Below are 55,815 nucleotides of genomic sequence, written 5' to 3'. Positions count from 1 at the left end.
GTTTGGGGTGGTTCGGGCAGCGTGATGCCGTCTCGCTGCTTGGGGTGAGTGACGGATCTCGAATCGGGGATCTGGGTAATCGCGGCTCCGGGGTCGAGGTTTGATCGCTCGAGTCGGGGGGCTCGTGCGGTTGATGGCGAAGTGGCAGCCAGACTTACCTATGGCCGTCGGACGAGACTCGTGTCCGCGACATGATGATTGATCGGGTGACCCCTCGCCGGGGTGCGGCCGCTCAGTCTGACTAGGCCGTCCGCGGTCACTGCCTGCGCGGGGCGGTGGTGGTGCGGTCTGACAGTGCATCGAGGGAGCTGGCCGCGGTTGGTACCCGTCATCGTGAGGTCGGGCTGGCCGGTCCTCGCCGGATCCATCCCGTGCTCGTTAGTGGGCGATGGTGGTGGGTGCTGCGGGTTGGGCGACGATGGTGAACGCGTCGTCGCCGAGGTCGGTCAGGATGTGGGTGGCGTGCCGGACGATGCGGCGGGCCTGGGATAGGCAGGCGCGGTTCGCGTCGTAGCGGTCCTTGACCTGGGTGTAGTAGCCGTAGCCGGGTGCGCAGGCGCGGGCGGAGGTCTTCGCGGCTTCGAATAGCAGCCAGCGCAGCACTTCGGGGCCTTGCCGGGAGAGCCGGCCGGGGCTGCGTTTGCCGTCGGAGGAGTGCACGGTGATGTCCAGGCCGACGAACCGGACCGCCTTCCGCGAGGAGGAGAACCGGTCGGTGCCGCCGAGCCAGGCGCACAGCGCCAGCGAGCTGAGCGGGCCGACGCCGTAGATGTCGTGCATCAATGCCCGGGCACCCTTGAGCCCTCGGGCGGTCGACAGCAGCCTGCGGCGCAGCCGCTCGAGGTGCTCGGCGAGGACGTCCATGAGCGCCAGAGCGGTGTTGACCTGCAGCCGGCCGGAGATCGACAGTTGTTCGTCGACGATCGCGCGGAGCCGGACCCGATCCCGGCCTGCCCCGGCGCGGTCGTGCCCTGATGGAAACAGACCGACTGGATGCGTTGCGCCCAGCCGGTGTGCTGGGTTCGCAAATCTTGGTAGAGCTCCAGCATCGCCCGCCATTCCAGGACTTCCGGCGGCGGGATGTAGCACTCCGGCAGCCGGCCAGCGGCGAGCAGTTCCCGCAGCAGCCTCGCGTCGGCCTTGTCGGTCTTGGCCCGCCGTTTCGGGCCGCGCAGCACGGACGTGTCGGCCGGCTCGGCCAGATGCGCGGTCACGCCGGCCTTGGCCATCTCCTCGGCGATGTAACGCCAGCCGGTGCAGCCCTCCAGCGCGAACGCCACCGACCCGTGCACCGTCGGGTCGAAGCGGGTCAGCCAGCCGGCCAGATGCTCCCGGTCGGCCGGAGTGATCCGGCCGCGTTCCCATTTCCCGTTCTGCTCGTCGACCCAGTCGAATGTCAGCTGCTTCCGGTGGATGTCCAAGCCGCCTATGATCGACATTCGGGACCTCCTCAAGCTCCGTGACCATCGATGTCCAACGCAGAAACCTGCGTCTGAGCTGAGGAGGCCCCCCGACCACGCCGACGGTCAAGGACCCGAACGGCGTACATCTCGACTCAACTCACCGACCGCGACCGGCCGGTGCATGTCATCTGATCTGCCGATGTGAGTGCGCCTCGATACTGGTCATGCTGGCCGTACTGGTAAATACCTGTGAACCTGCCTGTAGCCTGCGGCTGTCCCTGGAAGCGCAAGAGCACTATTGGATCGAGGGCGCGCGATCATAGATACTGCTTGAGCCAGTCGGGAATGCTCGGATCGTCAACCCCCCACGACTCCACGACCCTCTCGTCCTGTTGCCAGGTGTTTTCATTGCCATCGAAGAACTTCTGCCTGTGGCACTTGTACTTGACGACGGTGTCACCTTCGAGCCGGTACTCGTTCCAGTAGTAGTTCTGCTTCCCGTGGCCGTTCCACTCCCGGGTTGTGTAGATCGTCGTCATGGAGGCGGAGTGTAGCTAAGACGGCAGTGAGACGCCGTTGCGCCGCGGCCACGGTGTTGGTATGTAGTACAGGCTTCCGGCGATGCCCAGCAACCAGGCGGCCATCAAGCCTCCGATGGTTTAAGGGGCTGAGGACCGTGCCCGGCGACGATCGTGTCGCTCGGAGTCGGTGGGGATGCGGGGCAGCTGGCCGATCGCCCGTACCGGCCGGCGAACGGTAATGGATTCAACCGCTAAGCATGCCGTTGCTTGATCCGGCGCAGGTGACGGTCGAAAATGGCGGCAGGCTCTCGTGTCGGAGGTGGGCGTGGCGCTCAGGGAAGTTCCCGTGCACTACCGCAACGGCGCCCATGTGGACGAGTGGGTGATCGAGATCAATCCGGCCACTCCGATCTCGGAGTTGCTTGCCGGACTTATCCAGGTCATGGACTTGCCGGGTGAGCCGGATCAGTACGAGATCGCCTGGGAGGGCAGCCTCCAGGACCCAATTATAGTGATCAGGCCGGTCGGTATCGCGGGGATGCGCGTCGTCAAGCGGCCACCGAGGTGATGAGGTGGCCGACAGCGACGAGCGGCTAGAGCTGGTGCTCTCCGAGGCGCTCCGGGCGTTGACCGAGCAGCAGGCGGTGCTGGACCACCTGCGTTCACGTGCGACGGTCCTGCTGTCCGCCGCCGCGCTCGTCGGCGCACTGATGGGTGCCCCGCTGCTGTCCGACGGTGTCCGGCCCGGGGCACTGACCCAACTCGCCATTGTGGCGCTGGCGGGCACCTTGCTGCTGACCCTTCTCATCACCGCACCGCTGTTCCGGTGGAGATTTACCCCCAAGGTGTCCGCACTGCTTCAGGCCGTGGGCGACGGTCACGATCTCGACTCGATGCGGCGTCATTTGGCACTTGACCTCGAGCGATTCAAGCAAGGCAATGGCCGAATCCTCGCCCGGCTACAGTGGATGTTCAGTGGTGCTGCAGTGTTGCTGACGGCCGAGTTCGGACTTCTCCTCTCCGCCCTGTTTACGAGGTGACCATGGTTGCTAGAGAACCTGACAAGCCGGACGCCCCCGAACCGCCACCGCCACCGCCGGAGCCGTCCTGGCCGATCACCGACAACCCGGAGCGCCGCGACGACCCTCCGGAACGGCCGCGTCCTATTCCACCCGCCGATCGCTAGAACGCGCTTACGGGCCGTGGCCGAATGCGATCACTCGATACCTCGCCGGCCGTTCTCGCAATTACAAGGTCCGGTGATCAGCTCCAGTGGCGGTTCCGGGCCGACGGCGAGCCACCGATCGAGCAGACGTCCGACGCAGACCTGGAGCGCCTTGGCCTGACGATCGACATCGACAGCGTCCTGTGGTTCGACCGGAGCGTAACCGATGCGGTCGTGCGTGCCTGGGCGCGGCGGGTCCCGCTCGGCGTCGCGCTGGCACTGGCTCGCTGGGCCGGCTCGTCGGACGGCGCTGCCCTGCTATGCGTCGAGGCCGGCATGCCGGAACTCGCCGAACTGCCGTGGGAACTGCTGGTGACCGCGCTGGAACTCGACAACGTCGCGGTGGCGCGGGTGCACACGCCGCCGGTGGAGCACCCGTTCGCCCGCCGCGGCGACTACGAGATAATTCTCGCTGCCTGGTCCTCGCCGGACGGCGCGACCGACGCCCACCTGCGACATGAACTGTCCCTGCTGCACAGCATGCTGCACCGGCCGGGAATCGGGACGGTCCCGATCGTGGACCAGCCGTTCAAACAAATTCCGGACCGGCTGCGGCAACACCTGCCCGCGGCGGTGCACCTGAGCCTGCCGCGGACCCGTCACTGGCGGCGGGAGAGCCTCCGGGTGGCGGTCCGCGACGGTGACCGCACCCGGTGGATCTCGTCCGAGAAACTCGGCGGCGCCTTGGCCGCCGGCGCGGGAAGTGTCAGGTTCATCCTGCTCAACGGGGCCGCTACCGGAGGCGCGATGGCTGCTGACGTCTGTGGCCGCACCGGCGCCGTGATTGCCGGGTGGTACGGGCCTGTGTCCGGCCCGGCCGCAGCCGACCTCGCCGCTCATGTGTACGCGCAGCTCGTCGCCGGCCACCCCATCGTCGAGGCCGTGGCGTCGTTTCAGCGGATCGTCCTCGAATCCGGCCCGGTCCTCTCACTGCCGACACTCTGGTTGCCCCACCCAGACGCGCGAACGCTGACCCTGCGCAACTCGTGGCCGCCGGACGTCGGCCGCGCCACGAGACGGTCGGAATCGGCACCTCGCCCACCGGCGGAGCCTTCTCCGGCCGCAGTCACGCTGCGCCTGGTCGTACCGCCGATCATGAACGCCGCGTTCGCCGTCAACGGCAGGAACGTCGTTGAGGCGCTAGCTGTCCGCTCCTCGACCGACGTACCGGATGTCTCGATCGAGGCGCTGGTCGAGACCGGGGACGGCAGCTCCGTCGTGCGTCACCACACAAATCTGCGGGCCGGCATCAACCGGATGGACGTCACCGGTTGGCGGTTCCCGCAGCTGGACGAGCTTGTTCGCCGCGGACGTGGCCGGTGCTGGATCAACGTTACAGTGCTCGTCGCGCAAGGTGGGCAGCGGTTGTCCCACACGACCAGGCCGGTGCGGTGGCTGGCGCCGAACGAATGGGTGGACACCGAAGAGGCGTGGCCCTACATCCCTGCCTACGTCCGGCCGTTCGACCCGGGCGTCATCTCGGTGATGAGAGAGGCCCAGAAGACGCTGGCCACGCTGAGTACCAACGTCAAGAGTTTCAAGGGCTACGGAAGATCGTCCGATGTCGCCGACGTCGAGCTGCAGATCAAGGCCGTGTATACGAGGCTCCGCAACCGACGGATCAACTACGCATCCCCGCCGGGCGGTTCGCTGCGACCGCCCGGACTACTCTCGGCATCCGGTCAGTGGATCCGCTCTCCCCGCGAGATCCTGGAACAGAAGGTCGGCACCTGCCTCGACCTCGTCTTGCTGCTCGCCGGCTGCGCGGAGCGCATCGGGGTCCACCCGTTGCTGATCCTGCTGCGGGGGCATGTCCTGTTCGGTTGGTGGAGCAAGGCGGACGACGCGGCCCGGTTCTGGTCGGAGCGGAAAACTGACGCGACCCAGGCGGCCGGCGGCCGATGGCTCATCCGAGACTTAGACGCACTTTCCGAACAGGTTAGGGCTAGCTCCATCAAGGTGCTGGAAGCCACCGGGTTGACCGATCGCGGCGTCGACTACGAACTCGCCGTGCAGTGGGGTGGCGAACGGCTCGCGAGCACCACCGCGGAGCTCTTCGACGTCGCCGTCGACGTGGTTCGGTCCCGAGCGTTCGTGCACACACCCTGACGGCGGTACTTCAGCGCAGGCCTTCGACGCCGTCAAACCTTGAGCCCCAGAGGACGTCGCGCTGCTATCAAGTCGTCGCGGTCTCACACTGCCCTCGGCCGCGCCGGCCCCGAAAGGAACAAAAGTCTGGTTCGCCGCTTGCCTCAACACCAGACTCGATACGCCCAGTCTGGCTTGACCACTCCTGAAGCACGTAGCCCGATCAAGTCACTGACCAGCAAAAACACAGATCAGTCCTGCTCAGTCGCCGTCGCCCGACGCTGCTGAACGCCGTTCGGCGCTGTTCGACGCTGCTAATTTCAACCCCGCCTGCTCCCCACCCGATCGCCTGTTGTGAGAGCAGCCCCGCACCGCCTACCCCTAACAGCCCGATTTCATCGTGGCGGTGCTCCCCGCCATCGCTGAGGACGGCCTCTGACCAGGGCGAACATCATGACCGGCGTGGAGCCTGTTGCTCCCCCACACCGCCGGTACCTCGGCCGAGCCCAACGATGTGGTCGGGTCAGCGCCGTGCTTCCCATGGGCCAGGACCCCGAGATCATGCAAGCCGACGAGTCGACTACGCCGAAACACCACTCTCACTGTCATGCCGATGTGAGTGCGTCAAGACAGTCACTCATTTGGGTTTGGTTGCTAGCCTCCAGCCGACTCAGATGAGGCGGAGGTCGTCCATGTGGAACGCCGGAGCGCAAACGTTTGATGGGGGAATCACGGCGGGATTTTATTCCCAACTCGCCGGCGTTCTGGCGAGCATTGCCTTTGCGGCAGCGTTGATCTATCTCTCGGTCGGCGAGCGGAAGAACGTAGATGGCCTCAACGACCGGGCAGTGGTGACCTTGGCCGGCGCCATCATCGCGCTGATCCTCTGCTCGTTCCTCTATGCGATGCTCGCCGGAGCTCCCAGCCCGACCGGGGCGTCGTCGCTTGCGTCAGTGATCTATGGTCTGCCGTTCGGGATGTCGATACTCCTCCTGTTCCACGCACTCACCCTCCTATTTCTGCAGCACTCGACGCTTACGACAGCCGCCAGAACGGGAAAGTACATCGTCAGCATCATCGGGCCGGTCTGGGTTCTCTGCTATCAGAGCATGAGCGCAGCGGCGGCGATCAGCAATCGTTGCGGCTCGGACTGCCCGGACGGTTCACCGGCGATGCCGCCAGTCCTCGTCGGCGCGGGCCTCACCCTTGGACTTTTTGTCTGCTCTGTTGCGGCGGTCCGGGTGCGGAGGCGACTCAGACGGCTCCTTCTGCATTCGTTGGGCTCCGCTCTTCCCGCCGCGCTCGTGCTCGGTGTTGTTGTTCTGGTCGGGCTTGGCTCCGCGGCATTTCCTATGCTGGGCACAGATTTCGAGCCGTCGGATCGACTGCTGACAGTCCTGCTCGCCTGTTCCTTCGCTGTCCTACTGGCATTTGCTCGGATCACGGCCACATCCGTGCCGGAGATCCCTAGAAGTAACGCGGTAAGGAGCATGATGTGGATTCAGTAATACTCGATAGATCAGACGCGCTGACCTGCCGCCGTCCGTGTTCGGTAGCCAGCGCGGCTGTCACCCTCCGTGCAGCCCGCGATAGCTCCGACGCATGCTGTTGCCGACGAGCACGTAGCTGATCTTGCCGAAGTGAGAGCCAAGGGGTCTGGTGGCGCCACAGTGGATCACCTCGTGCCGGTCGCAGACCAGCGGATCAACTAGGCCGCGCGGTACTCGGCATCATCCCCTGCGGGGATCCCGACCCGGTGCGCCGGTCGACTGGTCAACACGAAGTTCCGCAGCGTACGGGCGAGGATCAGTCCCATCGGGATTGCTAGAACGATCATCAGGGCATCTGCGTCCGCGCTGTGGATCGGTGTGTTGGCGGCGAGTTCGGTGAACGGTCTGCCGATCTGCACGACGAGCGCGAGCAGTGCGAGCGGCCACAGCATCACCGGCAGCGCGACAACGACAACGGCCGCCACCATGCCATAGCTGTAGCGGTGTTGCCGAGAACCAGGACGGGTCCTGGCGAGCGCGACGACGACGACCACCAGCAGGACGGTGAACGCGAACGTTGCGAGCGATCGGGCCCCGCTCGGTTGCGGCCAGATATGACGCAGCAGCCAGGGCGTCGCCGGAGCAAGGATGCCGACCGTAACCGTCGTGCGAACACTTGGCCGGTCGGCCGGACCAGCCGCCTGCACGGCGGCAGCGGCAGCGACCAGCGCCAGCAGAGCACCGACTGCGGCACTGCCCGTGTTGAGTGCGGGCTCGACGTCGGTTGGCGACTCGGTGGCCGTCGCCATCCCGGATGCGATGGCAGCCACCATCGCCACAGCGAGCAACGCGTTCGGACGAGGCACTGCCGGGACAGCCATCACGACGGCACAACAGATCAGCGCTGCCGCGGCCGCACCGATCCCGAGCTCTGCGCTGTCGGAAACGTAGTCAATCCGGTCGAGGCCGACGTCGACCGCCAGCCAGGCGCAGCCACTAACCAGCACGCCCCAGGTGGTCCAGCGGCCACCACGTGCCAGCAGGACCAACACCAGAAGCAAGGCGATCAGCGCACCCCAGCGCACCCCAGCGCAGCTCCCGAGCCCAGTATGTGTTGTTCTCGGCGAAGGCGTCCGGGCCCGTCGGCTCGCTCAGCGGCTGAAGCACGGTCATACCGAGCGCCCACGCCGCTGCTGACGCAGCCGCGCACGCCAAAAGCACGAGGCGACCCGCCACGAACCACCATCGGGCCGGATCGGTGTTCGCGCCGGCGCGCGTACGGCGGTTGACAACACTCATGGCGGCAGACGCTACCCAACGTCGATCAAATTCCCCGTCGCCCAAATCTTGAAGATCTAGGCCGGCAGTGCGCCACATGCGGGCAAGTCCGGATCAATCGGGGAAGCACGCACTTCTGCCGCCGTCCGTGCTCGTGGCTAGGGCGGCAGTCACGCTCCGCGCGGGCCTAAACGATCTCCGGCAGACTCTGCCGATGAGCGGCCCGCCCCGTCGGTCTCACTTTTGGGGGCCGTCTCCCGTTCGCGCCAAGCGCTCGCGACTCAGATACCGAATCGGCTTGCCGAGCGACTCCGCGTAGGCGATCTCCCGTCGGGTTGACTCACCTATGTAGCCGCCCGGATCCACGATGTACACCTCGCCAGCCATGCGGATCTTTTGGAAGTGCACGCCGCCGAGTCCCGCCTTCAGGGCCGAGCTGTCGGCTGTCCAGTCGTAGTCCGGCAGATCGGGGAGGCGGAACATTCCCAGGCTGATCACGACGCAACCTTCCATGGTGAGCCTCCGGTTGACCTCCGCGAACTCAGCCTCGAACTTGGTCGAGCCGCAGAGCGTGATGACCTTCGCCTCACCCTCGGCCGACTGCGTGTCCTCCATGAGATTCAGCATCGCTGAGCGGCAGGACGAATCCATCGCCACCCCCTGGACATCCGCTCATGCCGCAATCCGCGCCTAGCGGCTGGCTACAAGAGTGACCGAGCTATTGAGGGTCGGAGGTGTCCCAGGCGTACTGGAACTGGTGCGGGCTGAGCTGCCACTCACGCAGAACGGTCAGTAGCTCCAACTCGTTGGCTGCGTCGGCACTGCGCAGTAGCGTCGCCCCAACGTCGTAGTCGAAACCGTCAAGCAGCTCGGCGTCGTACTCCCGATGCTCGACTCGGAAAGACCGCGCGGTGCTTCTTTGGGTCCACCCCTCGCGGAGAGCCTCTGCGTCCCGTTCGACCGCGCCCGGTGTGATGTCGACGAACGCGCGCCGTTCCGAGCCTGTGGCAGGCGCCTCAACCGCCAGACGTCGGCCGAGCCGTAGGGCAGACAGTTTCTCAAGCGGCCAGACCAGTTCGTCTGTCATGACAATCCTCGATGCTCTACGAACACTGCATCACGGTAGAGCATGCCCCTTTCGGGCCTGGCGCTACGTTCTCTCATACCGCAGTCCGCGCTGCTCTGTCTGCTCCGGGACGGCCTCTCCTGGCCGCGACTCGCGGGTACGGGCCGCTTTGGCATCATGTTCCTGTGGATGCCTGGCACGAGGTCGACGATCACATCGTCCAGAACCGGATCATCCATGGATTGCAGGCCATTCGACGCGCTCGCGAGTGTGGCATCCCTTCGGCCCTCGACGAGTTTGCTGAGCGCTACCGCTGGCTACGCGAGAATCGGCCGGAGGACTTCACGGTCGGCCCCGAGTCGTACTGGACGGGGTTCTACTCCTGATGCCGATCGCTTGGGTAGACGCACGACCTCAAGTAGCCGCGATCCGCTCGTCGCGCAGCGCAACGGCCTATTGGGCGGCTTGGCGCATCCCGTCGCTCCGTGGTCGCTCGGATGTTCCGCACCTCTGCCGGACGTACTTGGATGGAACCGGATTTCGCCCGTGTCGGGCGGGTCTTGTTCGGTCTTCGATATCCGGACGGGACCGAACGTGGCCGGACGGTGCCGCACGGTGCGAGTATGAGGCCGGATTACGATGCTGTAGACGGATAAGGACTGATCTGCGGACTTTTAATCCATAGGTTCAGGGTTCGAGTCCCTGGCGGCCCACTTCGATGCCTGGTCAGCGCTGGTTTGCCGGCGTTGGCCAGTTCTGCATCTGGGCCTGTACAGCAGTAGCTCAGTGATCAAGGGACTCGCCCAGCTTCTTGAGGGCCGCGCGGGTGGTCGCGTTCCGGGCGCCGATCCCACTCGGGGTACGGTCGCGCTGCGCGAACCGCGACGTGGCGGAGGGAAACGGGCGCGGCGCGCACGACTCACGAATTCTCATGTGCCCGCCTACCACGCCGATGGATGGCCGTGATGGACGGAGAAAATCACCTGCTGCGCCGTCGCCGCGCCGTCGAGGCAGGCACGTTCGCCGCGCGCCTCAGCGGCCTGGTCTCGACTGCTCTGCTGGTCGTGGGGTGGCTGCCGCTGCCGGAGGGGATGGCGGCCGATCTCACGGTCGTATGCCTCATCGGTGTCGCGATCATGGCACTGGCCAACGTCATGGCGGTGCTCAACTACCGTCGTCCCGACGGTCCGCATTACGACCGATTCAGTGCCGTCCAGGTCGGCTGCGACATGCTTGTCATGATCGGGACCGTCGCCGTCTTTCAGATCAGCAGTGACATCACCACGTGGCCGGGTCTCGCAATCGCGATCGTGTCCGCCGCCGTCCGTCTCCGGCTCCGGGGAGCGCTGATCTCCTGGGCAGTCTCTTCCCTCGCGTTCGCCGTGATCCTGACGGCGCTCGGCGACCGTGCGGTTCGGCCGGAGGACCTGCCCTACGCGATCGTCGTACATCTGGTCGTCGCATTGCATGCCGGGACGCAGTCCTCCGCCTTCGCTCGCCAGGTTCAGCAGCTCGATGCGGCTCGGGAGGCACTGCATCACCAGGCGACACACGACCTCCTGACCGGTCTGCCCAACCGGGCCAGCCTCGCGGAGCACGCCAGGCCGACGGCGGACGCGTCCCTGGCCGTCCTGCTGCTCGATCTCAACGGCTTCAAGCAGGTCAACGACTCGTACGGGCATGCCGCCGGCGATCGTCTGCTGCGCGAGGTGGCACAGCGGCTGACCGCCGTCCTGCCGGAAACCGATGTGGCGTACCGCCTCGGCGGCGACGAGTTCGTGGTGCTGTCACTCGATGCCGGGCTTGACGAGGTCACCGATCTGGCGCATCGGATCCGGGCCGCCGTGGCCGCACCGATCGATCTCGACGGGTCCGTCGTGACCGTCGGGGCGAGCATCGGCATGGCCGGGCGTGCCGCCGGTGAGCCGGTCAGCCTGGACGACCTGCTGGCCGAGGCGGACGCCGCGATGTACCGCAACAAGCACAGTTCCCAGGCCGCCTGACCGAGCGGGACGTGGGCGCGCGGCAAGGAGTACAGGGGCCTGCTGTCGCGTATCGGCGCGTGGACTGGCAGTCGATCTTCGCGCCGAGCGTTCGGTGACGAGGACTCCTTCCAGGTGCGGGTCCGCTGCAGCTGACATCGTTAGCGCAGCGCGTAGATGGTGCCTTCCGCGATGTCCGAGAAGCCCTGGTCGCGCAGCCACGCGGTGATCTCGTAGCCGTATGCGGACCTGCGGGCCAGGATCGCCAGGACGATGCCCTCGAGCGTGCCCTTCAGCATCTCCGTCATCTGGGTGCCCACGTGATCGGCCCTCGCTATTCAGCGTCGCTCTTGAAGCTACGGCCACATTGCACCCTGCTCCATCTATGGATATAAATGCTCTCTAGATCCGCTCCGACCCGTGAGGGGAACAATGAGCACTCTCCGCCGACTCGCGGCAGCGTCGATCACGCTGCTCGCAGCGGTCACCTCTACGCTCGCGGCCACCGCGTCACCCGCCGCGGCCGCCACCACACCCGGCATCGACGTGTCCCGCTACCAGGGATCGATCAACTGGACCAGCGTGCGCAACGCCGGCATCCAGTTCGCCTACATCAAGGCGACCGAGGGGGTCAGCTATCGCGACCCCAACTTCGGTACGAACTACGTCGGGTCGTACAACGCCGGCGTGATCCGCGGCGCCTACCATTTCGCTCTGCCGGACCGGTCAAGCGGTGCCGTCCAGGCCAACTACCTGGCGAGCAACGGCGGCGCCTGGGCGGCGGACAGCCGCACCTTGCCGGCCGCGCTGGACATCGAAGCGAACCCGTACGGCGCGACGTGTTACGGCAAGAGCCAAGCCGCGATGCGGACGTGGCTCTCGGACTTCCTCAACACCTACCGCGCCCGCACCGGGCGGTACGCCGTCATTTACACCACCACCAGCTGGTGGACAAGCTGCACCGGCAACTGGAATGCGCCGTGGGCCAACCATCCGTTGTGGCTGGCGCGGTGGGCGAGCACGCCGGGTGCGCTGCCGGCGGGTGCGCCGTACTACACCTTCTGGCAGTACACGGCGAGCGGGTCGGTGGCCGGGATCAGCGGGGCTGTGGACCGCAACTACTTCAACGGCGACCGTAGCCGTCTGATCGCCCTGGCCAACAACACCTGACGGCCGCGTACGGGCCTTTGGGCAGTGGAGGTGGAACCCTCATCGGAGGGAAGCCGCCGCATCAGGGCGTGCGCGGCTTCCAGCAGCCGCGCACCGTGCGCAACCGTGCGATCACCGTTGAACCGCGACTCCACATCCGGCCCACCGGATCACCTGCGGTTTCATGCTGCGGGAGTGTCTGTTGTGGCGGCTGGCAGCTTGCTGGAGGCTTGCTGCCGCTCCGGGGCGGCGCTTCGGTCGGACGGATTGCATCGACATGCGCATATGGTCGACGGCTCGCAGCCGGCCTACCAATCGTCGCGCTGTCCGCGTGAGACGTGTTGATCTTCTGAGTCGCGGTGTCTTTACTGGAGTCTCTTCTAGACACTTCACAGGGGGACACGTGCATTTGACGAAGGGCTTTCGTCGTCTGGCCATCTCGCTGGCCGCAGTACTGAGTGTGGCCGCGGTGCCGACCCCGGCGCAGGCGGTCGCCGGCGACGGCTGGTGGATGCTGCAGAACGTGAACTCCGGGCTCTTCCTGGCGGTCGCCGGCTCGGGCGACGCCAACGGGGGACGGATCATCCAGTACCCGGGCCGCTACCAGGCCAGCGGTCAGGCCAGCCCGGAACAGGACTGGTTCGTGCTGCACCGGGGCAACAGCATCTACACGCTGCGCAACGCGGGCACTCCGGACTGGAAGGCGGCGGGAGTCAGCGGCAGTCGGCGGGACGACGGCGCTCCGGTCATCCAGTGGACGTACAACCCCGCCAACGAGGACCAGCAGTGGAAGATGCTCCCGGTGGGGGGCAACCTGAACGTCTTCACGTTCACGAACGTGAACAGCGGATCGTGTCTGGCCATGCCGCGGGGCAGCAAGGAGCAGAACATCCAGGCCATCCAGTGGCCGTGCAACAACAACCGTGACCAGCAATGGCGGCGCGTCGACAACTGACGATCTGACCCGGAAGCGTACGACCGACGACTTTAGCCGTCCGTGGTGTACCAGCGATGGGTACTGGCAAGCGGCTTCACCTACGAACTCGCGACCAGAATCGCCACGAAGGCGATCGTGCCAGAGGCCGCCAGGAGTACGTGCAGGAGCGACCAGATCTTGTTGAGACGGATCCGATACATCCTTCGGTACCTGCCGTTGTGCTTGGCGTCGGCGGCCCACTTGGAGGCGCGTATCCCGAGCATCGGGTCCATGGTGTCGAGTCTTTCCTCGAACTCGACGGCGGCGGCCGTCGACCATTCCGCCCTCTCGTAGTGCTTCGCGGCGAGCAGGTAGCCCAACATGCCGAGCACGACGAGTCCCGCCGCGAGGGGGAGGGTTCGGGGGCCGAAGCGTAGCGTGGCCATGGCTCCGATATCCGCGGCGGCGAGCAGCAGGATCATGTTGGTTGCCGTAGCGCGTTGCGACTCGTGCTGCCTGGCGTGCTCTCGTGCTTCCTTCCACATCTGAAGGAGCGCCTGCCGCCGGCCTTCGGTGGCGGGGTCGATCGGGCTATCGGTCTGCATGCCTTCAGAGTGAAGAGTGGACGCTACCGTCCGCGCATGCGGCCAGACTCGGAGTAATCCCGGCCGGGGACCCGAACCACGGACGCGAGCCGGCGTACCGATGGCGCCAGGGCACCGATGGGGGTCAATCTCGTCGCCGGTCTCAAGGAGACCGACTAGGTGCCGGGCGTCGGCCATGGTCAACTGGGTAGTTGCGGCCGGGGCCGACCCGGCAGGTCAAGGCGACCACCTGCCGTAAGGCGGGTGCCGATGTCGCTGCGGCGGCCGGGTCCCCTTCAGGCATCTTGTGCACCGATCAGTTGGCCGGCTGCCATGGATCAAGAAGGCTGATGCCGGTGTCGACGAAGTCTTTGGTGTTCCGGGTGGCCAGAGCCGCCGCTTGTGAGCGGCAGATGGCGGCGATCTGAGCGTCGAATCCGCTGATCGGATTGCCCATCTTCTCCCGGCTCGCGACGATGTCGGCGTAGGCGCCGGCGGAAGCGAGGTCGAAGGGCAGGACCTGGCGAGGGAAGGCCGCGAAGATCTCGTCGGCCGCCTGACGCAGCGATTTCTGCCGGTGTCCCTCCGGCAGGCGCGCGATGCCGTATCGGATCTCGGCGATGGTGACCGCGGTCGTGTACAAGCCGTCACCGGAACTCCGCTTCATCCAGGCGAGCACCGCCGGAGCCGGCTCGGGCCGCATGAGTTCGGAGACCACGTTGGTGTCCAGAACGATCATCACTCCGGCAGACTCGCAGCCCTGGGCGTGGTGGTACGTTCCGGCAGGTCGAAGTCGGAGCCGCCGAGCTGGGCGAACCGTTCCGTGAGAGCGCTGAACAGATCGGTTCGTGGTGCGTCATCGGTGACGGCGGTCGTCAGGATTGCCCGGATCTCGGCCTCCATGGAGCGGCCGTTCCGGGCGGCGCGAAGACGTAGCTTCTCCTTCACCGCATCGTCAAGATCTCTGATGCTGAGAGCCGCCATGGATCCTCCTTCGAGGGAGATCTGATAGCAATGCTAGCGCTCCGAGCGGATATTCCGCACTTGCCATGGTGATGTCCCGGCCGCATTGACCCGCTCATTGCTCGGCCGGCTTGCGGCCTTCGGCCGGCATTGGCCGGCACGCCAGCCTATTCGGATCGGTCATTCCGGAACTCGGCCTCCGGCGGGAGCGCTCGGGGCTTCTGGGATGGCAGAGGGGTTCCCTTGCTGGTTCCGTGTTTGCCGCTCTCGCTCGTAACGCACGCGCGGCGAGCCTTGAGCTTCTCGCGGCGAGAGCTCCCCGGTTACTCCGAGCTCGTGGCGCGCATGTTTGTGAAAGACGTTGAGCGCCTGGAAGTAGTTGCGCATCCTGCTGTGCCATCCCTCGATATCTGTGTCGTCGAGTCGGCCCCGGGCAAACCACTCCAAGTCCCAGACTGCGTCGTTCAGCGCTCCCGCCGCTTTGACAAGATCTTGGCTGGCTATGAGGGCGAGCAACTCGAACGTGTTGCCTCGCGCCATGTCCGCCTCATCCAGCAGATCCACGCCGTCGGCGCGGGACAGGGAAGGAGCCTGATCGTCGAGGCCGACATCGGCGGCGATGCGTTGCGCCAGCATCCTTATCCGCTTCACGTCGGCGAGGTAAGCGCCGTAGATCTGCAGGCGGCGTTCTCGCCATTCACGGCCGAGCGCCCACCGTTCCCGCCGACTCTCGCCCATCCGCGCGAACACGTATGACAGCACGGCACCGACGATGACGCCGGCGAGAGTAAGAAGGGAACCGACGGCGCTCACGGATCGCCTCCACAGGCGGGCGGACGGGAACCTGCCATCCATCCTCGGGCGGCTTGCCTGCGTCGGGCTAGATCTCGGTCGGAAGCCCGTCCCCATATAGAGGGTGCGGCGGCTGACTGCTGTACAGCAGTCAGCAACTAGCACCTAGGAACATCCGGTCGTGCTTCGACGGGGCGCGGGCTTGGTGTTGGCCTTTTGTTGGTCTTCGGGCTCGAATAGCGTGACTTGGGAGTCTCGCTGGGCATGAGGGCTGACCACGAGGAGGGCCGACCGATGATGTCCCCGTCTCCCGATCCCGGCGCCTGGAGTGGGGCGCTGGCCGGCGTTAGCTTCGTCGGCGGCGTGGCGTCCGCTATGGCGCTGGCCGATTCGCCGTATCCGCGTCCGGGCACCGACGTCGCTGCCGTGCAGGCGTACTTCCAGGGCAGTTCCGGTCCTGCTCGGGTGAGCGTGATCGGGCAGCTGGTGTCGGCTGTTTCGCTGGGCCGATTCACGATGTCCGTGGCCCGGCTGGCCGGACGGTCGGGCGCCCGGGCTCGGTTGCTGCGTGCCGCGGCGATCGCCGGTGGGAGTGTGGCCGTCGGTTCGCTGGTTGTTTCGGCTCTTGGCAGTGCGGCTTTGACGGGGCGGCCGGGTGAGCGGGAGGGGACCGCGCGGTCGTTGCATCGGCTCGTCTTCGCTGCTGGTGGGCCGGTGCACACGTCGGCCTTCGGGCTCCTGGTCGGCGTGTTGGCGGTAGCGGGGCTGCGGACCGGGGAATTGCCGCGACCGCTGGCCGCTGCCGGTCTGGGATCGGCGGTTGCCGGTCTGCTTTCGCCGCTTGCCTTTCCGGTCCAGTCCGCGGCCGTGCTCATTCCGGCTGGGCGGGTCAGCGGGCTGCTGGTGAGCGGGATCGCCGGGGCTCGGCTGGCCCGGCGAGCCGGGTGATCAGGCGCCGGCTTGCCGGCGTGTCGGGCGGCCGGTGGTTCGGGCCGCGGAAGAGTGCAGTCCGGCGGAAGCACTCTGACGGGTTAGCCGGGAACGTCGGAATTTGGGGGACGGTGGGTGACGTACCGACGGCGAACCGGTAAATCATCAGCCAGGGGTGTGTATTCGCTGGTCGTGGCTGGCCCGGGCGTGCCAGGGTCAGGTTGGTCGCGCTGGGCGGCCGCCTAGATCGGAGAGTGCGGTGTCCGGTTACGATCCTGCGCAGCTCGCGGCCGGGTTCCGGTCGATGAGCATGCTGGCCGGGCTGGTGGAGCGTGGCGGGCGGCCGGCTGCGGTGAGCCCGACGATTCCGCTTCGGGCCGGGGAGAAGCAGTACGGGTGGTTCCCGGTGCACGTGGCCGGGGCCGGTCGGCGTCTTGCGGTGATCACCAGTCGCCGGCTGATCCTGGGGACTCAGGAGTACTCGTTGCGGTCGGTGGCGCGTCTGCGGCCGCGGCCGGACGAGTGGGCGCTGTCGCTGGACGTACGCGGCCGCGGGCCGGTCGAGATCAGCGGGCCGTGGGTGCCGTGGCTGAGTGTGGTGATCTGCGCCGAGCTGCACGGTGCGGCCTGGCCGCCGGGATATGCCCTGGTGATCCCGGCACCGCGGCAGCGGGTACGTCGTATGGAGTGCGTTCAGTAGACCCAGACACGGGTCTTGATCGGCAGCGCGTCGTTCTTCCACATCCAGTTCATGGCGGAGACCGAGACGCGAGCGCAGCCGTGCGACGCCGGGTAGGGCGGAACGCTCGGGGCGCCGTGCACGGCGATGCCGCCGTTGAAGTACTTCGGCCGCCACAGCAGACCGAGCGGGGCGTCCCGCCAGCCGTCGATCTGCCGGCTCACCTTGAACCTGCCGCGTGGTGTGTCCGCCAGGTAGGTCTGGCCTTCGTGTTCGTAGTAGTCGTTCGTGCCGGTCGAGGTGTTGAAGATCTGGGTGATCTGGCCGTCGTCGACGAGGAGCAGCAACTGGCGCTTCAGGTCGATCTCGACGACCCGGCCGCTGGTGGACTTGGCCTTCGGGCGTACCCCTTCCTCCAATGCCTTCCAGGTCTTGGGGCCGACCGTGCCGTCGCGGCCGATGCCCGCGGCTTTCTGCAACGCGTAAACCGCCTGCTGGGTGGTGCCGCCGAACTTGCTGTCGGCCTTGCCGTTCCAGTAACCGAGCTCGGTGAGCCGGTTCTGCAGGGCCAGCACGTCGGCGCCCTTGGCGCCGGACTTCAGCTTCTTCGGCTTCGCCGAAGGGGTCACGGTGGGCGTCGAGCTGGGTGGCGCGGAGGGTTCGGCCGAGGCGCTGGGCGCGCTGGTCGAGGGCGACACTCCGGTCGGAGCCGGCCCGTCCGCCACCGGATCGGCCGTGTCGCAGCCGGTGGCGAGAGTCAACGCCGCTGCCGCGGCCATGGTGATCGCCAGGATCCTCCGCACGAAGCCTCCCTCGCCTGTGGTCGGGTCATTGTAGGGACCCATTCACAACGGTCCACGGTTGAACCGTGATCGACCACCCGGCCGGGTAGACCGCGAGAAAGGGCTGGTAAAGAGGCGAGTACCCTTTGGCTATGTCATGGAAGGCCAGCGCCCGGCACGGCGTACGGGAGGCGCCCGGCGGATTCGCACTCGTCCAGGAGTTGCTGAACACCCGCCCGGCGATGTCGTACAGCTCGGATCTGCTGACCGTCACCGATGACGCCCAGTGGTGGGTGACCGAGGCGCTGGGGACCTGGTCCCGGGTGTCCGGGCTGCCCGCCCCGACGCTGCTGCTCTCCGCCGGCGACCTGCGCTCGCTGCGCCGGCTGCGGACCGCCTTCGAAACCGTGGTGCTGGCCGGGGCGAACGCGGGACCGGCCGGTGCGCTGCCGCCCGCTGACGTCCAGGTGAGCCTGGTCCCGGATGTGGGCGGCTGGGTCCGGGTGGTGCCGACCGGCCGGGGGATCCGCTGGCTGGCCTCGGCGTTGTGGGCCGAGGCGCTGCTGGCACAGCAGGCCGGTCTCTGGCTGCGGCTCAAGCTCTGCCACAACGCCGCCTGCCGGGCCGCCTTCTTCGACACCTCGCGGAACAACAGCGGGGTCTGGCACGACGTCAGCACCTGCGGCAACACGGCCAACCTGCGGGCGTTCCGGGAACGCCGGCGGTTGTCCGGGCACAGCGGCGGACAGCAGGTCGGGATGGTTCAGGCCCCGGAACCGCTCTGATCCGGCGGGAACTCCCGGGCATCCCGGAACGACTATGGGTACATGGCATGTGAGCGGTGGCGCGAGATGCTGTCCGCGCAGTTGGACGGCGAGGACGACCCGGCCATGCGGCCGCTGGTCGACGAACACCTGGCCGGGTGTGCCGGCTGCCGGGAGTGGCTGGACCGGGCGGCGGCGGTCAACCGGCTGACGCGTACCGGATCGGTGGCGGCGGTGCCGGACCTGAGCGCCGCGATCCTGGCGGCACTCCCCGCTTCGCCGGACCAGGGGCCGCGACGCCGGTGGCGGATCCCGGTCGCGGCGGTCCTTTACGCGGCGCTGGCGCTGGTCGGAACGGTGCAGCTCATCCTCGGTCTGACCCAGGTGGGCGGCGGGGTGAGCGCCGGGCACACGCACATCGGGCTGAACGCGACACCGGGCCACCTGTGGCACGAGTCGGCCGCCTGGAACGTCGCGGTCGGTGCCGGGTACCTCTTCATCGCGTTGCGCCGGACCCGGCCCACCGGCCTGGTGCCGATGCTCACCGCTTTCGTCGCGATGCTGCTGCTGCTCTCGGTCACCGATCTCACCGGCGGCCGGGTGGATGTCGCCCGGCTGGTCGGCCACGGCTTCGTGATCATCGGATATCTGCTGGTGGTGGCGTTGTCCCGGGGAGTCGGCGGAGCGGAACGCCCGCCCGGCGCCCGGGTCGGCACCGGCTGGCGGGCACGTTTCGACACCGCCGTCGACGGCGGCGACCAGGCCCCGCGCCCGGGCCTGCGGTTGCTGCCACCCCCGCCGGGTCCGCTGACCGCCGCGCACGACGACCGCCGCGCGGCCTGATCAGCGGGGTGGTCGGACCGACAGCTCGCGCCACTCGTCGGGGCCGGCCAGCAGGGCGCGGACCATGTCGAGAGCAGCGTCCTCACTGTCGTACTCGAAGAAGTGGGAGACGCCGTCGGAGCCGCCCGCGCGCTGCTCGACATACCACTGGTCGCCGCTGGTTCGTAGGTACACGTCCTTTCGGGCGAGACGTCCCCACTTACCGTTCCACCAGTGCTTACGCTGCTCCATCCCGGCAGCGTATCGAACATCTGTTCGAACGGTGCCGGGAGGGGCAGATCTTTTCGTCGGGTGTCAGCGCGGGGGTTGCTGCTGGTGGCGTCCCAGCACTTCGTCGAGGGCGCTGTTGGAGACCTGGTGACCCTGGCTGCGGAGCAGCGCGTCGCGGATCTCGGTGAGCAGCTTGACCTCTTCGCTGGGCGCCTTCGGCGGCGGCTCTTCGCCGCGGCGGCGGCGCTCGGCCAGCCGGTTCAGCGGGAAGACGACGAGGAAGTACAGCGCGAGCGCGGTTAGCAAGAAGGCCAGGAGCGCGTTGATGAACGCGGCCCAGTCGAAGGCGACGCCCCAGACCTTCGGGGCGGTCTTGTCAAGACTGCGGCCGCCGGTGATCGCCAGGCCGAAGAGCCGGATCAAGGGCTCGAGGAACGACTTGGTGAACTGGGTGATCACACCGGTGAAGGCGGCGCCGATGACCACGCCGACGGCGAGGTCGACAACGTTGCCGCGCATGATGAAGTCTTTGAAGCCTTGGACCATTTTGCTCACGGGCACTCCTGGGGCCGAACGTCATCCGGCAACGGGTTGCCCACCACCGGTCGGCGACAAACTACGCCGACCGGTCGTCTCGTGAAATAGCGAGGGCGCTCAGTCGAGCGCGGGCTCCTCAGCGGTGACCGCCTCGTCCACCGTCGGATAGGTGTGCAGCACCTCGACCAGACCGCTCACCTCGAGGATCCGGAGCACTCCGCGCTGCGGCGCGGCCAACCGGACGGTCCCGCCGGCGTCGTCGGTGCTGTTCTTGGCACGGACGAAGACAGACAGGCCGGTGGAATCGCAGAACGAAACCTCGGCGAGGTCGAAGACCAGCCGCGTCCGCCCCTTCTCCAGCAGATCGCTGATCTGATCCTGAAGCTGGGGGGCGGTGGCCATGTCGAGCTCGCCAGCGACCGACACGACGACCATGTCGCCGCGCTGTTCCGTTTGTACCGTCAGGGACATTCGCCGACCTCCAGTTATTGCTGAACGGTACTCCACGTACCGGGGGATGCGCAGAACAGGGACGGAGCTTGACCGTGTCCATTAGTTGGTCTACAGCAAGTAACGGACGTCCTGATGGTAAAGTCCGGCCGTTGCGCTCGGATCGCGTGGTGGGGAGGCAGCGATGCCGCTGAGTCCGGACGAGGCTAGTCGCTTCGCGGACCTGCTCAAGGGTCACGCGGAGAAATTGGCGACCCGCTGGACCGACTCGGTCGCCACGAGTCTGCGAGGCCGGCTGAGTAGTGCCGAGCTTCAGCGGCAGACCGGCGACCTCCAGAAGGCTTTCCAGCAGGCCTTGGCAGGCGGAGCTGTGGATGTGACCGACGATGCGGCCGCGGAGTTGCGCGCCCAGCTCGCCGAGATCTCCAACAGCCGGGCCCGGCAGGGCTTCAACGCCACCGAGACAGCGGTCAGCGTGTACGCGCTCAAGGACGCCATGCTCGAGATCCTCGGCGAGCAGAGCGACGTGGCGACCCTCCGTGACTACGTAGCGTTCTCCACTTTCGTGGACCGGGCGGCTCTCTTCACCTTCGACAACTACGTGCGCGTCCGTGAGGCACTCATCGCCGACCAGGCCGAACAGTTGCTCGAGCTCTCCACCCCCGTGGTGAAGCTGTGGGAGGGCGTGGTGGCCGTGCCGCTGGTCGGCACGCTCGACTCGGCCCGTGCCCAGGTGGTGATGGAGCGGCTGCTGCAGACGCTGGTGGACACCGGCTCGCCGTACGCGATCATCGACATCACCGGTGTGCCCGCGGTCGACACCCAGGTGGCGCAGCACATCCTCAAGACCGTGGTGGCCGCCCGGCTGATGGGTGCCGACTGCATCATCTCCGGCATCCGGCCGCAGATCGCGCAGACCATCGTCGCGCTCGGCATCGAGTTCGGTGACATCGCGACCAAGGCCTCGCTCGCTGACGCGCTGCGCTACGTCCTCGGCAAGACCAGCTACCGCGTCGTCGCGGCCAAGCGTCCGGAGCGCTGACGTGGAGCGCGTGCCGGTCCTGAAGATCGGTGACATCCTGCTGGTCTCCATCCAGATCGACATGGAGGACCAGACCGCGCTCCAGCTTCAGGAGGACCTGGCCGAGCGGATCGTGGTGACCGGCTGCCACGGTGTGATCATCGACATCAGCGCGCTCGACATCGTCGACTCGTTCGTCGGCCGTACGCTGGCCACCATCGCCTCGGTCTCCCGGGTGCTGGATGCCGAGACCGTCGTGGTCGGCATGCGCCCGGCGGTGGCGATCACCCTGGTCGAGCTGGGGCTCTCGCTGCCCGGCATCCGGACGGCGCTCAACGTCGAGCTGGGCATCGAGATGCTCGCGCGCAGCCGCGAGGACGAGTATGCGGACGACGATGAGGATGAGGCCGACCCGGCAACGGTAACCACACCGTGAACGACGAGAGCCAGCGGATTCCGGTCTCGACCGACCAGGACGTCGTCCGGGTCCGGCAGCTGGTGCGCACGGTGGCGGTCGCCGTGAAACTGTCCCTGGTGGATCAGACCAAACTGGTCACCGCCGCGAGCGAACTCGCTCGCAACACGCTGGTCTACGGCATGGGCGGCATGGTCGAGGTGAGCCGGGTCCACAACGACCGCCGGGGCGGCATCCGGATCGTCTTCGCCGACCAGGGCCCCGGCATCGTCGATCTGGACCTGGCCCTGACCGACGGTTACACCACCGGCGGCGGCCTCGGTCTGGGGTTGAGTGGCGCACGTCGCCTGGTGGACGAGTTCGAGATCGAAACGGAACCGGGTAAGGGTACGACCGTAACCGTTGTCAAGTGGTGCCGATGAGCGGAGGCACGGTGGCGTCACTGCCCGAAGGACTTCTCGACGGAGGGGTCTGGTTCCGGGTGGAGGCGGCCGGGACGGCGTCGGCCGTACGCCGGGCGGCCGAACGCCTCGCCACCGAGCTGGCGATGCCGGAGAAGCGCATCAACGACCTGTCGATCGTCGCCGCTGAGGCGGCCGGGAACCTGGTCAAACACGCTGAGCAGGGCACCATCCTGGTCCGCGTGGTGCGTACGGTCGAGCAGGCCGGCGTCGAGCTGATCGCGGTCGACAGCGGGCCCGGGATGGCCGACGTCGAGCGGGCTCTCGGAGACGGCCACTCCACCGCCGGAACCCTCGGGATCGGGCTCGGCGCGATCCTGCGCCAGGCCAGCCGGTGGGACCTGTACTCGATGCCCGGCAAGGGGACGGTCCTGGCCATGCAGGTGTGGCCGTCCGGTGCACCGGAGCGGTCGTGGGCGTCGGGACTCACCCGGCCGCTGACCGGCGAGACGGTGAGCGGTGACGCGTACGCGGTCCGGGAGATCGAGGGTCGCCGGCAAGTCCTGGTCTGTGACGGCCTGGGGCACGGCGGGCTGGCTGCGGCCGCGTCACACGAGGCGGTTCGCGCGTTCCACAAGGCCTCGGCCGTACCGCCGGCCATGCTGGTGGAGGTGTTGCACCGGGCCCTCGGGCACACGCGCGGCGCCGCGCTCGCGGTCGCCGAGCTGGACCTGGCCGCCGGCCTGGTCCGTTACGCCGGGCTGGGCAACATCGCCGGCACCGTGTTCGGCCCGGACGGCGGCCGGCGCGGCATGGTCTCGATGCCCGGCATCGCCGGGCACCAGCGGCGGCAGATCCGGGAGTACGACTACCCGCTCGCACCCGGCGCGGTCGTGCTGATGCACACCGACGGTGTGGTGGACCGCTGGAACGCGGCGGAGTATCCGGGCCTGTTCGCCCGCTCGCCCGAAGTGATCGCGGCCACTGTGCTCCGGGACGCCGGCACCCGTCGGGACGACGCGGGTGTGCTGGTGGCCCGGTCATGACCGACTGCACCGAGCGGCACCCGGCCGCACCGGCCTGCGGCCTCGCAGGCGAGGGCCGGGCTCAGCCGTGACCGCCGAGCTGCTGACGAGCATGCGCTTACGGGTGGCGCAGGACATCTTTCTGGTACGGCAGCTGGGCCGGGAGGTCGCTCGCGCGGTAGGACTGGAGACACAGGATCAGACCCGGATGGCCACGGCGCTCAGCGAGGTGGGCCGGGTGCTGCTTGCCGCCGGGTCGGACACCGTCGTGGCGTTCACGGTCGAGCCGTACGGGGTACCAGCCCTGAAGGTGGTTCTGGCGCACCCGGCGCCCGGCGAGGCCGGTCGGCTCACCGAGCAACTGCAGCAGGTCGGCCGCCTGGTCGACACGATGGAGGTCGACGATGGTGGTACCGGAACGGTTGTCCGGATGGCTCGGCGGCTGCCGCCGGGTGCACCTCGGCTGACCCCCGGTCGCATGGAGGAGATCCGTGCCGGATTGGCTCAGCACGTGCCCGGCAGCCCTCTGGACGAGCTCGCTGTGCAGAACCAGCAGCTCATCGCCGCGCTGGACGAGGTACGCGCGCAGCGTGACGACCTGGCCCGGCTCAACGCCGAGCTGGAGGAGACCAACCGAGGCGTGATGGCGCTCTATCACCAGCTCTCCGAGGAGCTGGAGGAGACGAACCGTGGTGTGGTCGCGCTCTACGCGGAGCTGGACGAGAAGTCGGTGCAGTTGCGGGCGGCGAGCGAGGCGAAGAGCCGGTTCCTGGCCAACGTCAGCCACGAACTGCGTGCGCCGGTCACCGCGATCATCGGGTTGGGTCGGTTGCTCACCGACTCCGCTTCGGACGAGCTCACCGACGAGCAGCGCCGCCAGGTCGAGCTGATCCGCACGTCGGCCAGTGACCTGCTGACCCTGGTGAACGGGCTGCTGGACCTGGCCAAGGCGGAGGCCGGCCGGATCGAGCCGAACTGGTCCGAGGTGGACCTGAAGGCGATGTTCGGGCAGCTGCGCGGGACGCTGCGCCCGCTGGCGACCCGGCCCGAGGTGGACTTCGTGGTCGACGAACCGGGTGTGCCGGTTCTGCGCAGCGACGAGGTGCTGCTCGCCCAGGTGCTGCGCAATCTGCTGACCAACGCACTGAAGTTCACCGCGTCCGGTTCGGTGCGGCTGAGCGTGCATGCCGCCGGTGACGACGCCGAGTTCGTGGTCGCGGACACCGGTACGGGCATTCCACCGGAACTGCACGAGCGGATTTTCGAGGAGTTCTACCAGGTTCCCGGGAGCATGCCGGTGAGCGGTAGGGGCACCGGCCTCGGCCTGCCTTACGCCCGGCGGCTGGCCGGCATCCTCGGCGGCGGGCTGTGGGTCGACTCCGTGCCGGGTGAGGGCAGCACCTTCACGCTGCGGTTGCCGGTCGCGTCATGAAGGCGGAGCCGTACCGCGCTGGACGATTGGTGCAGTCCCAGGGACGAGCCACCGTCCTGGTCGTCGACGACAGCGCCACCAAGCGATATCTGCTGGTCAGCTGGCTCACCCGGGCCGGTTTCACGGTGCTGGAGGCGGAGACCGGCGGGGAGGCGCTGAGCAAGCTGCTCGACTCCGAGACGGACCTGGTCGTGCTGGACGTGAAGTTGCCGGACATGAGCGGCTTCGAGGTCTGCGAGCGGATCAAAACCGATCAACGGTACGGGGTACTGCCGGTCGTCCACGTCTCCGCGCACGCCGTGGACGTGGCCGACCGTGCCCAGGGACTGAACCGTGGCGCGGACGCGTACCTGGTGGAGCCGATCGAGCCGGACGAGCTGATCGCGACCGTGCAGGCGGTCCTGCGTTACTACCGGGCCCGGCAGCGGGCCGAGCTGCTCGCCGAGCGGATGGTCCGGCTGGCCGAGACCACCCTGGCGATCAACTCGGCGTCCACCCTGACGGCCCTGCTCTCGGCGGCTGCCGAGGGCGCCAGCGACATCTTCGGCGGGCAGGTCGTGGTGGTCGCGGAGACCTCCGAGGGGGAGAGCCTGGCGGCGGTCGGAAAACCCGCCGCGGTACGCCCCTGGGGAGTTCCGGTCCATCAGGTGGCGGTCGGTTCGCTGGTGCGTACCGACGACGCGGCGGACTGGGATGTGGCCAACTGGCCGGCGGGTGAGTCGGTCGCCGTGGCGGCGGCGCGGTTGCGGGCGGACCGGCCGCCGGTCTACGTCGTCGCGCCGGGCAGTTCGCAGACGCCCGGTTTCCCGGTGTTGCGGCAGCTGTCCCAGGCCGTCGCTGCGGCGGTGGAGGCGCAGCGGTCGTTCGACGAGGAGCACCGGATCGCGGTGACGCTGCAACGCAGTCTTCTCCAGTCCCGGCTACCCGACGTCCCCGGCGTCGAGCGTGCCGTGCTGTACGAGCCGGCGGGCGCGCAGACCGAGGTGGGCGGCGACTTCTACGAGCTGACCGTGCTGAACGATCAGCTGCTGGTGGCGATCGGGGACGTGGCCGGCCACTCGCTGCACGCGGCGACCGTGATGGCCGAGCTGCGGCACGCCGTCCGGGCGTACGCCGTCGAGGGCCACCCGCCGGGCGCGGTCCTGGAGCTGGTCAACCGCTTCATGCGTACCGTGCTGCCCACCGACTCCGCCACGCTCTGCCTGCTCACTCTCGATCCGGCCACCGGCCGGATCCGGATGGCCGGCGCGGGACATCTGCCGCCGCTGTTGCACGTCGACGGCGAGGTCCGGTTCCTGAAACCGCGCGGCCCGCTGCTCGGGCTCGAAGCGCCCCGCCGGGACGAGCTGGAGCTGATCCTTCCGCCGGGCGGCACGCTGGTGCTCTACACCGACGGGCTGATCGAGCGCCGGGACGTCGACATCGACGTCGGTATGGCCGCGCTCGCCGCCTGCGCCGCCGAGGTCGAGCAGGACCTCGACGTGTTCTGCCGCCGGCTGCTCACCCAGCTCGCCGGCCCCGGTGAGCAGGCGGACGACATCGCGGTCGTCGCACTGCGGCGAAGCGTCTAGCGGACTTCCGCAGTCAGGGTGATCTTGCTTAGCCCACGCTCAATGCTGTCTCAACGGCCGCCAGGCAGCACCCACGTTGGGCCGCACTAGCTAGTTTCGCGCCCATCGAGGACCTCCTTGACGGCGGCTATTCACTGAGTGAATAGTAACCGCCATGTCCACCGCTCACGTACTACTCGGCCTGCTCGCCGGCGGCCCACGCCATGGCTATGACCTGAAGCGGGCACACGACGAGCGCCTGCCGCAGGCCAAACCGCTGGCGTTCGGGCAGGTGTACGCCACCCTCGGCCGGTTGGAGCGGGACGGCTTCGTCGAGCAGTCCGGCCAGGACCAGGAGAGCGGCCCGGAGCGCACGTCGTACGTGCTGACCGAGGCGGGCCGGACGCGGCTCGACGAGTGGCTGACCGAGGTCGAGCCGCCGGCACCGCACGTGACAAGTGCTCTGTTCAGCCGGGTGGTGGTCGCTCTGCTGGCCGCGGACGCGGACCGTGCGCGGGCGTACCTCACCGCGCAGCGGGCCGCGCACATGACCCGGCTGCGTGAACTGACCTCGATCAAGACCGCGTCCGGTGCCACCGTCGGCGACGTCATCGCCGCCGACTACGCCATCGGGCACCTCGACGCCGACCTGCGCTGGCTGCACACCACGCTGGCCCGGGTGGCCGACCTACAGAAGGAAGTGGCGGCATGAGCGACTGCACCGAGCGGCACCCGGCCGGCGGCCTTGCGGGTGAGGGCCGGGAGAGCATGCGACAGGAGGCACGGCGATGACGTTGCTGACCGGAACGGCGATCACCAAGAGTTACGGCACCACACCGGCGCTGCGCGGCATCGACCTCACGGTCGGCGAGGGCGAAATCGTTGCGGTCACCGGGCCGAGCGGCTGCGGGAAGTCCACGCTGCTGCACTGTCTGGCCGGCATCCTCCGCGCCGACGCCGGCGAGATCCGCTACCGCGACCAGGACATCGGGCTGTGGTCCGAGGCGGCACGGTCCCGGCTGCGGCGTACCGAGTTCGGGGTGCTGTTCCAATTCGGTCAGCTCGTGCCCGAGCTGACCGCGGCGGAGAACGTCGCGCTCCCGTTGCTTCTCGCCGGTTCGGGGCGGCGAGAGGCACGGGCGGCGGCGCTCGTCTGGCTGGATAGGTTCGGGGTGGCGGACCTGGCGGACAAGCGGCCCGGTGCCATGTCCGGCGGGGAGCAGCAGCGGTGCGCGGTCGCTCGTGCGCTGGTCACCGAGCCGCGGGTGGTGTTCGCCGACGAGCCGACCGGCGCGCTGGACCAGCTCAACGGGGAACAGGTTCTGGGCGCCATGGTCCAGGCGGTGCGGGAGCAGGGCACGTCGGTCGTGCTGGTCACTCATGAGGCGCCGATCGCGGCGTACGCGGACCGGGAGATCGTGCTCCGCGACGGTGCCGTCGATCCGACCGGTCTCGGGGTGGCGCCGTGAGGTTGTCCACGCTGGTCCGGCTGAGTCTGGCCGGGAACCGTACCGATCGGTTGCGGACCGTGCTGACCGCCGGTAGCGCGGCGCTCGCCGCGCTGGCCCTGCTCGCCGCCGTGACCGTGGCGTCGATCCAGGGCGGCGACTGGGTCGACCAGCCGGGCGGCGTGCGGGTCATGGGACCGGGCGCCGACTACTCGAACGCCCTGCTGGCCGAGGCCGGTCTTCGTCCCGGGGTGGTCTTCACGCTGGCCATGCTCGCCCTGCCGGTGCTGGCGCTGGCCGGGCAGTGCATCCGGCTCGGCGCACCGGCCCGCGACCGGCGGCTCGCCGCGCTGCGGCTGGGCGGTGCCACGCCGGGGCAGGCGGTGCTGATCGCCGGGGCGGAGACCGCGGCGGCCGCCGCACTCGGCTCGGTCCTCGGCCTCGGACTCTTCTTCGGGCTCCGGGAACTGCTTGACTTCCGCAACGGCGAGGGCAAGCTGGTGCTGCCGGTCGACGTTCTGCCGCATCCGCTCCTGATCGCCGGCGCGCTCGTGCTCGTGCCGGTGCTCGCCGGCGGGATCGGTGTCCTGTTGATGCGCCGCGTGGTGATCACACCGCTCGGCGTGGTGCGGCGGGTCCGGGAGGACGGGCCCGGGCCGTGGCCGGGCGTGCTAATCGGAATCGGACTTCCGCTGTCCATCGCGCCGAAGTTCCTTCCGTCCGACACCCAGCTGCCGAGCTGGGCGCCGCTCGCGTTCATCGGCGCCGGGACGCTGTGCGTGATGGCGGGCGTGGTGCTCGGCACCGGCTGGATCTCGTACACGTCGGGGCGGCTGTTGCGCCGGTACGGCCGGGGCGCGGCGACCCTGCTGGCGGGTGGCCGGTTGATGGCCGACCCGTGGAACGGGAGCCGGACGCTCGCAGCGCTGCTCGGGGCGGTTGTCGTCGGTGCCGGGATCATCGGTTACGAGGCGATGTTGCGGACCGAGTTCCGGGCGTCGGAGCAGTACAACGCCATGATCGACCCGTATGCGACGGGTGAGGTCGGCTTCGGGAGTGGTTCGGAGTTCTACTTCGGCGCGCTCCGACTGATCATGATCGCGGTGACGGTGTCGATCGCGGTCGCCGCGGCGGGTGTGCTGGTCGCGTTCGTCGAGGGGATCGTGGCCCGGCGGCGGGCGTACGCGGCCTTGACCGCCACCGGGGTGCCCCGCCGGACGCTCGGAAACGTGCTGCTCTGGCACACGTTCGTGCCGTTGGTGCCGGCGCTGCTGCTGGCACTCGCCTCGGGTGCCGCGCTGGTCCGGATGATGGGGAGCGAGGTACGCCACGGCGGGGAGTACGAGCAGTGCATCGACCCGAACGCGACCTTCCCCACCTGCGCCAAGGAGACGTTCGTCGAACCTCTGCTGGTGGTACCGATCCCGATCCCGCTGCAACAGTTGGTGTTGCTCGGCGCGGGGGCGCTGGTGGCGATGCTGCTCGTGGTCGGCGTCGGTGTGATGGTGCTGCGGTCCAGCACCGATCTCGAGGAACTACGGATCGGGTGAAAGCTCAGCGCCCGCATCGCGCCGGATGCGGGCGCTTCGGCCCGGTGTCGTGCCTGGTCGCTCAGGGAGAGCGGGGACTTTTCGCCGGCTCGTACCCCTAAGCGGTTTTGAGGGTGTCCAAGATCCAGGCGATGTTGAAGGCCTCTTCCCGCCAGGAGTCGTAGCGGCCGCTCGGGCCGCCGTGGCCGGCGCCCATCTCGATCTTGAGTAGGTAGTCGCCCTCGGGCGCGATCGCGCGCAGGCGCGCGATCCACTTGGTCGGCTCGTGGTACAGCACGCGGGTGTCGTTCAGGCTGGTCACGGCGAGAATCTTGGGGTACGCCTGCTTCGTCACATTCTCATACGGACTGTACGACTTCATGTAGGAGTACACCTCGGCGGAATCGAGCGGATTGCCCCACTCCTCCCACTCGGTGACCGTCAGCGGCAGGCTCGGGTCGAGGATCGAGGTCAGCGGGTCCACGAACGGGACCTCGGCCACGATCCCGGCGAACGCCTCCGGCGCCAGGTTGGCGATCGCGCCCATCAGCAGGCCACCGGCCGACCCACCCCGCGCCACCAGCCGCGACGCCGACGTCCACCGGCTACGGACCAGCGCCTGCGCGCACGCGATGAAGTCGGTGAACGTGTTCTTCTTCGCCAGCATCTTGCCGTTCTCGTACCAGCCGCGGCCGAGCTCGCCGCCGCCGCGCACGTGCGCGATCGCGAAGACGACACCGCGGTCGAGCAGGCTGAGCCGGGCGATCGAGAAGTACGGGTCGATGGAGTGTTCGTACGAGCCGTAGCCGTACAGCACCGCGGGCGCCGAACCGTCCCGCGGAGTGCCCTTGCGCGCCACGATCGAGATCGGCACCCGGGTGCCGTCGGGAGCGGTCGCCCACTCGCGGAACTGGTCGTAGTCGGCCGGGTCGTAGCCGCCCAGGACCGGCTTCTGCTTGCGCAGCGTCATGGCCCGGGTGCTCAGGTCGACGTCGTACACCGACTCGGGAGTGACGAGCGAGGTGTAGCTGATCCGGACGGAGCTGGTCTCGTACTCCGGGTTACCGGCCAGGTGGACGCTGTAGAGCGGCTCCGGGAAGGTCATGTCGTACGCGTCCGTGCTGCCGTCGGTGATCACCCGCAGACCGGTCAGGCCGTCGCGGCGCAGCGAGACCACGATGTGCCGGGCGAACGCGTCGACCGACTCCAGCCGGGTGCCGGGCCGGTGCGGGATCAGCTCCACCCACTCGCCCGGGTTGTCCACCGAGGTGCAGGAGAGCGCGAAGTCCTCGGCCTCCAGGTTGTGCAGGATCAGGAAGCGGTGGCCGTGGTGCTCCACCGAGTACTCCACGCCCTGGCGGCGCTCGGCGATCAGGGCCGGCTCGGCGGTGGGGTGGTCGGCGGGGATCACCCGTACCTCTGAAGTGATCTTGCTGTGTGCGTCGATCAGGATGAACTTCTCGCTGCGGCTCAGGTCGACACCGACCCAGAACCGCTCGTCCGGCTCCTCGTAGACGACCGTGTCGTCGGTCGAACCGATCGTGTGCCGCCACACCCGGTGCGGGCGCCAGGCCTCGTCGACCGTGATGTAGAAGAGCGTGCCGGCGTCGGCCGACCAGGCGGAGCCGTAGAACGTGTCCGGCACCTCGTCGGCGAGCACCTCGCCGGTGCGCAGGTTCTTCACCCGCAGCGTGAAGCGCTCGTCGCCGGCGAAGTCGGTCGAGAACGCCAGCCAGTGACCGTCCGGGCTCACGTCGAACGTGCCGAGCGCGAAGAACTCCTTGCCCTCGGCCAGCTCGTTGCCGTCGAGCAGGACCTCCTCGCCCGGCTTCTCGGCGTCCATCGGCGGGGCGGTCTCACCCGGGCGCACCGGGACCCGGCAGTGAATCGAGTACTGCTTGCCCTCGACCGTGCGCGTGTAATACCAGAACCCACCCTTGCGGCTGGGCACCGAGAGGTCGGTCTCCTGCGTCCGGTCCTTGATCTCCTGGAAGGCCGTCCGGCGCAGCTCCTCGAGATGCGCTGTCGCCTGCTCTGTCCAGGCGTTCTCCGCCTTCAGGTGGGCGATGGTCGCCGGGTCCTCTTTGTCCATCAGCCAGGCGAACTCGTCGGTGACCCGGTCGCCGTGGAAGGTGCGCTCGGTGGGGACCTGACGAGCAGTGGGTGGGCCTTCAATCGTCACCGGGAACACGTTACCGGCCGATTGGTCCGCCATGAGTTTCTTACACACGTCGACCTCAGCCATTCGAACATGTGTACGATGTGCCAGAGTGGACGATCTTCAATGATCTTTTCTTACGGGTGTCCAGCTTGGGGAGGCTTCGGACGTGGGCGATTCCCTACTCGACGCGCTCGAGGACATCTGCGGTCCGGGATTCGCGCGTGCGGGGCGCTCCACCGATCAGGTGGGTGGCCGGCGTGCCGGCTTTGTCGCGGTGCCGGCGACCGCGAGGTCCGTCGCCGAGACACTGCGCCTCGCGGCCGACCGCGACCTGACCTTTCTGCCGCGCGGTTCCGGCAGCAAACTCGATTGGGGTTCGCCGCCCGCTGGCATCGAGCTGATCCTGGACACCGGACGCCTCAACGGCATGTGGGACCACGATGGGGCGACCGCGGTCGTCGCGGCCGGCACACCGGTCTCCGCGGTCCAGGCCGCCCTGGCGCTGCGCGGCCAGCGCCTCGCCGTCGACCCGCCCTCGCCCACCGCGACGATCGGGGGCATGCTCGCGGTCAACGAGTCCGGTCCGCTGCGCCATCGCTTCGGCAGCCCTGCGGCGCAGACTATGAGCGTTGAGTATGTGAACGTCGCCGGCGAGACGGCGGAGTCCGACGGTGAGGACGGCCGGCCCGGCATCGCGGAGATCGACGGGGTCATCACGTCAGCGAGGCTGCGGCTGGAGCCGCTGCCCGCGGCCCGTCGCTGGGTCGGGCGGACGGTCACCACCCCGGCCGAGGTCAGCGAGCTGGTCGCCTACGTGGTGGCCCGCGAGTTGGAGGCGAGCGCGATCGAGGTGGACCTGCCGGGGCGGGACGGCGGGATGCTCGCGCTGCTCCTGGAGGGTTCGGCCGACTCGGTGAACCAGGTGGCCGACGAGATCGTCCAGGGCTGGGGCGGGGACACGGTGGTCGCACCGGTCGCGCCGCCCTGGTGGGGTCGGTACCCGTTCGGAAACGGCGACGTGGTCCTGCGCATCACGGCTCGGCCGAGGGATCTGCAGGCGGTGGCGTACTCGTTGCGGGACAGCACCGGTTCGCTGGTGCCGCTGCGCGGGTCGGCCGGGATCGGGACAGTGCATGCGGTGCTGCCGCGCGGCCTCACCGCCGCGCGGGTGAACGACATCGTCGACGCGATGCGCCAGGTGCTGCTGGCACGGCGTGGCCGGTTGGCCGTCCTGACGGCGCCGCCACAGCTGGCGGCCGACCTTGACATGGCCGGACCGCGGGAGTGGCTGTGAGGGTCAGCGCAGCGACGGGATCCGGGTCACGGCTTCGGCGGCCAGGTGGCGGCCGATGCGTGCGACGTCGCCGACCGCGTAGGTGAGGTAGGCGAACTGCCCCACCTCCCGCACGCCGGTGAGGATCAGGTCGTCGACCGGCACGCGGCGGCGCAGCAGGGGGATGCCGTCACCGAGGATGGCCGGCGCGATCCCCAGGATGATCTCGTCGAGCAGGTCGTGAGCGACGAACTGGCTGACCAGGTCGCCGCCGCCGGCCAGCCAGACGTTCCTGCCCTGGGCGGCGACCAGCATCGCCTCGTGCACCCGCCGGACGTCACCGCTGATCATGAAGATGTTGGCGTCCTCGACCGGGGGCAGGTCCCGGTGGGTGAAGACCCAGCACGGTACGTCGCCGTACATGTCGTGCCAGTTCTGTGGCTCATCGAGAAGATTGTCGTTCTCCAGCACCCACTCATAGGTCCTCGCGCCCATGGCGAACGCGCCGACACCCTCGAAGAACTCGCCGAACGGGTTCTCGGTGCCCTCGTCGACCTCGAAGAGCCAGTCCAGCGAGTTGCTCTTGTCGGCGGTGAAGCCGTCGATGCTGGTGGCGGTGTAGTACTGCGTCTTCGCCATGCCAACACCATGCCACGCGAGAGCCGACCAAAAGGGCGGTTTGATCAGGACTGTGGGCGCGAACCTGGCGGGGTCAGGACGACTTGGCCAGGGTGTAGGTGAGGTATGCGAACTGGCCGACCGGGCGGGCGTCGATCAGGGTCAGCCGGGACGAGGTCAGCCGCCTCGGCAGGACCGGGGAGCCCCGGCCCAGCGTCACCGGGGTGACGCCCAGGATGATCTCGTCGAGCAGGTCCTGGTCGGCGAACTGACCGGCCAGCTCGCCGCCGCCGATGATCCAGACGTTCTTGTCCTTGGCGGCCGCGGTCATGTCGCGGTGCACCGGGGCGACGTCGCCCTGCACGAAGTGCAGGTTGGCACCCGGAATCACGGGCAGGTCGCGATGCGTGAAGATCCAGGTGGGGGTGTCGCCGTAGGGCTCGTGCCACTTCTCCGGGTGGGCGAGCGCGTCATCGTGGGCGATGATCCACTCGTACGTGGTGGAGCCCATGGCCATCGCGCCGACGCCGGTGAAGAACCCGGTGAACGGGTCGACGCCGCCCTGGTCGACCTCGAAGAGCCAGTCCAGCGAGTTGTTCTCGTCGGCGATGAAGCCGTCGATCGTGGTCGCGGAGTAGTACTGCGTCTTCACACCGGTCACCCCCGCTCTCGTTATGCGTCGTTGCGCAAGACCAGGATGGCGATGTCGTCGCGAGGTTCCTCGACCGAGAAGTTGATCGTGGTGGACCGCAGCCTGGCGGCCATCACGTCGGCCGGGTAACCGGCCAGGGGCGCCGCGGCGTCGCGGAGGCGGTTGGAGCCGAAGAGCTCGCGGCCGCGGCGGCGTTCGGTCACGCCGTCGGTGTAGAAGATGAGCGAGTCGCCGGGGCCGAGGGTGACCGCCACGTCCGGGCTGGTGATGGTCTCCAGCAGGCCGAGCGCTGTGCCGCCCTCGCCGACGAAGCCGGTCTTGCCGTCGGCCCGGACCAGCACCGCGCGGTCGTGCCCGGCCAGGTGCAGGCAGACGGTGAGCTGGTCGCCGCTCTTGCGGGTGACCGAGGCCATGGCGAGGGTGCAGTATCTGCCTCCGCCGCGCTGCACGAGCGTGCGGTTGACCCGCCAGAGGATCTCGCTGAGCGTCTTGCCGTCGTCGACCAGGATGCGGATCACGTCGCGGACCAGGCCGGTCACGGTGGCCGCCTGGACGCCCTTGCCGGAGACGTCGCCGACCACGACCAGCCACTGTTGTTCGCCGAACGGGATGACGTCGTAGAAGTCGCCGCCCACCTCGGAGCCGGTCGGCACGTACTCGGCGGCGAAGCCGATGCCTTCGACGTGCGGCAACGCGGGCGGGAGCAGGGAGGCCTGGAGGGTACGCGCGACCGAACGCCGCTCGTCGTGGATCCGCGCGTTGTCGATGGCGAGCGCCGCCCGGCGGCCCACGTCCTCCAGGACCGCGACCTCGTCGGCGTCGTGCCGGTGCTTGGGGTGACGGCCCACGGCGAGGGTGCCGAGCCGGGTGCCCCGGGCCACCAGCGGCACCGCATAGCCCTCCAGCGGCGCGCCGAACATGACCTGGGTCCCCAGCCGGGACGCCTCCTCGAGCCGCGCGAGGATCGACTCCGGCCCGGCCTCGGCCAGCGATGCGTGCAGCTGGGGCAGCGCGGCCTCCTCGGCGTGGGTGGCGGCGGCGAGCTGGAGCCGGCCCCACGTGTCCGTGGTGTGCACCGCGCACCACTGGCCGAGCCGCGGCACCACGAGCTGCGGGATCAGCGCCATGGTCAGGTTCACGTCGAGGGACTGGGCGAGCAGCTCACTCGCCTCGGCGAGGAAGGTGATCCAGGTCTGCCGGCGGACGTCCGCGCGGCGCAACCGGTCGTTCTCCAGGTGCAGGGAGAACCGCTCGGCGACCATGGTGGCCAGCGCCTGTGCGTACCCGACCGGGGCGGCGTCGAGTTCCAGATCGCCGGAGTACGGCCGGTGGGTGGTCAGCGGCACCCGGATGATGTCGGCGTTGTCGCGGGGCGCGCGGCCGTACCTGGCCAGCAGCTGCCGGCCCATGCCGTCGCCGCGGTCCAGCCGCACCACGCCGCCGGCCGCGCCGGTCAGCCGGGCCAGCCGGGAGAGCAGGTCGGCGGCGAGGTCACCGAGACCCTCGTCGGTGTGCCGGTCGGACCCGCTGCGGAGCAGCCCGGTGAGCGCGCCGAGGCTCGGTGCCTCGGACTGGGCGGGCACCCGGACGGATGACCCGGCGAGCCCGTCGCCGCGTTGGTCGAGGCGGAACCACACGCCCTTGCCGTCGCCCTCATGCACGGTGCCCCACCGGCTGGCGAAGTGGTCGACCAGCAGCAGGCCACGACCACGCTCGGCGACCTCGCCGATGTCCGCGATCTCGTTGCGCGGGCCGACGGCGAGCTGCTCCACCGGGCCGGGCGCGAAGTCCGTGACGGTGACGGTCAGGCCGCTCGTATCGGCCGCGACCTCGATTTCCAGCTCCGTGTTGGCATGCACCACGGCGTTGGTGGACAGTTCCGTGGTGAGCAGCAACGCCTCGTTGAGAAGGCCGGCCAGACCGGTTTCCTCGAGCACGGAGCGGACCAGCGCGCGCGCTGCCGCGGGGGTCCGCCGGTCGTTGGGCAACCTGGTCCGGCGCACCAGGGCCTCGGACGGGGACCCGGTGGGGATGCTCGTCCTGGTTCCGACCTCGGCTGGCACCCATGCATCCTCTCCCGGGGATGGGTGTATGCACAAAGTCGTCTCTCGCATTGACCCGGTCGGGCGAGAGAGGATAGGGAACCCCCGGCGGTGAGGCTTGTTCCGGGCGCGACTCAAGGTATGGCCTGAACAAGCCTCAGTTGGACAGCGAGTGAGGACAGCATGACTGCGGCCAAAGAAGCCAGCGTCGGCGTGCCCGACGAGACCGTTCTGCTCGAAGAACTCGCCGATGCGCTGCGCCGTGTGCGGCGCGGCGATCTCAAGGTTCGGCTGCCTCGCCGGGGTGGCATGGCCGGAGCAGTGGCGGAAGCGTTCAACGAGGTCGTCTCCGTGCAGGAGCGGCAGAACCTGGACATGCGCCGGATCAGCCGGATCGTCGGCCGGGACGGCCGGTTGACCGAGCGCCTGGACGAGGAGGGCCTCGACGGCGCCTGGGCGGACAGCGTCCGCTCGGTGAACTCGCTCATCGACGATCTGGCCCGCCCGACCACCGAGATCTCCCGGGTCATCGTGGCGGTTGCCGAGGGTGACCTGTCGCAGCACATGGCGCTGGAGATGGACGGCCGGCCGCTGCGCGGTGAGTTCCTCCGGATCGGCCGCACCGTGAACACGATGGTCGACCAGCTGTCGTCGTTCGCCGACGAGGTGACGCGGGTGGCCCGCGAGGTGGGCACCGAGGGTGAGCTGGGCGGCCAGGCCGACGTCCGGGGCGTCGCCGGCACCTGGAAGGACCTCACCGACTCGGTGAACACGATGGCCTCCAACCTGACCCACCAGGTGCGCTCGATCTCCCAGGTGGCGACCGCGATGGCCCGCGGTGACCTGTCCCAGAAGATCACCGTGTCAGCGCGTGGTGAGGTGGCCGAGCTGGCCGACACCATGAACGGCCTCACCGACACCCTGCGGCTCTTCGCCGAGCAGGTGACCCGGGTGGCCCGCGAGGTGGGCACCGAGGGCAAGCTGGGCGGCCAGGCCGAGGTGCCGAACGTGGCCGGCACCTGGAAGGACCTCACCGACTCGGTGAACTCGATGGCGTCGAACCTGACCAGCCAGGTGCGGAACATCGCCCAGGTCTCCACGGCGGTGGCGAAGGGTGACCTGTCGCAGAAGATCACGGTGGCCGCGCAGGGCGAGATCCTGGAGCTCAAGGACACCGTCAACACGATGGTGGACCAGCTCTCGTCGTTCGCCGACGAGGTGACGCGGGTGGCGCGCGAGGTGGGCACCGAGGGCCGGCTGGGCGGTCAGGCCCAGGTCCGAGGCGTTTCCGGTACGTGGCGCGACCTCACCGAGAACGTCAACCAGCTCGCCGCGAACCTGACCGCGCAGGTGCGGAACATCTCGCAGGTCTCCACCGCGGTCGCCAAGGGTGACCTGTCACAGAAGATCACGGTCGACGCCCGGGGCGAGATCCTGGAGTTGAAGAACACCGTGAACACCATGGTCGACCAGCTCTCCTCGTTCGCCGACGAGGTGACGCGGGTGGCGCGCGAGGTGGGCTCGGAGGGCAAGCTCGGCGGTCAGGCCCAGGTCAAGGGCGTTTCCGGTACGTGGCGCGACCTCACCGACAACGTCAACTACATGGCCTCCAACCTGACCAGCCAGGTGCGGAACATCGCCTCGGTCACCACGGCCGTGGCGAAGGGTGACCTCTCCCAGAAGATCACCGTCGACGCCAGAGGCGAGATCCTCGAGCTGAAGTCGACCGTCAACACGATGGTCGACCAGCTCTCGTCGTTCGCCGACGAGGTCACGCGGGTGGCCCGCGAGGTGGGTTCCGAGGGCAAGCTGGGCGGCCAGGCCCAGGTTCGAGGCGTCGCGGGTACGTGGCGCGACCTCACCGACAACGTCAACTCGATGGCGTCGAACCTGACCAGTCAGGTGCGGAACATCGCCTCGGTCACCACAGCCGTGGCGAAGGGTGACCTGTCGCAGAAGATCACGGTCGACGCGCAGGGCGAGATCCTGGAGCTGAAGAACACCGTCAACACCATGGTCGACCAGCTCTCCTCGTTCGCCGACGAGGTGACCCGGGTGGCCCGCGAGGTGGGCTCGGAGGGCAAGCTCGGCGGTCAGGCTCAGGTGCGGGGTGTCGCCGGCACCTGGCGTGACCTCACCGACAACGTCAACTACATGGCGTCCAACCTGACCAGCCAGGTCCGCAACATCGCCCAGGTCTCCACCGCCGTCGCCAAGGGCGATCTCGGCCAGAAGATCACGGTCGACGCCCGCGGCGAGATCCTGGAGCTGAAGAACACCGTGAACACCATGGTCGACCAGCTCTCGTCGTTCGCCGACGAGGTCACGCGGGTGGCGCGCGAGGTGGGTTCGGAAGGCAAGCTGGGTGGTCAGGCCCAGGTCAAGGGCGTTTCCGGTACGTGGCGCGACCTCACCGACAACGTCAACCAGCTCGCGTCCACGCTGACCATCCAGCTGCGGGCCATCGCCGAGGTGTCCACCGCCGTGACCCGCGGTGACCTGACCCAGAGCGTCGCGGTCGAGGCACAGGGCGAGGTGGCGGAGCTCAAGGACAACATCAACCAGATGATCGTCACGCTCCGCGACACCACCAAGACGAACGCGGAGCAGGGCTGGCTGGACTCGAACCTGGCCCGGATCGGTGGCCTGCTCCAGGGCCAGCGGGACGTCGGCGAGGTCTGCCGCATGATCATGACCGAGGTGACGCCGCTGGTCGACGCGCAGCTCGGCGCCTTCTTCCTGGTGGACAACGAGGAAGCGGTGATGCGCCTGCGGCTGGCGGCGGCGTACGGCTACGTGGCCCGGGACCACGAGGTGACCTTCGGGCCGGGCGAGGGCCTGGTCGGCCAAGCGGCGGTGTCCCGGCGGACGATCCGGGTCCGCGCCACCCACGACGGCATCCTGACCATGCGGTCCGGGTTGCTCACCATGGCGCCGAACGACCTGGTCGTGCTGCCGGTGCTGTTCGAGGGCGAGATGCTCGGCGTGATCGAGTTCGCGTCGGTGGCGGCGTTCTCCGGGCTGCACCTGACGTTCCTGGAGCGGCTGGTCGCCACGATCGGCGTCGCGCTCAACACGATTCAGGCGAACCGGCGTACCGAGGAGCTGCTGGCCCAGTCGCAGCGCCTGGCCCGGGAGATGCAGGACCAGTCGGCCGAGCTGCAGCGTACGAACGCCGAGCTGGAGGACAAGGCCAAGCTGCTGAGCGAGCAGAAGGCCAACATCGAGCTGAAGAACCGGGAGATCGAGCTGGCGCGGCTGGGCCTGGAGGAGAAGGCGCAGCAGCTGTCCCGGGCGAACACGTACAAGTCCGAGTTCCTGGCGAACATGAGCCACGAGCTGCGTACCCCGCTGAACTCGCTGCTGCTGCTGGCGCGGCTGCTCGCCGACAACACCGAGCAGAACCTCAGCAGCAAGCAGATCGAGTTCGCTCGTACGATCCACAGCGCCGGATCCGACCTGCTCTCGCTGATCGACGACATCCTCGACCTGTCGAAGATCGAGGCGGGCCGGATGGACGTCGAGCCGGACGTGGTCGACTTCGAGGGCATCCGCAGCTACGTGGAGCAGGCGTTCGTACCGCAGGCCGACGACAAGGGCCTGGAGTTCCGGGTCGACGTCGCCCCCGAGCTGCCCGACTCGATCGTCACCGACCCGCAGCGCCTCCAGCAGATCCTGCGCAACCTGCTGTCGAACGCGGTGAAGTTCACCGACAGCGGATCGGTGACGCTGACCATCTTCCCGGCCACTCCGGACCCGGATCTGGACATGCCGGGGATCCCCGGCCGTCAGGTGATCGGGTTCGCGGTGACCGACACCGGCATCGGTATCTCGGACGAGAAGCTGGCGATCATCTTCGAACCGTTCCAGCAGGCCGACGGCACCACCACCCGCAAGTACGGTGGCACCGGCCTGGGCCTGTCGATCAGCCGGGAGTTCGCCGCGCTGCTCGGCGGCACGATCACCGTCTCGTCGGTGCCGGGTGGCGGCTCCACGTTCACCCTCTACATGCCGGAAGCCCTGGTGCCGGACGCGATCCCGATGCCGGCGCTTCCGGCGCTGCCGGTGGTTCCGGCCAAGGCGGTGGCGGTCCGGCCGGCGGCGTCGCTGGACCTGCCGCTCATGGAGATGCCACCGCTTGTCACGCCGCGGCCGGAGGAGCCCACCGTGGGTCCGGCGGGCCGGCAACTGGACGGCGCCACCGTGCTGATCATCGACGACGACGTCCGCAACGTCTTCGCGCTGACCAGCGCCCTGGAGATGCACGGGTTGCACGTCCTCTACTCCGACAACGGCGTGGACGGCGTACGGATCCTGGCCGAGCATCCCGAGGTGGACATCGTGCTGATGGACGCGATGATGCCGGATCAGGACGGCTACGAGACCACCCGCGGCATCCGGCGCAACCAGCGTTTCCAGGACCTGCCGGTAGTCTTCCTCACGGCGAAGGCGATGCCGGGCGACCGGGAGTCGGCGCTAGCCGCCGGTGCCAGTGACTACATCACCAAACCGGTGGACCTGGACGAACTGATTGAATTGATGGCGCGCTGGGTGAACGCGGACGACAGCACAGAGCCGGGACGCGGCTGAAGGGTGAGGTGAGTACGCGTGGGTGAGCGCGCCAAGGCGCTGCTGGTCGACGACCGGCGGGACAACCTGCTGGCCCTGGAGGCGATCCTTCAGGGTCTGCCGGTCACAGCGGTGGCCGTGGAGAGCGGTGAGGCTGCCCTGAAGCAGCTGCTCACCGACGACTTCGCGGTGATCCTGCTGGACGCGCACATGCCCAACATGGACGGTTTCGAGACGGCCAGCCACATCAAGCGGCGGGAGCGGACCCGGCACGTACCGATCCTGTTTCTCACCGCGGCCGACCGCGACGCCCAGCTGGCCCTCCGCGGCTACGCGGTCGGCGCCGTCGACTATCTCACCAAGCCGTTCGACCCGTGGGTGCTGCGTGCCAAGGTCTCCATCTTCGTCGAGCTGTGGACGAAGAATCAGCAGCTGAAGGCACAGGCCGAGGCGTCGCGGGAGCGGGAGGCGCAATGGCACCGGCTCACCGAGACGGTGGACGAGGCGGCGCGCGTGCTCCGTGGCGGCGGGGATACCGCCGCGGCCGAGGCGTTGGACCTGTTGGAGAAGGCTCGCTGGGGGAACTGACCGCTTTGGTGTGACCTGAGTCACGCCGAACAACCTTGCCGGGCAGCCGCGCCACTACCGGGGCGTGATCGCTTGATCATGCGATCTCCATCCCCCGAGTAGGAGCAACATGCGGCACGCAGCGAACAATTTTCAACCTGGCACCGGACCCAAGGTGCCAGGACCGTCGGCCGGCGCCGGGCCGTGGGGCCCAGGCCACGTTGAAAAAGGTTCGATGCCCAGCGCAGCCCCGAGCCGGCGGCGCCGTCGCCTGGTCGCCGGCCTCGGCGCGGCGGGCGCGGCCGGCGCCGTCACCGCGCTGGTCGCCATCCTCGTCCCCTCGGCCTCCGCCGCCACCCTCTTCGACGACGACTTCGAGGACGGCGCCAGCGGCTGGTCCAAGTCCGGCGGCAACTGGGCCGTGGTCTCCGACGGCTCGAAGGTCTACCAGCAGTCCAAGGCGGAGAGCGAGCTCGCTCGGGTGTTCGCCGGCGAGACGTCCTGGACCGACTACTCGGTCCAGGCCAAGGTGAAGCCGGTCAGTCTCGGCACCGGCCTGGCCGGCGTCGCGGCCCGGGCCAGCGGCTCCTCGACGATGTACCGGCTGGCCCTCACCGGCGCCGGCAAGGCCGAGCTGCAGGCGGTCAAGGGCAGTGCGGTCACCGTGCTCGGCTCGGCGGCGGTCAGCAACCCCACCTCGTGGCACACGCTGCGCATCGACGCTTCCGGTAGCACGGTGACCGGGTTCGTCGACGGCACGCGGGTCGCCTCGGGTAACGGCACGCTGGCCGGGACCGGCCGGATCGGCCTGGTCACCAGCTACGCGTCGGCATCGTTCGACGACGTCTCGGTGAACCCGCTCGGTGGCTCGACCGCTACGCCGACCGCGACCGCGACGGCGAGCCCGACGAAGACCGCGACCGCCTCCCCGACGGCGAGCCCCTCCAAGACCGCGACCGCCTCGCCGAGCCCGACGAAGACGGCGACCGCGTCGCCCACCGCCACCCCCACCGCCACCGCCACTCCCACCCCGACTGCAACCTCGACCGCTTGGCCCGCCGCGACCGGCAGCAAGCCGGTTACCGCGACCATCGCCGTCTCCGGCACGCTCGACGGCGGCAACGCCCGCTACTTCGGCAGCGGCGCACTGGGCGGCGACGGGCAGGACGAGGGCCAGGACCCGCTGTTCAAGCTGGCCGACGGCGCGGTGCTGAAGAACGTCATCCTCGGCGCCCCGGCCGCCGACGGCGTCCACTGCTCCGGCTCCTGCACGCTGATCAACGTGTGGTGGGAGAACGTCGGTGAGGACGCGGCCACCTTCAAGGGCGGCACCTCGGCGACCTACACCGTCGACGGCGGCGGCGCCAAGGGCGCGGACGACAAGGTCTTCCAGCACAACGGCGGCGGCACGCTGACCATCAAGAACTTCCAGGTCTCCGACTTCGGCAAGCTCTACCGCTCCTGCGGCAACTGCTCGACCCAGCACCAGCGCGCGGTCGTGGTACAGAACGTGGTCGCCACCGCCCCGGCCGGCAGCCTGGTCGGTATCAACCAGAACTACGGCGACACCGCGACCCTGTCGAAGATCACCGTGGTCGGCAAGAAGAGCCTGGACATCTGCGTCAAGTTCACCGGCAACGACTCGGGCAAGGAGCCGACCAAGATCGGTACGGGTCCGGACGGCACCTACTGCAAGTACGCCGAGTCCGACATCACCTTCAAGTGATCGTCCGTGGCCGCCGGGCGGGATCCCGGCGGCCACGGTGCTGGAGGAAAACTTGCGCGACGCCGCCTTCCACGCGTACTTCGAGCAGCACCATGCCTCGATGTCGCGCCTGGCGTACCTGATGACCGGGGAGGCGGAGGTCGCCGACGACCTGGCGGCCGACGCGCTGACCGAGGTGTGGCGGCATTGGGACCGGGTCACCGCGGCGGACGACCCGGTCGCGTACGGGCACGGGATCGTGATGAACCTGGCCCGCAACTGGATCCGGCGCCGCAGCCGGGAACGACTCCTGTCACTCGATCCGTTCCGGCGTGCCACCGACCCGGACGTCTCCGCGGTGGTGGACGTCCGAAGCGCGCTACGGCGGCTGCCGCACCGGCGGCGCGCCTGCGTGGTGCTGCGGTACGCGTTCGACATGTCCGAGCGCGAGGTCGCCTCGGCCCTGAACATCTCGGTCGGCGCGGTGAAGAGCGCGACCTCGCGGGGTGCGAGACAACTCGCGGAACTACTCGGCGGCGGCAACGTCGCGATGGCACGAATCGACGGTTGGGAGGCGGCGCGATGACGCTCATCGAATCAGAGCTGCGCGCGGCATTGCGCGCCGAGGCGGCGGCGCACCGGCCCGACCGGGAGGCCATGCTGGACCGGATCACCCGGACCGCCACGCGTAACCATCGCGCCACGAAGCGGGCACCGCGGATCCGGGTCGCCGGGGCCGCCGTCGCGGTGGCCGCCGTGCTCGGTGGCGGCGGGTTCGCCCAGTGGGCGCTGGCCGGCGACGGTGAGCCCGGGCCCGAACCGACCCCAGCGGTGACGGTGCCGGTCAGCCCGGCTCCTTCGGCCACTCCCACCACTCCGGCGGCGTCGAGCGCCACCAGCATCAAGGTGAGTCCGTCGCCGCGTAAGTCGAGGTCCGTGCCGCCGTCCAGCGCACCGCCGACGGCGAACACGAGGCTCTGGTCGGACGGATCCGTCGCTCCGGACAGCGACTCGCAGGGCAGCAGTGTCGTGACGGTGAAGACGACCGAGCGGCTCGCGGCGCTGGAGGTGACGATCCGGGTGGCGCGTACCCCGGAGCTGGTCTCTCGCGGCGGCAGCCAGCAGGTGCCCGGCGCGAGCGTCACCAGCACGGTCACCGAGGAAGCGGATGTGCTGGTCTACCGCTTCCTGCTGTCGTCCGGCGACACGATGGAACCGGGGACCTACACCTTCTCCGCGCGGTACACGCACGCCGAGGGCGGGCGGGATGCCGGCCGCGATACTTACGGCGCGGTCGCCACCAATGAGTCGGGCACTCCGCTGACGGTCACCGGCGACTTCGCCTGAGCGTTATTCCACTGCCGACGCCGCCCACAGGTTTCGCACACCTGCGGTGTGCGAGCATCGCGGTATGCCAGGTCGTTCAGGCGGTGCTGCTGATCATCAGCGCGCTGCGCAGCCCGGTGATGTCCAGCACCCGCATCAGGAAATCGCCGACGTTCGTCAGGGAGAGCACGGCTTGAGCGTGCTGTGCCTTGCGGCTGAGCACGACAAGCGTGCCCAGACCCTGCGAGTCACAGAACGTGACTCCGGCCATGTCCAGGATGATCCGGGCGGGCGGTTCCGGCAGCAGTTCGTTGACGACCGCGGCCAGCTCGGAGACCGTGAGCACGTCGATCTCCCCGGCGAGCTGGATCACTACCTCGTCCGGGGCGCGCTGAACCGTGATCGACAGTTCGGGTCGCTCCACGCGGCTCAGCCTATCCTCTTCAGGGCGAAACGGCCTGTCCGGCGCGGTCAGACCAGGTCCTTCCGGACATCATCCGGTGACGTGAACAACCCTCTCGAGATACTCGACGTACGCCGCTGACAGAATGGGAAGCGCTGTGACCACGAATTATCCCACCGCGGAGCTTCCGTACCCGGAGGACGCCCCGGTCTCCCAGGCCCTGTTCGACCGCGCCCAGGCCATCGTGCCGGGTGGGGTCAATTCACCTGTGCGTGCGTTTCGCGCGGTCGGCGGCACACCCCGATTCATGGCATCCGGCCGCGGTCCCTGGCTGACCGACGTCGACGGACGGCGTTACGTCGACCTGGTGTGCTCCTGGGGTCCGCTGATCCACGGGCACGCCCACCCGGAGATCGTGGCGGCGGTGCAGCAGGCGGCCGCGCTCGGCACCAGCTTCGGTACGCCGACCGCCGGCGAGGTCGACCTGGCCGAGGAGATCGTGCGGCGGACACCGGTTGACGAGGTGCGACTGGTCAACTCCGGCACCGAGGCCACCATGACGGCGATCCGGCTGGCCCGCGGCTTCACCGGCCGGTCGAAGGTGGTCAAGTTCGCCGGCTGCTACCACGGTCACGTGGACGCGCTGCTCGCCGCGGCCGGTTCCGGTGTGGCCACGCTCGGTCTGCCGGACTCGCCCGGCGTCACCGGTGCGGCGGCCTCCGAGACGATCGTGCTGCCGTACAACGACGTGGCCGCGGTCGAGGCCGCGTTCGCCGCCGAGGGCAACGAGATCGCCGCGGTCATCACCGAGGCGGCGCCGGGCAACATGGGTGTGGTCGCCCCGCGCGACGACTTCAACGGCAAGCTCGCCGAGATCGCGCACCGGCACGGTGCCCTGCTCATCGTCGACGAGGTGATGACCGGCTTCCGGGTCTCCGCCGGCGGCTGGGCCGGGCTGCACCCGGTCGACGCGGACCTGTTCACCTTCGGCAAGGTGATGGGCGGTGGCCTGCCCGCCGCGGCGTTCGGCGGCCGTCGCGAGATCATGTCGCGGCTCGCCCCGGCCGGACCGGTCTACCAGGCCGGCACGCTCTCCGGTAACCCGCTGGCCTGCGCGGCCGGCCTCGCCTCGCTGCGGCTGGCCGACGACGCGGTGTACAAGCGGCTCGACGACCTGGCGAACACGGTGGGTTCGCTCGCCTCGGAGGCGTTGAGCGCGGCGGGTGTCGCGCACCGCCTCTCGTACGCGGGCAACATGTTCTCGATCTTCTTCACCGAGGCGGAGGTCGCCGACTACGACTCGGCGAAGACCCAGAACGCGGCGGCGTTCAAGGCCTTCTTCCACGCGATGCTCTCGCACGGTGTGTACCTTCCGCCGAGCGCCTTCGAGTCATGGTTCGTCTCGACCGCGATCGACGACGCAGCCCTGGAACAGATCGCCGCTGCGGTGCCGCACGCGGCCCGAGCCGCAGCGGGAGTTTCACTTGTCTGAGCCGACCAAGACCACGGTGCACGTGTTCCGGCACGGTGAGGTCTTCAACCCGGACAAGATCCTGTACGGCAGGCTGCCCGACTTCCACCTGTCCGAGCTGGGACATCAGATGGCCAAGGCGGCCGCCGAGACGCTGGCCGGCCGGGACATCACGTACGTGGTCGCGAGTCCGCTGGAACGCGCTCAGGAGACGGCCGCGCCGATCTCCGCCGAGTTCAAGCTGGAGACGGCGACCGACATCCGGCTGATCGAGAGCGCCAACTACTTCGAGGGCAAGAAGGTGTCCGTCGGCGACGGCGCGTTCAGCAACCCCCGGCACTGGTGGGTGCTGCGTGACCCGATCACCCCGTCCTGGGGCGAGGCGTACCTGGTGATCGCGCAGCGGATGTTCGCCGCGGTGCAGGCCGCCCGGGTCGCCGCCGAGGGGCACGAGGCGGTCTGCGTCTCGCACCAGCTTCCGATCTGGACGCTGCGCCGGTACGTGGAGGGCAAGCGGCTCTGGCACGACCCACGGAAGCGGGAGTGCGGGCTGGCCAGCCTCACCTCGTTCCGCTTCGAAGGGTCCAAGGTGGTCGGTATCGACTACTCGGAGCCCGCCGCCCACCTGGTCGCCATGTCCGCGACGGCCAAGACCGCCAAGGGGGCGTGACCGTGCGCCGCCTCGTCGCTGTTGCCGTGACCGCGGTCGCCGTCGCCGGTGTGCTGGTCGGCTGCGGTGGCGAGGAGAACTGGGCGCAGAAGTGCGAGACCGGCGCGAACCTGGTGATCGAGTGCGCCCCGGCGGACCGGCCGCAGGTCTCCGGGGTCACCGGTGAGCTGCTCGACGGCGGTACGTACGACGTCGAGTCGGACCGTGGCCAGGTGGTTGTGGTCAACTTCTGGGGTTCGTGGTGCGCGCCCTGCCGGGCCGAGGCGGACGACCTGGAGAACACCTACCAGGCGACGAAGCCCAAGGGCGTCTCGTTCATCGGCATCAACTCACGGGACGACCGGGATGCGGCCATCGCGTTCGAGCGAGGCCGGGTGACGTACCCGAGCATCTACGACTTCGAAGCCAAGGTCGCGCTGAAGTTCGACGTGCCGAACATGAGCACCCCGGCCACACTGATCCTGGACCGGCAGGGCCGGATCGCGGTCGCCATTCGCAAGGCCACCACGATCGGTGAACTCCAGCCCCTGGTGGAACGGGTGGCGGCAGAGGGGAACCCCTGATGGGCGAGGCCTTCCAGAACACCGCGATGAACGGGCCGCTGCTGCTGGCGATCGGTGCGGCCCTGGTCGCCGGGCTGGTCAGCATCCTGTCGCCGTGTGTGTTGCCGCTGGTTCCGGGCTACCTCTCGTACGTGACCGGGCTGGCCGGCTCCGACTTGGACACCGTGATCAGGACCGGCCCGAAAGAAGAGGGCGCGGTCGCGACCCGGACCCGGACGCTGGCCCTGAAAAGCCGTGTCCTGCTAGGCAGCACCCTCTTCGTGCTCGGCTTCGCCGTCGTGTTCACCCTGCTCATGACGATGGTGGCGAACATCGGCGCGACGCTGATCATGCACCGGGACACCCTGAACACCGTCCTCGGCGCCCTGATCATCGTGCTCGGCCTGGGCTACCTGGGCTGGATTCCCGGCTTCCAACGGGAGGCCCGGATCAACCGGCTGCCGGCCGCCGGGCTGCTCGGCGCCCCGGTCTTCGGGGCGATCTTCGCGGTCTCCTGGATCCCCTGCATCGGCCCGACGCTGGCCGCGGTGGGCGCGCTGGCCGCCACGAGCGGGCAAACCGACCGGGCGGTGATCCTGGCACTCGCCTTCAGCCTCGGGCTCGGCATCCCGTTCATCCTGTTCGGGCTGTTCTTCCGCCGGATGCTCGGCGTCTTCACGGCGATCCGCCGCAACAGCCGGTGGGTGACCCGGATCGGCGGGGCGCTGCTCCTCGTCATCGGGATCACGCTGGTCAGCGGCCAGTGGAACTACTTCCTGGCCTGGCTGATGACCACCCTCAACTTCGGTCAGGAACTGCTGCTGTGACAGTCGTCGAGGACCGGCCCGCCACCGCCGAGGCGCCACCGCCGCGCCGGGCCAACCCGCTGTGGGCGCTGCTGCGCAATTCGTGGCGGCAGCTCACCAGCATGCGTACGGCGTTGCTGCTGCTCTTTCTGCTCGCGCTGGCCGCCGTGCCCGGCTCGATCTTCCCGCAGCGGACAGTGAACCGGGAGAACGTCCAGGAGTACTTCGCCGAGCATCCGAAGCTGGCGCCGGCCATCGACCGGTTCTTCGCCTTCGACGTCTACTCGTCACCGTGGTTCGCGGCGATCTACCTGCTGCTGTTCACCTCGCTGGTCGGGTGTGTACTGCCCCGGCTGCGGGAGCACGTTCGCGCGCTGACGACCGTACCCCCGGATGCTCCGAAGCGGATGGACCGCCTGCCGCAACATTTCGCAGCGACCGTGCGCCCGCAGCCTCCGGCCGCCACTGCCGAAGGCATCGCGAAGTTCCTGCGGGGTCGACGTTTTCGGACTCGGCTGCGGGAGCTGCCGGACGGTGGCTGGACCGTCTCGGCGGAGAAGGGTTTCTTCAAGGAGACCGGCAACCTGCTGTTCCACTTCGCCTTGCTGTCGGTGCTGGTCGGTGTCGGCTTCGGACACTGGTACGGCTGGCACGCCAACCGTCTCCTGGTAACCGGCCCGGACCAGGGCTTCTGCAACACGATCACGCAGTTCGACGACTCCTCGCTCGGCCCGCGGGTGTCCTCGTCCGACCTGCCGGACTTCTGTCTGAAGCTGACCGAGTTCCAGGCGACCTACCAGACCACCGGCCAGCCGAAGTCCTTCCTGGCGACGGTGGCCGTCAGCGAGGACGGCGGGGCCGATCAGATCCGGTCGTTCACGGTGAACGATCCGCTGCGGCTCGACGGGGCGAACGTCTACCTGCTCGGCCAGGGTTATGCGCCGGTGCTGCGGTTCACCGACCGCTACGGCGTCCAGCAGACCAAGACCGTGCCGTTCCTGCCCACCGACGGCATGCTGACCAGCGAGGGTGTCGCCCAGTTCCCGGACGTCAACATCGATCCGAAGACGAACAAGCGGGACGACAAGCTCCAGGTCGGGTTCGAGGGCGTCTACCTGCCGACCGGCGGGACCGACGGCAGTGCCCGTTCGACGTTCCCGGCCGAGAACAATCCGGTGCTCTACCTGGCCGCCTACCGCGGTGATCTGGGCCTCGACGTCGGCATCCCGGGTTCGGTCTACGCACTGGACCGCACTCAGATCGAGACCGGCCGGCTGACCAAGGTCAGCGGCGAGCGGCCGTACGTGCTGCGCCCGGGCGAGACCTGGACCCTGGACGACGGCAGCAAGCTGGAGTTCGTCGGCACCCAGAAGTTCGCCACCCTCTCCATCCGGTACGACCCGACCCAGTTCATGCTGCTCATCGGCTCGGTTCTTGGCCTGGCCGGACTGATGCTCTCGCTCGCCGTGCACCGCCGCCGGGTCTGGTTCCGGGTGTCGCCGGCGCCGGACGACGCGGGGAGTAGCGTGATCGAAGCCGGTGGTCTGCCCCGCACCGACTATTCCGGGTTCGCCGACGAGTTCACGGCGCTCACCCAAGGCGTTGTCAAGGAAGGAAAATCCTGATGGCGGAGCTGTCCGACCAGCTCATGGCGTTCACCGTGCTGGCCTACCTGGCCGCCATGATCTGCTACGCCGGCGAGTACGCGTTCGGTAAGCGCAGCCGGATCGGCCGCGCCGCGAGCCGGCAGCTGGTCGGCGCGGGCGCGCCCGTCCCGCCGGTGGAGAAGGTCGCGCCGGAGCCGGAGAAGCCGTCCCGGGGCGAGTGGTCCGGCCGCATCGCCGTGGTCCTCACCTTCCTCGGCCTGGCGCTGCACCTGGGCTCCGCGGCCACCCGCGGCCTCGCTGCCGAGCGGATGCCCTGGGGCAACATGTACGAGTACATCGTCTCGGCGACGCTCGTCGGCTCGGTGGTCTGGGCGGGTGTGCTGCTGCGCAAGCCGGCGGTCCGGCACCTCGGCCTGTTCGTCTCGCTGAGCCTGGTCGTGCTCCTCGGCGCCGCCAACCTGATCGCCTACACCCCGGTCGGCCCGCTGGTCCCGGCGCTCAACTCGTACTGGTTCGTCGTCCACGTGTCGACGATCATCGTGTCCTCCGGCATCTTCCTGATCGGCGCGGTGCCGGCCACGATGTTCCTGATCAAGAACGGGTACGACGAGGGCAAGCGCAGCTTCCCGTACACGCTCGGCCGGCGTGTGTCGGACGCGGCGGGGCTGGAGCGGCTCACCTTCCGCCTGCACGCCTTCGCGTTCCCGCTGTTCACGTTCGGCGCGCTGATCGCCGGCCCGCTGTGGGCCGAGGCGTCCTGGGGCCGCTACTGGGGCTGGGACCCCAAGGAGGTCTGGGCGTTCATCTCCTGGATCGTGTACGCCGCCTACCTGCACGCCCGGGCCACGCCGAGCGTGAAGCGGACCGTAGCGACCTGGATCGCGCTGGCCGGCTTCGTGACGATGCTGATGAACCTGTTCGGCGTGAACCTGTTCTTCGAGGGCCTGCACTCCTACGCGGACGCGGGTTAGGCACACCCGCCGGCGGTCCAGGTGTCGTAACGGGTGACCCAGTCCAGGCAGAAGCCGCCGCGGCGCTGCTGCTGACCGGCCTCCATGCCGGTCAGCGTCGCCACGTCCTCGCGCCAGTACCGGGCCGGGCTGCCGTCGGCCGGGCGCAGCTGCACGTTGTCCACGGTCACCTTCGGCATGTCGATCCGGGTCGGCCGGCTCGCGTCGACGTGCACCTCGACGTACTGCTCGATCTGGGCGCTGCGGCCGATCGGCAGCCGCTGCGTGGTCAGCAGGTTCCACCGGTTGTTCCACCAGAGCCAGGCCCGCCACACCCCGGACGCGTCCGCGTTCAGGTCCAGCCAGACCTGGTCGCCGGGGCGGACCGTGTACTGGTCGTAGAACTGCCAGGCGTTCGTGTTGGTGTTGAACGTGTAGATGTGCTGGCGGCCGGGGGCGGCCCAGCCGGTCTCCGCCCAGCCCGCCTCGAGCCAGGCGATCCGGCCACGGCCCATGTCCCGCTTCGCCATGAACCGGCCGACCACGAAGTCGTACGTGTGGGCGCGTACCGAGCCGTCGCCCACCGAGAAGCGGCCGGACACCCCGCTCCAGTCGCCGCTGGTGCCGGCTCCGAGGTGGTGGTAGCCGCTCGGCGTGAAGGCGCCGGGCCGCTTCACGCGTACGCCCGACTCCAGGACGGGACCGGCGGCCCGGCACGCGCGCGGCGCCTTGGCCCCGGCCGGCCCGGTCGGCGGCCGGGTCGATTTCGGGCCCGGCGCGCACTCCGGAAGGCGCGCGGAGCGGGCCGAGATCGCCGGTGCGGCGATCGCCAGCCCGGCGACGAGTCCGGTCACGGCACACCACCGGGCCAGGTTGCGCAGCTTCACGTCCCGCTCAACGCGAGTAACCGATCACGAGTGACGGGGCTGCCCGGGGCGCGGCGACACTCCGGTGCCAGACTGGTTGCCATGGCGTCCCGTGGATTCCCCCATGCCGATCTGCAGAGCTTCCTCGCCGCCCTGGAAGAGGCCGGTGAGCTGCGCCGGATCACCGTGCCGGTGGATCCGACGCTGGAGATCAGCGAGGTGGTGAACCGTACCGTCCGGGCCGGTGGGCCGGCATTGTTGTTCGAACGGCCGACCCGGGGCGAGATGCCCCTGGTGATCAACCTGTTCGGCACCGAGAAGCGGATGGCGATGGCCCTCGGTGTCGACCGGCTCGACGAGGTCGGCGAGCGGATCGGCGCCATGATCAAGCCAGAGCTGCCGGTCGGCTGGTCCGGCATCCGGGAGGGCATCGGCAAAGTGCTCCAGCTCAAGTCGATGCCGCCGAAGAAGGTCAAGACCGCGCCCTGCCAGGAGGTCGTGCTCAAAGGCGACGAGGTCGACCTGAACAAGCTGCCCGGCCTGCAAGTCTGGCCCGGCGACGGCGGGATCTTCCACAACTTCGGGCTGACCCACACCAAGCACCCGGAGACCGGCAAGCGCAATCTCGGCCTCTACCGGCTCCAGCAGCATTCGAAGAACACCCTCGGCATGCACTGGCAGATCCACAAGGACTCCACCGCGCATCACGCGGTGGCCGAGCGGCTCGGCCAGCGCCTTCCGGTCGCGGTCGCGATCGGATGCGACCCGGTGGTGACGTACGCGGCCAGCGCGCCCCTGCCGTCCGACATCGACGAATACCTGTTCGCCGGCTATCTGCGGGGCGAGCGGGTCGAGATGGTCGACTGCCTGACCGTCCCGCTCCAGGTGCCGGCCGAGGCGCAGATCGTGCTGGAGGGTTACCTGGAGCCGGGCGAGCGGCTGCCGGAGGGCCCGTTCGGTGACCACACCGGCTTCTACACCCCGGTCGAGCCGTTCCCGGTGCTGCACATCGAGACGATGACGATGCGGAAGAAGCCGATCTACCACTCGATCGTCACGTCCCAGCCGCCGCAGGAGGACCACGGCCTCGGCAAGGCCACTGAGCGGATCTTCCTGCCGCTGGCGAAGTTGCTGATCCCGGACATCGTCGACTACGACATGCCGGCGGCCGGCGTCTTCCACAACTGCCTCATCGTGTCGATCAAGAAGCGGTACCCGAAGCACGCGCAGAAGGTGATGAGCGCTCTCTGGGGCGCCCACCTCATGTCGCTCGTCAAGCTGATCGTGGTGGTGGACGAGGACTGCGACGTGCACGACTATCAGGAGGTCGCGTTCCGGGCCTTCGGCAACGTCGACTACGCGCACGACCTGCTGCTCACCGAGGGGCCTGTCGACCACCTCGACCACGCTTCCTACCAGCAGTTCTGGGGTGGCAAGGCGGGTGTCGACGCCACCCGTAAGCTGCTCGCCGAGGGTTACACCCGGGGCTGGCCGGAGGAGATGCGGATGGCGCCCGAGGTCGTTTCGCTCGTGGACAAGCGGTGGAAGGAATACGGGATATGACGGCCGTCGCACCGGAGCAGCCGGGCAAGGTCAAGGCCTTCCTGCGGCTTGTGATGATCGAGCACTCGGTCTTCGCGCTGCCGTTCGCCTACCTCTCGGCGCTTGTCGCGATCGACCGGGACGGCACCGGGCGGCACTGGGGCGACCTGGTGCTGATCACGATCGCCATGGTCGCCGGGCGGACCTTCGCCATGGCGGCCAACCGGATTCTGGACCGCAAGATCGACGCGCTGAACCCGCGTACCCAGAACCGGGAACTGGTCACCGGCGCGGTGAGCGTGCGGACCGCCTGGACCGGCGCGCTGGTCTCGCTGGTCGTGCTGATCGTCGCGGCCGGCCTGCTCAACCCGCTCTGCCTGGCGCTGTCGCCGCTCGCCGTGATCCCGCTGGTCGTCTACCCGTACGCGAAGCGGTTCACGAACTACCCGCACTACGTGCTGGCGCTGGCCCAGGCGGTCGCTCCGGTGGGCGCCTGGCTGGCGATCACCGGCACGTTCAGCGGTTCCTTCCCGGCCTGGGTGCTCGGCATCGCGGTGGGGCTGTGGATCGGTGGCTTCGACATCATCTACGCCTGCCAGGACGTCGAGGTGGACCGGCGGATCGGCGTGCACTCCACCCCGGCCCGATGGGGCGTGCGGACCGCGTTGCACATCTCCACCGGCACGCACGTCGTAGCCTTCGGATTTTTCGTCTGGTTCGGCCAGCTCGTGGGTCTGAGCTGGCTCTGGTGGCTGGGCCTGCTGGCGACCGGCGCCGGGCTGGTCTACCAGCATGTGGTGGTGACCGCGAACGACCTCTCCAAGGTCAACCGGGCCTTCTTCACGGCCAACGGCTTCATCGCGATCGCGCTGTTCGTCCTCGCCCTCCTCGATCTGGTCCTGCTATAACCGGATCGACCGCGCCCTCCGTCTAATCCGCGTGAGCGACAGAGAGGCCGAGTTCCGGGAGTTCGTCGCCGCGCGGATGGAATCGCTGCGCGGGCTGGCGTACCTCACGTGCGGCGACTGGCAGGTGGCCGAGGATGCCGTCCTCGCGGCCCTGTCCCGGGTGTACGTGAAGTGGAGCCGCGTCGACAACCCGGACGCGTACGCGCGCAGCGCCGTGGTTCGTGCCGCCATCGACGAGACCCGCCGGCCGTGGTGGCGCCGGGAGAAGGCGCACAGTCACGCGATGCCGGACCGGGCCGAGCCGGACGCCACGCACACGGTCGAGGACCGGCTGCACATCCGGGCGGCGCTCGCCACCCTGCCACCCCAGCAGCGAGCTGTGCTGGTGCTGCGGTTCCTGGAAGGGCTCAGTGTGCGGCAGACCGCGGCGGCGCTGCACTGCCCCGAGGGGACGGTCAAGGCATACACGTCGCGGGGTCTCGACGCGCTCCGCCGGATTCTCGGCAACGATCTGGAGGTGCGCCATGAAGCAGCTGTCTGACCTGTTGCGGGAGGCGAAGGCGGAGGCTCCGCCGCTTCGCCTCGACGTCGATAACGTAGTGGCGGCGGGGCGGACCAGGCGGCGCCGCCGGAACACCGGATGGGCACTCGGGGCCGTGGTCACGGTGGCCGCCACGATCGCGGTGCCACAGGTCCTGGCTCGGCCGGAGACCAGGCGGCCACCGGTGGTCGCGGCGACGAGCGCCACTCCGAGCTCGAGCCCCGGCTTCTTCCCGTTCCGGGCACTGTCCCAGCCCTACAGGGTCGGGGAGCTGCGGGTCGAGGAGCCGCACCAGATGGGGGTGGACGGCTCGATGGCTCGAATCGAGCGCGACGGCGAGGAGATGGGCGCACTCTGGATCCTTCCGCCCGGCGTGTCCAACTTCACCTGGGGAGACGGTGTCTCCCTCGGGTCCACGACCGTCAACGGCCGGCGGGGCGAATATCGTCGGGCCGGCAAGGAGACGGGCGGTCCCGAGTACCTGGAGTGGCAGTACGCCGAGGGGGCCACGGCCCTGGTATGGCTGAGCCCGAGACTCGACCACGCCGAGGGCAAAGCCGTCGCCGAAGCGTTCGAGCCGGTCGGCGACGTGCCGGCGACAGTCGGATTCCGTCTGGGCTACGTCCCGGGCGACTATCAGCTCATGCAGGTGAACACCGGGGCCGCCGCGCCGATGCCCATGCGACTGAGCTTCCTCACCACCGAGGCAGCCCTGGTCCGGCTGCGGGACGACCAGGCGTTCGCGGCGGACGACGAACTGCGGGGTGCGGCCCTCTCCGTGTCACTGACGCGTGCGAGGTCCTCGAGATATCCGGACGGCGAGGTGGAGTGCGCCGAGGGCGAGTGCCGCCTCTGGCGGAAAGACGCCGGTGTCCTGCTGCAGGCGAAGGGCCTGCCGGCGGAAGAACCCGGGATGAAGAGGATGCTGCTGTCCGTGACCCCGGCCGAGGACGTACCGGTGGACGACGCGGTGCCGGCGTCCGCGCGGCTTCCGCGACGCTGACGGCACACTGGTAGGCATGCGTGAACCGTGGATCGTCGGCATCTCCGGAGCCTCCGGCACCCCGTACGCCAAGGCGGTGCTGACCGCTCTGCTGGACGCCGGTGAGTCCGTCGACCTGGT

At 68.8% G+C, this 55,815-nt stretch carries 60 protein-coding genes (2 of these 60 only partly in view); 39 read left to right on the top strand and 21 right to left on the bottom strand.

Translation table 11 applies throughout. The features are described from left to right. Positions 1–104 carry the final stretch of a hypothetical protein gene (locus tag I4J89_RS28345; protein WP_196417128.1) on the top strand. Its footprint begins 115 nt before the window's first position, so 104 of the gene's 219 nt are visible here — the last part of the coding sequence; its start codon lies off the left edge, out of view; its stop codon occupies positions 102–104. A 274-nt stretch (positions 105–378) separates the two neighbouring features. Here the strand turns inward: I4J89_RS28345 and I4J89_RS49915 are convergent, their stop codons facing one another. The 3 genes from I4J89_RS49915 to I4J89_RS28335 all read right to left on the bottom strand — a co-directional run bounded on the left by I4J89_RS49915 (position 379) and on the right by I4J89_RS28335 (position 1,942). After that, positions 379–780 (bottom strand): transposase, encoded by a 402-nt coding sequence (locus I4J89_RS49915; protein WP_230859699.1) that lies wholly within the window; start codon positions 778–780, stop codon positions 379–381. Beyond that, positions 780–1,439 carry an IS110 family transposase gene (locus I4J89_RS49910; protein WP_230859698.1) on the bottom strand — a complete coding sequence of 220 codons (660 nt, stop codon included), beginning with the start codon at positions 1,437–1,439 and terminating at the stop codon, positions 780–782. Before I4J89_RS49910 ends, I4J89_RS49915 begins: the two co-directional genes overlap by 1 nt. Positions 1,440–1,720: 281 nt before the next feature. Then, positions 1,721–1,942: a hypothetical protein gene (locus tag I4J89_RS28335; RefSeq protein ID WP_196417127.1), complete on the bottom strand. Its 222-nt coding sequence runs from the start codon at positions 1,940–1,942 to the stop codon at positions 1,721–1,723. Positions 1,943–2,249: 307 nt separating this feature from the next. Between I4J89_RS28335 and I4J89_RS28330 the strand changes: the two genes are divergently transcribed. The 4 genes from I4J89_RS28330 (at position 2,250) to I4J89_RS28315 (ending at position 6,745) form a co-directional block, all read left to right on the top strand. Next, the gene (locus tag I4J89_RS28330; protein WP_196417126.1) at positions 2,250–2,492 is read left to right on the top strand and encodes a hypothetical protein; all 243 of its coding nucleotides are present in this window, start codon (positions 2,250–2,252) and stop codon (positions 2,490–2,492) included. Between the two features lie 4 nt (positions 2,493–2,496). Further along, positions 2,497–2,964, top strand: coding sequence for a hypothetical protein (locus I4J89_RS28325; RefSeq protein ID WP_196417125.1), 468 nt, complete (start codon positions 2,497–2,499; stop codon positions 2,962–2,964). Positions 2,965–3,134: 170 nt separating this feature from the next. Beyond that, the gene (locus tag I4J89_RS28320; RefSeq protein ID WP_196417124.1) at positions 3,135–5,258 is read left to right on the top strand and encodes a hypothetical protein; all 2,124 of its coding nucleotides are present in this window, start codon (positions 3,135–3,137) and stop codon (positions 5,256–5,258) included. Between the two features lie 671 nt (positions 5,259–5,929). After that, a complete protein-coding gene (locus tag I4J89_RS28315; RefSeq protein WP_196417123.1) occupies positions 5,930–6,745 on the top strand; it encodes a hypothetical protein in 816 nt (271 codons plus the stop codon). A 200-nt stretch (positions 6,746–6,945) separates the two neighbouring features. On the opposite strand, the gene I4J89_RS28310 is transcribed toward I4J89_RS28315, so the two are convergent. The 3 genes from I4J89_RS28310 to I4J89_RS28300 all read right to left on the bottom strand — a co-directional run bounded on the left by I4J89_RS28310 (position 6,946) and on the right by I4J89_RS28300 (position 9,092). After that, on the bottom strand, positions 6,946–7,812 hold the full coding sequence (locus I4J89_RS28310) for a hypothetical protein (RefSeq protein ID WP_196417122.1): 867 nt from the start codon (positions 7,810–7,812) through the stop codon (positions 6,946–6,948). A gap of 430 nt (positions 7,813–8,242) precedes the next feature. Further along, entirely contained in the window at positions 8,243–8,620 is a 378-nt protein-coding gene (locus I4J89_RS28305; protein ID WP_196417121.1) for a hypothetical protein, read from the bottom strand. Between the two features lie 103 nt (positions 8,621–8,723). After that, on the bottom strand, positions 8,724–9,092 hold the full coding sequence (locus I4J89_RS28300; protein ID WP_196417120.1) for a hypothetical protein: 369 nt from the start codon (positions 9,090–9,092) through the stop codon (positions 8,724–8,726). 164 nt (positions 9,093–9,256) lie between these two features. On the opposite strand from I4J89_RS28300, the gene I4J89_RS28295 reads away from it, so the two are divergent. Both I4J89_RS28295 and I4J89_RS28290 read left to right on the top strand, forming a co-directional pair. Further along, a complete protein-coding gene (locus tag I4J89_RS28295; RefSeq protein ID WP_196417119.1) occupies positions 9,257–9,457 on the top strand; it encodes a hypothetical protein in 201 nt (66 codons plus the stop codon). Between the two features lie 579 nt (positions 9,458–10,036). Further along, positions 10,037–11,074, top strand: a complete 1,038-nt coding sequence (locus I4J89_RS28290; protein ID WP_196417118.1) for a GGDEF domain-containing protein — start codon at positions 10,037–10,039, stop codon at positions 11,072–11,074. A 140-nt stretch (positions 11,075–11,214) separates the two neighbouring features. Here the strand turns inward: I4J89_RS28290 and I4J89_RS28285 are convergent, their stop codons facing one another. Next, positions 11,215–11,361 carry a PadR family transcriptional regulator gene (locus I4J89_RS28285; RefSeq protein WP_230859697.1) on the bottom strand — a complete coding sequence of 49 codons (147 nt, stop codon included), beginning with the start codon at positions 11,359–11,361 and terminating at the stop codon, positions 11,215–11,217. Positions 11,362–11,485: 124 nt separating this feature from the next. Between I4J89_RS28285 and I4J89_RS28280 the strand changes: the two genes are divergently transcribed. Both I4J89_RS28280 and I4J89_RS28275 read left to right on the top strand, forming a co-directional pair. After that, positions 11,486–12,223, top strand: coding sequence for a GH25 family lysozyme (locus tag I4J89_RS28280; RefSeq protein WP_196417117.1), 738 nt, complete (start codon positions 11,486–11,488; stop codon positions 12,221–12,223). A gap of 382 nt (positions 12,224–12,605) precedes the next feature. Next, complete coding sequence (locus I4J89_RS28275; RefSeq protein ID WP_196417116.1) at positions 12,606–13,157, top strand: RICIN domain-containing protein; 552 nt, start codon at positions 12,606–12,608, stop codon at positions 13,155–13,157. A gap of 80 nt (positions 13,158–13,237) precedes the next feature. On the opposite strand, the gene I4J89_RS28270 is transcribed toward I4J89_RS28275, so the two are convergent. From I4J89_RS28270 to I4J89_RS28255, 4 genes are all read right to left on the bottom strand, one after another. Beyond that, a complete protein-coding gene (locus I4J89_RS28270; RefSeq protein ID WP_196417115.1) occupies positions 13,238–13,600 on the bottom strand; it encodes a hypothetical protein in 363 nt (120 codons plus the stop codon). A gap of 418 nt (positions 13,601–14,018) precedes the next feature. After that, complete coding sequence (locus I4J89_RS28265) at positions 14,019–14,441, bottom strand: type II toxin-antitoxin system VapC family toxin (protein WP_196417171.1); 423 nt, start codon at positions 14,439–14,441, stop codon at positions 14,019–14,021. Next, on the bottom strand, positions 14,441–14,686 hold the full coding sequence (locus tag I4J89_RS28260; protein ID WP_196417114.1) for a FitA-like ribbon-helix-helix domain-containing protein: 246 nt from the start codon (positions 14,684–14,686) through the stop codon (positions 14,441–14,443). The genes I4J89_RS28265 and I4J89_RS28260 overlap by 1 nt, the downstream gene beginning before the upstream one ends. Positions 14,687–14,845: 159 nt before the next feature. Next, positions 14,846–15,478: a hypothetical protein gene (locus tag I4J89_RS28255; protein ID WP_196417113.1), complete on the bottom strand. Its 633-nt coding sequence runs from the start codon at positions 15,476–15,478 to the stop codon at positions 14,846–14,848. Positions 15,479–15,751: 273 nt separating this feature from the next. On the opposite strand from I4J89_RS28255, the gene I4J89_RS28250 reads away from it, so the two are divergent. Together I4J89_RS28250 and I4J89_RS28245 are read left to right on the top strand one after the other, a co-directional pair. Further along, the gene (locus I4J89_RS28250) at positions 15,752–16,405 is read left to right on the top strand and encodes a hypothetical protein (RefSeq protein WP_196417112.1); all 654 of its coding nucleotides are present in this window, start codon (positions 15,752–15,754) and stop codon (positions 16,403–16,405) included. Between the two features lie 241 nt (positions 16,406–16,646). Then, positions 16,647–17,087, top strand: a complete 441-nt coding sequence (locus tag I4J89_RS28245) for a hypothetical protein (RefSeq protein WP_196417111.1) — start codon at positions 16,647–16,649, stop codon at positions 17,085–17,087. Here I4J89_RS28245 and I4J89_RS28240 read toward each other — a convergent pair. Further along, entirely contained in the window at positions 17,081–17,869 is a 789-nt protein-coding gene (locus tag I4J89_RS28240; protein WP_309238510.1) for a L,D-transpeptidase family protein, read from the bottom strand. The genes I4J89_RS28245 and I4J89_RS28240 overlap by 7 nt on opposite strands. A gap of 131 nt (positions 17,870–18,000) precedes the next feature. On the opposite strand from I4J89_RS28240, the gene I4J89_RS28235 reads away from it, so the two are divergent. Together I4J89_RS28235 and I4J89_RS28230 are read left to right on the top strand one after the other, a co-directional pair. Continuing rightward, the gene (locus I4J89_RS28235) at positions 18,001–18,633 is read left to right on the top strand and encodes a CGNR zinc finger domain-containing protein (protein ID WP_196417110.1); all 633 of its coding nucleotides are present in this window, start codon (positions 18,001–18,003) and stop codon (positions 18,631–18,633) included. 42 nt (positions 18,634–18,675) lie between these two features. Continuing rightward, positions 18,676–19,455, top strand: a complete 780-nt coding sequence (locus tag I4J89_RS28230; protein ID WP_196417109.1) for a zf-HC2 domain-containing protein — start codon at positions 18,676–18,678, stop codon at positions 19,453–19,455. On the opposite strand, the gene I4J89_RS28225 is transcribed toward I4J89_RS28230, so the two are convergent. The 3 genes from I4J89_RS28225 to I4J89_RS28215 form a co-directional block, all read right to left on the bottom strand. Further along, on the bottom strand, positions 19,456–19,686 hold the full coding sequence (locus tag I4J89_RS28225) for a hypothetical protein (protein ID WP_196417108.1): 231 nt from the start codon (positions 19,684–19,686) through the stop codon (positions 19,456–19,458). Between the two features lie 63 nt (positions 19,687–19,749). Further along, the gene (mscL, locus tag I4J89_RS28220; RefSeq protein ID WP_196417169.1) at positions 19,750–20,211 is read right to left on the bottom strand and encodes a large conductance mechanosensitive channel protein MscL; all 462 of its coding nucleotides are present in this window, start codon (positions 20,209–20,211) and stop codon (positions 19,750–19,752) included. A gap of 108 nt (positions 20,212–20,319) precedes the next feature. Next, entirely contained in the window at positions 20,320–20,673 is a 354-nt protein-coding gene (locus tag I4J89_RS28215) for an STAS domain-containing protein (protein WP_014687361.1), read from the bottom strand. 163 nt (positions 20,674–20,836) lie between these two features. On the opposite strand from I4J89_RS28215, the gene I4J89_RS28210 reads away from it, so the two are divergent. From I4J89_RS28210 to I4J89_RS28170, 9 genes are all read left to right on the top strand, one after another. After that, positions 20,837–21,694 carry an STAS domain-containing protein gene (locus tag I4J89_RS28210; protein WP_196417107.1) on the top strand — a complete coding sequence of 286 codons (858 nt, stop codon included), beginning with the start codon at positions 20,837–20,839 and terminating at the stop codon, positions 21,692–21,694. A 1-nt stretch (position 21,695) separates the two neighbouring features. Then, on the top strand, positions 21,696–22,109 hold the full coding sequence (locus I4J89_RS28205) for an STAS domain-containing protein (protein ID WP_196417106.1): 414 nt from the start codon (positions 21,696–21,698) through the stop codon (positions 22,107–22,109). Next, the gene (locus I4J89_RS28200) at positions 22,106–22,510 is read left to right on the top strand and encodes an ATP-binding protein (protein WP_196417105.1); all 405 of its coding nucleotides are present in this window, start codon (positions 22,106–22,108) and stop codon (positions 22,508–22,510) included. Before I4J89_RS28205 ends, I4J89_RS28200 begins: the two co-directional genes overlap by 4 nt. Continuing rightward, positions 22,507–23,535 carry a SpoIIE family protein phosphatase gene (locus I4J89_RS28195; RefSeq protein ID WP_196417104.1) on the top strand — a complete coding sequence of 343 codons (1,029 nt, stop codon included), beginning with the start codon at positions 22,507–22,509 and terminating at the stop codon, positions 23,533–23,535. Before I4J89_RS28200 ends, I4J89_RS28195 begins: the two co-directional genes overlap by 4 nt. Positions 23,536–23,626: 91 nt before the next feature. Continuing rightward, positions 23,627–24,946, top strand: a complete 1,320-nt coding sequence (locus I4J89_RS28190) for a sensor histidine kinase (protein WP_196417168.1) — start codon at positions 23,627–23,629, stop codon at positions 24,944–24,946. Continuing rightward, entirely contained in the window at positions 24,943–26,517 is a 1,575-nt protein-coding gene (locus I4J89_RS28185) for a fused response regulator/phosphatase (protein ID WP_196417103.1), read from the top strand. Before I4J89_RS28190 ends, I4J89_RS28185 begins: the two co-directional genes overlap by 4 nt. Before the next feature lie 154 nt (positions 26,518–26,671). Next, positions 26,672–27,208: a PadR family transcriptional regulator gene (locus I4J89_RS28180; RefSeq protein ID WP_196417102.1), complete on the top strand. Its 537-nt coding sequence runs from the start codon at positions 26,672–26,674 to the stop codon at positions 27,206–27,208. 76 nt (positions 27,209–27,284) lie between these two features. Further along, positions 27,285–27,965: an ABC transporter ATP-binding protein gene (locus I4J89_RS28175; RefSeq protein WP_196417101.1), complete on the top strand. Its 681-nt coding sequence runs from the start codon at positions 27,285–27,287 to the stop codon at positions 27,963–27,965. Next, positions 27,962–29,494 carry an FtsX-like permease family protein gene (locus I4J89_RS28170; RefSeq protein WP_196417100.1) on the top strand — a complete coding sequence of 511 codons (1,533 nt, stop codon included), beginning with the start codon at positions 27,962–27,964 and terminating at the stop codon, positions 29,492–29,494. The genes I4J89_RS28175 and I4J89_RS28170 overlap by 4 nt, the downstream gene beginning before the upstream one ends. Positions 29,495–29,591: 97 nt before the next feature. Here the strand turns inward: I4J89_RS28170 and I4J89_RS28165 are convergent, their stop codons facing one another. Further along, positions 29,592–31,655, bottom strand: coding sequence for a S9 family peptidase (locus tag I4J89_RS28165; RefSeq protein WP_196417099.1), 2,064 nt, complete (start codon positions 31,653–31,655; stop codon positions 29,592–29,594). A gap of 145 nt (positions 31,656–31,800) precedes the next feature. Here I4J89_RS28165 and I4J89_RS28160 point away from each other — a divergent pair, with 145 nt between their 5' ends. Then, on the top strand, positions 31,801–32,928 hold the full coding sequence (locus I4J89_RS28160; protein ID WP_196417098.1) for an FAD-binding oxidoreductase: 1,128 nt from the start codon (positions 31,801–31,803) through the stop codon (positions 32,926–32,928). A 3-nt stretch (positions 32,929–32,931) separates the two neighbouring features. Here the strand turns inward: I4J89_RS28160 and I4J89_RS28155 are convergent, their stop codons facing one another. The 3 genes from I4J89_RS28155 to I4J89_RS28145 form a co-directional block, all read right to left on the bottom strand. Further along, the gene (locus tag I4J89_RS28155; protein WP_196417097.1) at positions 32,932–33,546 is read right to left on the bottom strand and encodes a dihydrofolate reductase family protein; all 615 of its coding nucleotides are present in this window, start codon (positions 33,544–33,546) and stop codon (positions 32,932–32,934) included. Positions 33,547–33,619: 73 nt separating this feature from the next. Then, the gene (locus I4J89_RS28150) at positions 33,620–34,177 is read right to left on the bottom strand and encodes a dihydrofolate reductase family protein (protein ID WP_196417167.1); all 558 of its coding nucleotides are present in this window, start codon (positions 34,175–34,177) and stop codon (positions 33,620–33,622) included. Positions 34,178–34,197: 20 nt separating this feature from the next. Continuing rightward, positions 34,198–36,291, bottom strand: coding sequence for a SpoIIE family protein phosphatase (locus I4J89_RS28145; protein WP_230859696.1), 2,094 nt, complete (start codon positions 36,289–36,291; stop codon positions 34,198–34,200). Positions 36,292–36,402: 111 nt separating this feature from the next. Between I4J89_RS28145 and I4J89_RS28140 the strand changes: the two genes are divergently transcribed. The 5 genes from I4J89_RS28140 (at position 36,403) to I4J89_RS28120 (ending at position 44,407) form a co-directional block, all read left to right on the top strand. Next, a complete protein-coding gene (locus tag I4J89_RS28140) occupies positions 36,403–40,809 on the top strand; it encodes a hybrid sensor histidine kinase/response regulator (protein ID WP_196417095.1) in 4,407 nt (1,468 codons plus the stop codon). Between the two features lie 18 nt (positions 40,810–40,827). Further along, on the top strand, positions 40,828–41,376 hold the full coding sequence (locus tag I4J89_RS28135) for a response regulator (protein WP_196417094.1): 549 nt from the start codon (positions 40,828–40,830) through the stop codon (positions 41,374–41,376). Between the two features lie 214 nt (positions 41,377–41,590). Beyond that, a complete protein-coding gene (locus tag I4J89_RS28130; protein WP_196417093.1) occupies positions 41,591–43,081 on the top strand; it encodes a pectate lyase in 1,491 nt (496 codons plus the stop codon). Between the two features lie 52 nt (positions 43,082–43,133). Next, a complete protein-coding gene (locus tag I4J89_RS28125; protein WP_196417166.1) occupies positions 43,134–43,646 on the top strand; it encodes a SigE family RNA polymerase sigma factor in 513 nt (170 codons plus the stop codon). After that, on the top strand, positions 43,643–44,407 hold the full coding sequence (locus I4J89_RS28120; RefSeq protein ID WP_196417092.1) for a hypothetical protein: 765 nt from the start codon (positions 43,643–43,645) through the stop codon (positions 44,405–44,407). The genes I4J89_RS28125 and I4J89_RS28120 overlap by 4 nt, the downstream gene beginning before the upstream one ends. Before the next feature lie 76 nt (positions 44,408–44,483). Here I4J89_RS28120 and I4J89_RS28115 read toward each other — a convergent pair whose 3' ends face one another. Next, complete coding sequence (locus I4J89_RS28115; RefSeq protein WP_196417091.1) at positions 44,484–44,810, bottom strand: STAS domain-containing protein; 327 nt, start codon at positions 44,808–44,810, stop codon at positions 44,484–44,486. A 124-nt stretch (positions 44,811–44,934) separates the two neighbouring features. Between I4J89_RS28115 and hemL the strand changes: the two genes are divergently transcribed. Genes hemL through ccsB form a run of 6 tightly spaced genes read left to right on the top strand, consistent with a single transcriptional unit; the run spans position 44,935 to position 50,856 of the window. Continuing rightward, the gene (gene hemL / locus I4J89_RS28110) at positions 44,935–46,281 is read left to right on the top strand and encodes a glutamate-1-semialdehyde 2,1-aminomutase (protein WP_196417090.1); all 1,347 of its coding nucleotides are present in this window, start codon (positions 44,935–44,937) and stop codon (positions 46,279–46,281) included. Then, the gene (locus I4J89_RS28105; RefSeq protein ID WP_196417089.1) at positions 46,274–46,930 is read left to right on the top strand and encodes a histidine phosphatase family protein; all 657 of its coding nucleotides are present in this window, start codon (positions 46,274–46,276) and stop codon (positions 46,928–46,930) included. Before hemL ends, I4J89_RS28105 begins: the two co-directional genes overlap by 8 nt. Further along, positions 46,927–47,493, top strand: a complete 567-nt coding sequence (locus tag I4J89_RS28100) for a TlpA disulfide reductase family protein (RefSeq protein ID WP_373688167.1) — start codon at positions 46,927–46,929, stop codon at positions 47,491–47,493. The genes I4J89_RS28105 and I4J89_RS28100 overlap by 4 nt, the downstream gene beginning before the upstream one ends. After that, positions 47,493–48,299 carry a cytochrome c biogenesis CcdA family protein gene (locus tag I4J89_RS28095; protein ID WP_196417088.1) on the top strand — a complete coding sequence of 269 codons (807 nt, stop codon included), beginning with the start codon at positions 47,493–47,495 and terminating at the stop codon, positions 48,297–48,299. The genes I4J89_RS28100 and I4J89_RS28095 overlap by 1 nt, the downstream gene beginning before the upstream one ends. Then, a complete protein-coding gene (gene resB, locus I4J89_RS28090; RefSeq protein ID WP_196417087.1) occupies positions 48,296–49,903 on the top strand; it encodes a cytochrome c biogenesis protein ResB in 1,608 nt (535 codons plus the stop codon). The genes I4J89_RS28095 and resB overlap by 4 nt, the downstream gene beginning before the upstream one ends. Further along, on the top strand, positions 49,903–50,856 hold the full coding sequence (gene ccsB, locus I4J89_RS28085; RefSeq protein WP_196417086.1) for a c-type cytochrome biogenesis protein CcsB: 954 nt from the start codon (positions 49,903–49,905) through the stop codon (positions 50,854–50,856). Before resB ends, ccsB begins: the two co-directional genes overlap by 1 nt. Here ccsB and I4J89_RS28080 read toward each other — a convergent pair. Further along, positions 50,853–51,722, bottom strand: a complete 870-nt coding sequence (locus I4J89_RS28080; protein WP_309238509.1) for a hypothetical protein — start codon at positions 51,720–51,722, stop codon at positions 50,853–50,855. The two genes, ccsB and I4J89_RS28080, sit on opposite strands and share 4 nt — an antisense overlap. An 81-nt stretch (positions 51,723–51,803) precedes the next feature. Between I4J89_RS28080 and I4J89_RS28075 the strand changes: the two genes are divergently transcribed. The 5 genes in view from I4J89_RS28075 to I4J89_RS28055 are tightly spaced (at most 31 nt apart) and all read left to right on the top strand, a layout consistent with a single transcriptional unit that may run on beyond the window. Next, the gene (locus I4J89_RS28075) at positions 51,804–53,264 is read left to right on the top strand and encodes a menaquinone biosynthesis decarboxylase (RefSeq protein ID WP_196417085.1); all 1,461 of its coding nucleotides are present in this window, start codon (positions 51,804–51,806) and stop codon (positions 53,262–53,264) included. Then, a complete protein-coding gene (gene mqnP, locus I4J89_RS28070; RefSeq protein ID WP_196417084.1) occupies positions 53,261–54,151 on the top strand; it encodes a menaquinone biosynthesis prenyltransferase MqnP in 891 nt (296 codons plus the stop codon). Before I4J89_RS28075 ends, mqnP begins: the two co-directional genes overlap by 4 nt. A 31-nt stretch (positions 54,152–54,182) precedes the next feature. Continuing rightward, a complete protein-coding gene (locus I4J89_RS28065; RefSeq protein ID WP_196417083.1) occupies positions 54,183–54,692 on the top strand; it encodes a SigE family RNA polymerase sigma factor in 510 nt (169 codons plus the stop codon). Beyond that, complete coding sequence (locus I4J89_RS28060) at positions 54,676–55,695, top strand: hypothetical protein (protein ID WP_196417082.1); 1,020 nt, start codon at positions 54,676–54,678, stop codon at positions 55,693–55,695. Before I4J89_RS28065 ends, I4J89_RS28060 begins: the two co-directional genes overlap by 17 nt. 16 nt (positions 55,696–55,711) lie before the next feature. Then, on the top strand, positions 55,712–55,815 hold the 5' end (the start) of the coding sequence (locus I4J89_RS28055; protein ID WP_196417081.1) for a UbiX family flavin prenyltransferase. It continues 544 nt past the right edge of the window; only the first 104 of its 648 coding nucleotides appear in the window; it begins with the start codon at positions 55,712–55,714; its stop codon lies off the right edge, out of view.

Origin of the sequence: Actinoplanes aureus (assembly GCF_015704865.1) — a bacterium.
In the GTDB taxonomy this organism is placed as follows: domain Bacteria; phylum Actinomycetota; class Actinomycetes; order Mycobacteriales; family Micromonosporaceae; genus Actinoplanes; species Actinoplanes aureus.
Note: the sequence above shows the minus strand (reverse complement) of the source record. Positions and strands in the feature narration are given on the sequence as shown.

Coding starts and splice junctions, on each gene's coding strand:
- ccsB (WP_196417086.1), top strand. CDS start 49,903: ATGGCGGAGCTGTCCGACCAGCTCATGGCGTTCACCGTGCTGGCCTAC.
- I4J89_RS28140 (WP_196417095.1), top strand. CDS start 36,403: ATGACTGCGGCCAAAGAAGCCAGCGTCGGCGTGCCCGACGAGACCGTT.
- I4J89_RS28190 (WP_196417168.1), top strand. CDS start 23,627: ATGCGCTTACGGGTGGCGCAGGACATCTTTCTGGTACGGCAGCTGGGC.
- I4J89_RS28215 (WP_014687361.1), bottom strand. CDS start 20,673: ATGTCCCTGACGGTACAAACGGAACAGCGCGGCGACATGGTCGTCGTG.
- I4J89_RS28290 (WP_196417118.1), top strand. CDS start 10,037: ATGGACGGAGAAAATCACCTGCTGCGCCGTCGCCGCGCCGTCGAGGCA.
- I4J89_RS28305 (WP_196417121.1), bottom strand. CDS start 8,620: ATGGAGGACACGCAGTCGGCCGAGGGTGAGGCGAAGGTCATCACGCTC.
- I4J89_RS28225 (WP_196417108.1), bottom strand. CDS start 19,686: ATGGAGCAGCGTAAGCACTGGTGGAACGGTAAGTGGGGACGTCTCGCC.
- mqnP (WP_196417084.1), top strand. CDS start 53,261: ATGACGGCCGTCGCACCGGAGCAGCCGGGCAAGGTCAAGGCCTTCCTG.
- I4J89_RS28175 (WP_196417101.1), top strand. CDS start 27,285: ATGACGTTGCTGACCGGAACGGCGATCACCAAGAGTTACGGCACCACA.
- hemL (WP_196417090.1), top strand. CDS start 44,935: ATGGGAAGCGCTGTGACCACGAATTATCCCACCGCGGAGCTTCCGTAC.
- I4J89_RS28230 (WP_196417109.1), top strand. CDS start 18,676: ATGGCATGTGAGCGGTGGCGCGAGATGCTGTCCGCGCAGTTGGACGGC.
- I4J89_RS28145 (WP_230859696.1), bottom strand. CDS start 36,291: ATGCGAGAGACGACTTTGTGCATACACCCATCCCCGGGAGAGGATGCA.
- I4J89_RS28130 (WP_196417093.1), top strand. CDS start 41,591: ATGCCCAGCGCAGCCCCGAGCCGGCGGCGCCGTCGCCTGGTCGCCGGC.
- I4J89_RS28075 (WP_196417085.1), top strand. CDS start 51,804: ATGGCGTCCCGTGGATTCCCCCATGCCGATCTGCAGAGCTTCCTCGCC.
- I4J89_RS28210 (WP_196417107.1), top strand. CDS start 20,837: ATGCCGCTGAGTCCGGACGAGGCTAGTCGCTTCGCGGACCTGCTCAAG.
- I4J89_RS28315 (WP_196417123.1), top strand. CDS start 5,930: ATGTGGAACGCCGGAGCGCAAACGTTTGATGGGGGAATCACGGCGGGA.
- I4J89_RS28285 (WP_230859697.1), bottom strand. CDS start 11,361: ATGACGGAGATGCTGAAGGGCACGCTCGAGGGCATCGTCCTGGCGATC.
- I4J89_RS28155 (WP_196417097.1), bottom strand. CDS start 33,546: ATGGCGAAGACGCAGTACTACACCGCCACCAGCATCGACGGCTTCACC.
- I4J89_RS28060 (WP_196417082.1), top strand. CDS start 54,676: ATGAAGCAGCTGTCTGACCTGTTGCGGGAGGCGAAGGCGGAGGCTCCG.
- I4J89_RS28270 (WP_196417115.1), bottom strand. CDS start 13,600: ATGATCCTGCTGCTCGCCGCCGCGGATATCGGAGCCATGGCCACGCTA.
- I4J89_RS49910 (WP_230859698.1), bottom strand. CDS start 1,439: ATGTCGATCATAGGCGGCTTGGACATCCACCGGAAGCAGCTGACATTC.
- I4J89_RS28260 (WP_196417114.1), bottom strand. CDS start 14,686: ATGGCGGCTCTCAGCATCAGAGATCTTGACGATGCGGTGAAGGAGAAG.
- I4J89_RS28185 (WP_196417103.1), top strand. CDS start 24,943: ATGAAGGCGGAGCCGTACCGCGCTGGACGATTGGTGCAGTCCCAGGGA.
- I4J89_RS28320 (WP_196417124.1), top strand. CDS start 3,135: ATGCGATCACTCGATACCTCGCCGGCCGTTCTCGCAATTACAAGGTCC.
- I4J89_RS28195 (WP_196417104.1), top strand. CDS start 22,507: ATGAGCGGAGGCACGGTGGCGTCACTGCCCGAAGGACTTCTCGACGGA.
- I4J89_RS28235 (WP_196417110.1), top strand. CDS start 18,001: ATGTCATGGAAGGCCAGCGCCCGGCACGGCGTACGGGAGGCGCCCGGC.
- I4J89_RS28265 (WP_196417171.1), bottom strand. CDS start 14,441: ATGATCGTTCTGGACACCAACGTGGTCTCCGAACTCATGCGGCCCGAG.
- I4J89_RS28180 (WP_196417102.1), top strand. CDS start 26,672: ATGTCCACCGCTCACGTACTACTCGGCCTGCTCGCCGGCGGCCCACGC.
- I4J89_RS28120 (WP_196417092.1), top strand. CDS start 43,643: ATGACGCTCATCGAATCAGAGCTGCGCGCGGCATTGCGCGCCGAGGCG.
- mscL (WP_196417169.1), bottom strand. CDS start 20,211: ATGGTCCAAGGCTTCAAAGACTTCATCATGCGCGGCAACGTTGTCGAC.
- I4J89_RS28335 (WP_196417127.1), bottom strand. CDS start 1,942: ATGACGACGATCTACACAACCCGGGAGTGGAACGGCCACGGGAAGCAG.
- I4J89_RS28250 (WP_196417112.1), top strand. CDS start 15,752: ATGATGTCCCCGTCTCCCGATCCCGGCGCCTGGAGTGGGGCGCTGGCC.
- I4J89_RS49915 (WP_230859699.1), bottom strand. CDS start 780: ATGCACGACATCTACGGCGTCGGCCCGCTCAGCTCGCTGGCGCTGTGC.
- I4J89_RS28280 (WP_196417117.1), top strand. CDS start 11,486: ATGAGCACTCTCCGCCGACTCGCGGCAGCGTCGATCACGCTGCTCGCA.
- I4J89_RS28300 (WP_196417120.1), bottom strand. CDS start 9,092: ATGACAGACGAACTGGTCTGGCCGCTTGAGAAACTGTCTGCCCTACGG.
- I4J89_RS28095 (WP_196417088.1), top strand. CDS start 47,493: ATGGGCGAGGCCTTCCAGAACACCGCGATGAACGGGCCGCTGCTGCTG.